Genomic DNA, 53878 nt, shown 5'->3' on the forward strand with positions numbered 1-53878 from the left:
CGTTGACGTAGAGCGCGGAGTCCTGGCCGTCCGGCACCTGCTTCCGGAGCGTCGTGAGGCCGAGGAAGACGCCGCCCTGTGAACCGAAGGCCTGCGATCCCTCCTGGTCGGTGAGGGCTCCCACCGTCAGGTCCGCCCGGCGGCCGCCCTGGAACTCGACCGGGAGCACGGTGCCGATCCGCACCCGGTGGTCCTGGGCGAAGCCGGCGTCCATGGCGAGGTGCCCGTCCGCCAGCGCCGTCGCCGAGCCGCCCCGGGCGTAGGTGAGGTGGGCGACGTCGTCGAGCCGGGGGTCGTACCCGGCGGCCGTGGTCCGGACGCGCCTGCCGTCGGGCAGCCGCAGGGCGATCGGGGCGATCCGCTGGCGCACGACGAGCCCGGCGCCCGGGGTACCGGACACGGCGTCCGTGACATCCTTGTTGAACGGCCTGAACTCGGTGCCCTGCACGATGAAGTCGGCACCGAGCGTCCTGTCGATCTGCCGGTCGAACGACGCCGACATCGACGCGCTCGCCACCGACATGCCGGCGACCAGCGCCAGACCCACCATCAGCGCGGCGGCGGTCGCGCCGGTGCGGCGCGGATTGCGCAGCGCGTTGCGCTGGCTCATCCGGCCGACCGGCCCGAACAGCGCGGGGAAGGCCCCGCCGAGGACCCGGATCACCGGCCGCACCAGCAGCGGGCCCGCGATCACGGTGGCGATCAGCGTCAGCACCACGCCGAGGCCCAGCAACGAGGAGGCCGGGGCGGTCCGGTCGGCCGCCGCGCAGCCGGCCAGCGCGGTCGCACCGGCCGCCCCGACCACGGACCCGACGATCGCCCGGGTCCGCAACGGTTTGCCCACACCGGCGACCTCGGCGTCCGCCAGCGCCGCCATCGGGGAGACGGCGGCCGCCCGGCGCGCGGGCGGATACGCGGCGACGAAGGTGACGCCGACGCCGACCGCGTACGCGGCGACCGGGGTGCCCCAGCCGATGACCATCTCGGTGGCCTTCAGGTTCATCCCGAACGCGGCCATCAGCCGGATGAGACCGAACGCGAGGCCGATCCCCGCGGCGAGGCCGAGCGTGGAGCCGGCCACTCCGAGCAGCACCGCCTCCGTGAGCACCGACCGCCGCACCTGCCGCCGGTCCGCGCCCAGCGCCCGTAGCAGGCCCAGTTCGCGGGTGCGCTGGGCGATCAGCATGGAGAAGGTGTTGACGATCAGGAAGACGCCGACGAGCACGGCGATGCCGGCGAAGCCCAGCATCATGTACTTGATCACGTCGAGGAAGCCGCCGAGGTCGGCCGCTGCGGACTTGGCCTGCTCGTCCGCGGTCCTCAGGTCGTACGTCCCGGTGCCGATCGCCGCGCCGACCCGGTGCTTTAGCTCCGTGTCGGTCACGCCCTTCGCCGCGTCCACCGAGACGCCGGTGGCCCGGCCGGCGGAACCGAGCAGTGCGCGGCCGGCCACCGCGGGGTCGAGGAACACCCGGGCGGCACCCGGGTTGGTGGTGGTGAACGTGGCGATGCCGACGACCCGGACCCGGAACGAACCCGGCTGCGCCTGCACCGTCAGCGTGTCGCCGATCCGCACGTGCTTCTTGCCGGCGGTGTCCGCGTCGAGCATCGCCTGGCCCGCGCCGTGCGGGGCGTGACCGGAGGTCAGCTTCACCGGGCTGCGGCGGGTGGCGTACCAGGAGCCGGCGACGGTCGGGGCGCCGGTCGTCGGCCCGACGGACCGGTCGCGGCTGTCGACGACCACCACGTTCCGCACCGAGACGTCCGCGTACGCGGCGGCGACCCCGTCCACCTTCGCGATCCGGTCCGTCAGGTTCGCGGGGACGGTCTGGACCACGCCGCCGGGCACGGCGGACTTCAGGTCCTCCTTCGGCTCCACGGTCACATCGGCGGCGGTGGAGGCGAAGAGCCGGTCGAAGGTACGGCCCACGGTGTCGGAGAAGATCAGACTGCCCGCGACGAACGCCACGGACAGCACGACGGCCAGCGCGGACAGCGCCAGACGGCCCTTGTGGGCGAGGAAACTGCGCAGGGTCGCTCTGAGCACCGGGTCAGCCCTCGTGGGCGGCGACGTCGCCGCCGAGCCGCCCGCGCACCACGTCGAACGCCTTCATCCGCTCCAGCACTGCGTCCGCCGTCGGCCGCGCCATCTCGTCCACGATCCGCCCGTCGGCGAGGAAGAGCACCAGGTCGGAGTGGGCGGCCGCGCCCGGGTCGTGGGTGACCATGACGACCGTCTGCCCGAGATCGTCCACGGCGCTGCGCAGGAAGCCCAGCACCTCGAGTCCGGCGCGCGAGTCCAGGTTGCCCGTCGGCTCGTCGGCGAAGATCAGCTCGGGCCGGGACGCCAGCGCCCGCGCGCACGCCACCCGCTGCTGCTGACCGCCCGAGAGCTGCGCGGGCCGGTGGGACAGGCGTCCGCGCAGCCCGAGGGTGTCGATGACCTGGTCCAGCCAGGCCGCTTGGGGTCCGCGGCCGGCGATGTCCATCGGCAGCGTGATGTTCTCGGCCGCGGTCAGCGTCGGGATCAGGTTGAACGACTGGAACATGAAGCCGATCCGGTCCCGCCGCAGCCGGGTCAGCTCCCGGTCCTTCATGCCGGTGATCTCGGTGTCGCCGAGCCAGACCTGACCGGCGGACACGTTGTCCAGTCCCGCCAGGCAGTGCATCAGCGTGGACTTCCCCGAGCCCGAGGGACCCATCACGGCGGTGAAGCGGCCGCGGGCGATGTCCACGTCCACCGAGTCGAGGGCGAGCACCGCGGTCTCACCCGAGCCGTACGCCTTGGTCAGCCCGCGCGCGCGGGCAGCGATCCCGCCGTCCGGCGTCAGGCCCGGTGCGTGCTCAGCAGCAGGTGTGGACAAGACCGCCTCCCGGTCGTCGACTCCCTCGTTCCGACCGAGCCTAGTGTGACCGGGCCCACAGCCGGTATCCCTCCTGGGGCCGACGACACGCACACCGTGTAAGGGGCACCGTCCCCGGGACGGCCCATCGGATCGCCGTCACGGGTGCCGGCCGCCCCAGGCCGGGGCGGCCGCCGTGTACGGTGCCGGCGGTCAGCGCTCGGCCGGTTCCGCGGGCCGCCAGGCCGTGCCCAGGGCGCAGTACGACGTGGGCAGCCTCGGTCCCCGCTCCGGCAGCAGCACCCGCCGCTGCGGCCCGAGTTCGAAGCCGGCGTCACGCAGTCCTGCGACCGGGTCACGGGCCAGGTGGCAGCCGCCGCTCAGTGCCGGCCAGAGCGTGCGGTCCAGGGTGCGCTGGGTCAGCACCATCATCCGGCCGCCGCCCCGGCCGTGCTCGAAGAACCGCACCTCGCCACCCGGTTTGAGCACCCGCCGCACCTCGCCCAGCGTCCGTGCCACGTCCCGCACGCTGCACAGCACGAGCGACAGCACGGCCGCGTCGAAGGCCTCGCTCTTCACGGGCAGCGCCTCCGCGACCCCGGGCACCACGTCGACGGGCACCTGGACGCGCAGGGCCGACTCCAGGGCCAGCTTCCGCAGCAGCGGCTCGGGTTCGATCGCTACGACCTCCGCGACCGCCCCCGGATAGTGCCCGAAGTTCAGCCCGTTCCCGGCACCGATCTCGATCACCCGCCCGGACAGCCCGGCGAGCAGCCGCTCGCGTATCCCGGCCATCCCGAGCCGGGTCTCGGCGCCCACGCTGAGCCGGGCGTAGTAACGGGCGAAGAGCGGGTGGTGGACGGGACTCCGCGCCACCGTGCCGGAACCGGCCGACGACAACCGCATGGCAACCTCCCGGACAGGGCCTACGGATATTGTCCCCCGGGGAGCCCCGGCACACCCCCGCCGCGTCCATGGTCATGAGCGGCGGGCGGGAGGTGTGCGGGGCCGCCGCTCAGGGCGTCTGCCGGATCCGGAACGCCTCCGCGTCCCAGGTCCCGTCGAGCCGAGCGGCCAGCCAGCCCGGCGCGGCGGCCCGGAAGGCGGCGGGCGGGAGCGCGCCCGCCCCTGCGGGCAGCGCGCCGAGCAGCGGGGCGTCCGCGACCTCCGGCAGGTCCGCGACATTGCAGCGCGAGGCCAGGTCCGGGTCGTCGGGCCAGCTCCCGATCACGATCCCGGCGAGATCCAGCTCACGGGCCCGCAGTTCACGTGCCGTCAGCTCGGTGGTGTTGAGCGTGCCGAGGCCGGCCGAGGCGACGACCAGCACCGGCGCGTTCAGCAGCCGGGCCGTGTCGGCCAGGGTTCCACCCGCCGCGTCGAACCGGACGAGCAGCCCGCCCGCCCCCTCGACCAGCACCAGGTCGTGCTCGGTGGCCAGCTTGGCCGCGGCCTCGGCCACCTCGTGCGGATGCACCGGAGACATCCCGGCCCGCCGGGCCGCCGTGCCCGGCGCCAACGGCTCCGGAAAGCGCGCCAGTTCGCCGGCCGTGACCGGTCCGGCCAGCCGGGCCACCTCGTCCGCGTCGCCGCGCTCGTCCGGCCGTACGCCCGTCTGCGCGGCCTTCAGCACCGCCACCGAACGCCCGGCCGCGAGTGCCGCGGCGGCGACGGCAGCGGTCGTGACGGTCTTGCCGACCTCCGTGCCCGTCCCCGTGATCACCAGTACCGGCATCTCATCCCTCCCGCGCCGCGGCGCACACCGCGCGCGCGATCCGCGCCACGTCCTCGTCCGAGGTGACGTACGGCGGCATCGTGTAGACCAGGTCGCGGAACGGGCGCAGCCACACGCCCTCCCGCACGGCGGCCCGGGTGGCCGCGGTCATGTCGACCTCGTGGTCGAGCTGCACCACGCCGATGGCGCCCAGGACGCGGACGTCCTTCACCCCCGGCAGCGTGGCGGCGGGTGCCAGGCCCGCCCGGAGACCCGCCTCGATCCGCCGGACCTCCGACCGCCAGTCCTGCCCGAGCAGCAGGCCGATCGAGGCGCAGGCCACGGCCGCCGCCAGCGGGTTGCCCATGAACGTCGGGCCGTGGGCGAGCACCGGCACCTCACCCTGCGAGATGCCGTCCGCCACCCGCGCGGTGCACAGCGTGGCCGCCATGGTGAGGTAGCCGCCGGTCAGCGCCTTCCCCACGCACATCACGTCCGGGGTGACGCCCGCGTGGTCCGCGGCGAACAGCGCGCCGGTGCGCCCGAATCCGGTGGCGATCTCGTCGAACACCAGCAGCACGCCGTGCTCGTCGCAGGCCTCGCGCAGCACCCGCAGATACGCGGGGGAGTGGAACCGCATCCCGCCGGCTCCCTGCACCACCGGCTCCACGATCACCGCGGCCAGTTCTTCGGCGTGCCGCCCGACCAGCTCGCGCAACCGCAGCGCGTACGGCTCCTCGTACTCGGCCGGCGGCGTGTCCGCGAACACCTGACGGGGCAGCACACCGGTCCACAGGTCGTGCATCCCGCCGTCGGGGTCGCACACCGACATCGGGTTCCAGGTGTCGCCGTGATAGCCGCCGCGCCAGGTCAGCAGCCGCTGCTTGGCCGGGCGGCCGAGCGAGCGCCAGTACTGCAGGCACATCTTCACCGCGACCTCGACCGACACCGAGCCGGAGTCGGCGAGGAACACATGCTCGAGTCCCTCTGGCGACATGTCGACAAGGAGCTTCGCCAGCCGGACGGCGGGCTCGTGCGTGAGCCCGCCGAACATGACGTGGCTCATCCGCCCGAGCTGCTCACGGGCCGCCTCGTTGAGGACGGGGTGGTTGTAGCCGTGGATCGCCGACCACCACGAGGACATCCCGTCGACCAGCTCGCCCGAGCCGTCGGCCGGGCGCAGCCGGACCCCGCTCGCCGACTCCACGACGAGTGGTTCGCCGCGCCCGGGCATCGGGCCGTACGGATGCCACACATGCCGCCGGTCGAGTTCCAGCAGCTCGGGCACGCTGAGGCCGGGCAGGTCAGGCATTGGGCGCGAGATCCGTTCCGGCGCCCCGGCGGCGCACCGCGACCAGGTCGGTGCGCGCCTCGTTCTCCACGGGCTCCGGCGCGGACGGGGTACCGCAGACCCCGCCGCCCTCGTGCGATCCGCAGCCGCCGCCCTCGTGCGATCCGCAGCCCGCCTCCGCCTGTGACCCGCACCCGGCGCCGGCGTGGGAGCCGCAGCCGCCCGCGGCCGCCGCCCGGTGCTCCGGCAGGGTCACCTGCTCGGCGCCCTCCACCTCGAACCCGGCGTCCGCGATCATCTCCAGGTCGGCCTTGCCCGCCTGACCCTCACTGGTCAGGTAGTCGCCCAGGAAGATGGAGTTGGCCAGGTTCAGGGCCAGGGGCTGCATGGTGCGCAGGTGGACCTCGCGGCCGCCCGCGATGCGCACCTCGGCGTCCGGGCAGACGAAGCGGACCATCGCGAGAATGCGCAGACAGCGCTGCGGGGTGAGGTTCCACTCCTTGGCGAGCGGGGTTCCCTCGAACGGGATCAGGAAGTTCACCGGAACGGAGTCCGGGTCGAGCTCGCGCAGCGAGAAGACGACGTCCACCAGGTCCTCGTCGCTCTCGCCCATGCCGGCGATCAGCCCGGAGCAGGCGGACAGTCCGGCGGCGTGCGCCTTGTTCACCGTGTCCACCCGGTCGGCGTACGTGTGGGTGGTGGTGATGTCCCCGTACGTGGCCTCGGAGGTGTTCAGGTTGTGGTTGTAGGCGTCCGCGCCCGCCTCGCGCAGCCGTTCGGCCTGGCCGTCGGAGAGCAGGCCGAGACAGGCGCACACCTCGACGTTCTCGTGCTGGTCCTTGATGGTCCGGATGGTCTCGGAGACCCGGTCCACGTCCCGGTCCGTGGGGCCGCGCCCGGACGCCACCAGGCACACCCGCTTGGCGCCGCCGGCCAGGCCGGCGGCGGCGGCCTCGGAGGCCTCGCCGGGCTTGAGCCAGGTGTACTTGAGGATGCCGGCGGTGGAGCCCAGCCGCTGGGAGCAGTAGGAACAGTCCTCCGGGCACAGGCCGGACTTGAGGTTGACCAGATAGTTGAGTTTCACGCGCCGGCCGAACCAGTGCCGGCGCACCTTGCCGGCCGCGGCCACCACATCGAGCAGGTCGTCGTCGGAGGTGGCGAGCACGGCGAGAGCCTCGTCGCGGGTCGGCGACTCGCGCCGAAGCCCCTTGTCCACCAGCGTGTTCAGCAGGTCCATGAGGCACGATCCTGTCCTACGGGACCGCCTCGGGCCAAGGAGAGTTTGCACAACGGAGACGGTTCACCGTGTGGGTATTGCCACACCCTGGGCGGGCGGCCGTGCGGCTAGTGTCTGTCCGCTACCTACAAAAGCCCCGGAGGACCCATGGCGTTCGGCTGGATCGACGAGCAGGCCGAGGCGCGCCGTCGCGCCGGACTGGTACGGACTCTGCGCCCCCGCCCCGCCGACTCGCCGCTGCTGGACCTGGCGAGCAACGACTACCTGGGTCTCGCCCACCATCCCGAGGTCGCCGAGGGGGCCGCCGGGGCCGCCCGGACCTGGGGCGGCGGGTCCACCGGTTCCCGGCTGGTCACCGGAACCACCGAGCTGCACACCGAGCTGGAGCGGGAACTCGCGGACTTCTGCGGCTTCGAGGCGGCCCTGGTCTTCTCCTCCGGCTACGCCGCCAACCTGGCCGCGGTCACCGCGCTGGGCCCGCACGGGTCCCTGATCGTGTCCGACGCGGGCAACCACGCCTCGCTCATCGACGGCTGCCGGCTCGCCCGGGGCGCCACCCAGGTGGTCGGGCACGCCGACCCGGAGGCCGTCGGCAAGGCTCTCGGCACGCACCCCGGACCGGCGATCGTCGTCTCCGACACGGTGTTCTCCGTCGACGGCGACGCGGCACCGCTGGCCGCCCTGGCCGAGGCGTGCCGCGAGCAGGGCGCGGGCCTCGTCGTGGACGACGCGCACGGCCTCGGGGTGCTGGGCGACGGCGGCCGGGGCGCCCCGGCCGCCGCCGGGCTGGCGGGCGCCGGCGACGTGGTCGTCACGGCCACACTGTCGAAGTCGCTGGGCAGCCAGGGCGGTGTGGTGCTCGGACCGGCCCGGGTCATCGCCCATCTGGTCAACGCGGCCCGCACGTTCATCTTCGACACGGGTCTCGCCCCCGCGGCCGTGGGCGCCGCGCTCGCGGCGCTGCGGCTGCTGCGGCGCGAGCCGTCGCGGGCGGAGCGGGCCCGCGCGGTCGCCGCCGAACTGCACGCACGTCTGACCGCCGCGGGTCTGGAGGCGGTGCGACCGGACGCCGCGGTGGTCTCCGTGCGGGCCCCGTCCCCGGAGCAGGCCGTGCGCTGGGCGGCCGACTGCCGTACGGCAGGCCTGGCCGTGGGCTGTTTCCGTCCTCCTTCCGTGCCCGACGGCATCTCGAGGCTGCGGCTGACCGCCCGCGCGGACCTCTCCGGGGCCGAGATCGAACGCGCTGTACGTGTGATTCGCGAGGCGCGACCATGAGTCGGCGTGACACGGCCGCACATCTTGCGAAAGTGATCGGATCTGATCAGTAGGGGTCGGTCCGCTGATCGGTGGTCAGGTCGGGTTCGACCAGCTCACCGGAGTGTGCCCACGAAACCCGCCCAGCTCTCGGGGGAGAAGAGCAGCGCGGGTCCTGCGGGGGCCTTGGAGTCGCGCACGGCGAGCAGTCCGGCCCACGGGCCGGAGCGCGGCCGGGCCGTCTCCACGCAGTTGTTCGCTCCCGTGCTGTAGCTGCTGCGCAGCCACCGCGCCTCGGGCAGATCGGTACTGGCTGGGACGTTCCGAGGCAGTGCTGTCATGGTGCCTCCTTACGCGCCGTCACCTATCCCGGCGATGTAGTCCAACGATTCCTCGGGTGAAAGGGCGTGGAACTGAAGGGTGTCGAAGGCCTCGGCGTAGGCCATGAGGTCTTCTTTCCGTTCCAGGTAGAGGCTACTCGTCAACTGGTCGAGAACAACCACGTCCAGATCAGAAGTGCTCGGAAATGAGAAAATAACGAAAGGCCCGGTGAGGCCGACATGCGCCCCCGACGCGAACGGCAGTACCTGGAGCCGTACTTGGGGCAGCCGCGCCGCCTCCACCAGCCGTTCCAGCTGCCGCGCCATCACCTCGGGGCCGCCGACCTCGCGCCGGAGCACCGCCTCGTCCAGTACCGCGGTCAGCTCCAGCGGCGGCTCGGAGCGGAGCACGTCCTGCCTCGCCAGCCGCACCTCCACCAGGGCGTCCAGCCGTTCCTCGTCCACTCCCTCCACCGCCGCCCGGGTCACCGCGCGAGCGTATTCGGGCGTCTGCAGAAGGCCGGGAACCACCGTGGTCTCCAGGGTGCGCATCCCGCTCGCCTGCGACTCCAGGCTGATGAAGTCGCGGTAGGTTGGCGGCAGGACCCCCCGGTAGGCGTGCCACCAGCGGTTGCGGCCGCCCGCGTCCTCCGAGCCCGTCAACATCAGCAGCATGTCGCGCAGTTGCCGGTCCCGGACCTCGTAGGCGTCGAGGAGTAACCGCACGTCGGCCGGTCTCACCCCGCTGGCGCCGGTCTCGATGCGGCTCACCTTCGACTGGTGCCAGCCCACCAGAAGAGCCGCCTCGCCACTGGTGAGCCCGGCCCCGGTGCGCAGCGCGCGCAGTTCGGCGCCCAGCTTGCGGCGCCGCACCGCGGGACCGTTCTGCATGGAAACTCCTTACTCCTTCCGGGCCGCCCGGATACGGTCTCGCGTCGCAGAGTTCACCGCTTCGGGCGACAGATATATGCATATCTTGGTGGATCGCTCCCCTGACCGGCCCGGTGGTGGCAGTCTGGCGAAGAAGCACCAGTCCGGGACCGTACTCGAACCATCCGCTCCTCGTCGGACTGCGGTCCCGTGGGAAAGGGACGACGTCGCCATGGCAGACCACCTGGAAGCATCCGTCACTCTGCCGAGCGATCCCGCCTCGGTCTCCGCGGCCCGTTCCTACGTGGTGGGCACCCTCGCGGAGTGGGGCCTGCCGTCGGACACCGACGTGGCCGACACCGTGCGGCTCATCGTCTCCGAACTCGCCACCAACGCCGTGCAGCACACCTTCGGTCAGTCACCCACTTTCACGGTCGACATCGCGCTGGACCGTGACGAACACCTGCGCATCGGCGTCACGGACAGTCATCCGCGCTTTCCCAAGAGACTGCCCGCCGCCGTGCAGCAGGACAACGGGCGCGGCATGGTCATCATCCGCTGGCTCACCGCCGAGTGCGGCGGCAGACTCCGCGTACGTCCCACCCGCGAAGGCGGCAAGACGGTGTCGATCGAACTGCCGTGGACCCTCCAGGGGGAGCAGCTCACGACGGCCGGGCAGCAGGAGCCCTAGAACCGGCACCTGGAAACCCTGGAAGGGGAGCCCCGGAAGCCGGGGAACCAGGGCACGGTGCGCGGCCCCGTGGCCGGCCCCCGCGGCCCGGCAAGCCGCCGGACGCGGCTGCGCCGCCCCGGGCCGCCCGCGTGCTTCAGGCGGGCACCGGGACGGCGCCGACGGTCAGGGGGAGCGGCCCGGCTGCTGGAGCCGCTCCGGGGCTGGGCGGGTCAGCTGACCCGGCCGTACCAGACGCTCCGGGTCCAGATCTTCTCGAGCCGCACCACGGCGCCGGTCTTCGGGGCGTGCCAGATCTTGCCCTTCCCGGCGTAGATGCCGACGTGGTAAACGCTGGATCCATAGTGGAAGAAGACCAGGTCACCGGCCCTGCGGTGGCCGGCGGAGATATGACGGGTCCGGTTGTACTGCTGGGCCGCCGTGCGCGGCAGCTTCTTGCCCGCCTTCTTGAACGAGTAGAGCGTCAGACCCGAGCAGTCGAACCGGCGCGGACCGGTTGCCCCGTACTGGTAAGGGGAGCCCTTCTTGGAGGCGGCGATGTGCAGGGCCTTGGTCGCCATGGTGGCGGCCGAGGCCTCGCCGGCCAGGCCGGGCACAGCGATGGAGCCGCCCACCGCGGCAAGCGTAAGAGCCGAGGCCGTACCGGCCCTGGCCATCATCGACGGGACACGATTCAGCGCAGTCATGCGCAACCCTTCGTCAGCCGCCTGTGAAGGATGACCTGTCGGATTCGGGCTGGCGAAGTTGCCCGGCCGCGTTGCCGCGGCTTCACCCCAAGGGCTGCTCGGCACGACCGTCCGTCTGCGACGAACGTCCGTCCCGGCGACCCGTCTTGCCTGGGTCCTCCACTCCTGCCGATCCACTCCTGTCGACCGGTCATCCGGGCGGCGGCAGGACTCGGCGTCCGCACGGATCGCCCCGCCGCGGTGGCGGGGGCTTGTCGTCAGACAGGGATCTTCACTCACAGGTGTCCGAAAATCCCAACGGAACCGGGGATTTGTGGCGTTACTCACCACTCATCCGTTCGGGTGGACAGTGCTCCGTTCGAGTTGCCGTCAACTATCGTGCGTAGCCCCGGACCTGGGGCGGAGCACCTCGGCGCACATCCGGTACCCGCCGATCGCGCAAGTCGGGGAGTCAGAAAAAAAGCCCGGAGATACTCCGGCCGGGGGTACGTCGTTCGGGCCGTTTCAACTCCGCGCCGGGCGGACCGTCGACGACGAGGTCCACCCGGCGCGGGAATCGGCGTCCGGGTCAGCCCACACAGTCGGGCGGGAGCACGACGCGCGCGGTACGGCGCTCACCGTCGAGCACCCGCAGGGCCCGTGCCAGCGTCTCCCCGTGCAGCTCCGTCTCGCCCCGCCGGTGCATCAGCGCGAGCGCGTCGCGCAGCTCGGCCGCCTTGCGTACCAGGGCCTGCGCCGCGCGCAGCCCGCTGTAGGTGTCTCCCGGCCGCGCCGGGTTGATCCGGCCGAGCAGGTCGGCCGCCTCCAGGTAACGGTCGATCAGCTCGCCCTCGGCCCTGGTCAGCGCGGGCAGCGGCGGCAGCTCCGGTGGCAGCATCGGCGGGTCACTCCGCCCGCTCGGCGCCGGGACCGGCCTTGCGGCTCGGGACGACACCGTCCACCAGGCCGTACGCCAGCGCGCCCGGCGCGTCCAGCACCAGGTCCCGCTCCAGGTCCTGGCCGATCTGCTCCGGAGTGCGCCCGGTGTGCCGGACCAGCATCCCCTCCATCAGCGCCCGCGCCCGGGTCAGCTCCCCGGCCTGGATGAGGAGGTCGCTCGGCTGCCCCTGGGCCGGCTCGGGCAGCGCGGGCTGCTCGAGCACCACGCGCGCTCCCGGCAGGATGAAGCGTTTGCCCGGGGTGCCGGCCGCGAGCAGGACGGCGGCGGTGGAGGCGGCCTGGCCCAGGCAGTAGGTCTCCACGTCGCAGTGGACGTAGCGCATCGTGTCGTAGACGGCCGTCATGGCGCCGAACGAGCCGCCGGGGCAGTTGAGGTACAGCGTGATGTCGCGGTCCGGCGCGGCGTGTTCGAGGTGCATGAACTGGGTGATCACGTCGGTCGCCGCGGTGTCGTCGAGGGGTGTCCCGAGGAAGATCACCCGGCTCTCGAACAGCTTCGAGTACGGATCGAGCGTGCGGTGCCCGCCCGTACTCGTGCGTTCGGTGAACTCGGGCAGGACGTGGCGGGCGGACGGTCGTGCCATGGGCGTACCCCTCCTCGCGACGGGACCTCCGACGGCCCCGCGTCTGTACAAAATGTACAGGAAGTACGTGACGTTATGATGGGGCCATGGCCTACGAGATTCCGGTGACGCAAGCCAGGGCTGAGTTCGCCGATCTGATCAACCGGGTGGTGTACGGCGGTGAGCGCGTCGTCGTGACGCGGCACGGCAAGCCGCTCGTCGCACTGGTCTCGGCCGCCGATCTGGAGCACCTGGACGCTCTCGAGGAGCCGGCCGAGGAGGAGATCGTCAGCTCCGTGTCCAAGGTGGGCGAGCCCGCGCCCGCGGCCCGGGAGCGGCACCGGTTCGGTATCGCCGCCGAGCACCGGGGGCCCGGCGTCTCCTAGCCCCTCGCGCGCGGACGGCTCGTCAACGCGCGCGTACGGAGCAGTCCATCGAGTGGTCATGGGCCGATCAAAGGCTGGTTAACGTCGTTGAAACTCCGGCGAACTAGCCTGCCGATCCACGCCACCAGGGGTTTTTCTGCCCGCGTTGATCACCATCGGGGCAATTTGTCCGCGTGTTACATCTGTCCCCGTCGCGGTGGCTGCGGCAACCGGACCCCGCACGGTCCGGAGCGAGGACTGTGAGGTGGGACGTGCAACTGACCCCGCACGAGCAAGAGCGGCTGCTGATCCATGTGGCGGCCGACGTCGCCGAGAGGCGCCGGGCCCGCGGACTGCGGCTCAACCACCCCGAGGCGGTCGCCCTCATCACCTCGCACATCCTCGAGGGCGCACGGGACGGCCGTACCGTCGCCGAGCTGATGTCCTCCGGCCGGGGGCTCCTCACCCGTGACGACGTCATGGACGGCATCCCGGAGATGATCCACGACGTACAGGTCGAGGCCACTTTCCCGGACGGCACCAAGCTCGTCACCGTGCACGAGCCGATCGTCTGAGGGGGCCCGCGATGATTCCCGGAGAAGTCCTGTTCGCGGACGGCCCCGTCGTCTGCAACGAGGGCCGCGAGGTCACCCGCCTCACCGTTCTCAACGCCGCCGACCGGCCGGTCCAGATCGGCTCCCACTACCATTTCGCCGAGGCCAACCCCGGCCTGGAGTTCGACCGCGCCGCCGCGCACGGCAAGCGGCTGAACGTCGCCGCCGGCACCGCCGTGCGCTTCGAACCCGGTATCCCCGTCGACGTGGAACTCGTGCCCCTGGCCGGCGCCCGGATCGTGCCCGGACTGCGCGGCGCGACCGGAGGTGCCCTGGATGCCTGAGATCTCCCGCGCCGCGTACGCCGACCTGTTCGGCCCCACCACCGGCGACCGCATCCGGCTTGCCGACACCGATCTGCTGATCGAGATCGAGGAGGACCGCTCCGGCGGGCCCGGACTCGCCGGGGACGAGGCGGTCTTCGGCGGTGGCAAGGTCATCCGAGAGTCCATGGGCCAGTCCCGGGCCACCCGCGCCGAGGGGACCCCCGACACCGTCATCACCGGAGTGGTCGTCCTCGACCACTGGGGCATCGTCAAGGCCGACGTCGGCATCCGCGACGGCCGGATCACCGGCATCGGCAAGGCCGGCAACCCGGACACCATGGACGGCGTCCACCCCGACCTGGTGATCGGCCCGGAGACCGAGGTCATCGCCGGCAACGGGCGGATCCTCACCGCGGGTGCGATCGACGCCCATGTGCACTTCATCTGCCCGCAGATCGCCGACGAGGCGCTGGCCGCGGGCATCACCACCCTGGTCGGCGGCGGCACCGGCCCCGCCGAGGGCTCCAAGGCGACCACCGTGACGCCCGGCCCCTGGCACCTGGCCCGGATGCTCGCCGCGCTGGAGCAGTACCCGCTCAACATCGGCCTGCTGGGCAAGGGCAACACGGTCTCGCACGAGGCGATGCTCTCCCAGATCCGCGGCGGCGCCCTCGGGCTCAAACTGCACGAGGACTGGGGTTCCACCCCGGCCGTCATCGACGCCTCGCTGACCGTGGCCGACCGGACCGGCGTCCAGGTCGCCATCCACACCGACACCCTGAACGAGGCCGGATTCGTCGGCGACACGCTCGCCGCGATCGCCGGGCGGGGCATACACGCCTACCACACCGAGGGCGCGGGCGGCGGACACGCGCCGGACATCATGACGGTCGTCTCCGAGCCGCACGTGCTGCCGAGTTCGACGAACCCGACCCGGCCCTTCACCGTCAACACCGCCGAGGAACACCTCGACATGCTGATGGTCTGCCACCACCTGAACCCGGCGGTCCCGGAGGACCTGGCCTTCGCCGAGTCCCGCATCCGGCCCTCCACCATCGGCGCCGAGGACGTCCTGCACGACCTGGGGGCGATCTCCATCATCTCCTCGGACTCGCAGGCCATGGGCCGGGTCGGCGAGGTCGTGCTGCGCACCTGGCAGACCGCCCACGTCATGAAGCGGCGGCGCGGCGCGCTGCCCGGCGACGGCCGGGCGGACAACCACCGGGTGCGGCGCTACGTCGCCAAGTACACGATCAACCCGGCGCTCGCCCAGGGCCTCGCCCGGGAGATCGGCTCGGTGGAGACCGGCAAGCTCGCCGACCTGGTGCTGTGGGAACCGGCGTTCTTCGGCGTCAAGCCCCTCCTCGTCATCAAGGGCGGCCAGATCGCGTACGCGCAGATGGGCGACGCCAACGCCTCCATCCCCACCCCGCAACCCGTCCTGCCCCGCCCGATGTACGGGGCGACCGGACGGGCGCCGGCCGGGAACTCGTTCAACTTCGTGGCACCGCTCGCCGTCGAGGACGGGCTGCCGGAGCGGCTCGGGCTCGGCAAGCGGTTCGTCGCCATCGACTCGACGCGGCAGGTCACCAAGGCCGACATGCGGGAGAACGACGCGCGACCGCGGGTGCGGGTCGACCCGGACAGCTTCGCCGTGCACATCGACGGTGAGCTGGTCGAGGCGACTCCGGCCGCCGAACTGCCCATGGCCCAGCGCTACTTCCTCTTCTGATGTCCAGGGCTGCACTGCTCGTCCTGGCAGACGGCCGGTTTCCCGCCGGAGGGCACGCGCACTCCGGCGGGGCGGAGGCCGCCGTCAAGGCGGGCCGGATCACCTCCGCCGCGAGCCTGGAGGACTTCTGCCGCGGCCGGCTGCACACCGCCGGGCTGGTCGCGGGCGCGCTCGCGGCGGCGGCCGTCCTGTGCGTCGACCCGTGGGAGCTGGACGCGGCCGCGGACGCCCGCACGCCCTCGCCCGCGCTGCGCGCGGCCGCGCGCCGGCTCGGGCGGCAGTTGCTGCGGGCCGCCCGGGCCTGCTGGCCCTGCGAGGAACTCGACGCGCTGGCAAGGGAGTTCCCCAAGGGCGCCCACCAGCCGGTCGTGCTCGGCCTCGCCGCCCGCGCGGCCGGTCTCGAACCCGGGGACGCGGCGTACTGCGCGGCATACGAGAGCGTCAGCGGGCCGGCCACGGCGACGGTGCGGCTGCTGAGCCTCGATCCGTTCGACGCGACCGGTGTGCTGGCGCGGCTGGCCCCGGAACTGGACCGGGTCGTGGACCGGGCGGTGGCGGCCGCGCGGAGGGTCCCCGACGAGGGCACGGACGAGTTGCCGGCCGGGTCGGGACCGCTGCTGGAGGCCGGTGCCGAGTGGCATGCGGCCTGGCCCGTGCGGCTGTTCGCGTCCTGAGGAACCGTCATCCCCGCTACCACTCGCCGCCCGCCGGGGGCACTGCCCCTCGGTCAGGGCGTCTCGGACAGGAGCCGTACATGCACCTCGACCACACCCACCAGGGCCCCTCCGCCGTGAGCGCCGACGCCCACAAGCCCGACGGGACCCGGCGAGCCCTGCGCATCGGGCTCGGCGGTCCGGTCGGGTCCGGGAAGACCGCTACCGTCGCCGCGCTCTGCCGTGCCCTGCGCGAGGAACTGTCACTGGCCGTCGTCACCAACGACATCTACACCCGTGAGGACGCCGAGTTCCTGCTCCGGGAAGCCGTGCTGCCGCCCGAGCGGATCGCGGCCGTGGAGACCGGCGCCTGCCCGCACACCGCGATCCGCGACGACATCTCCGCGAACCTCGAGGCGGTGGAGGACCTGGAGGAGGCGGCAGGGCCGCTGGACCTGATCCTCCTGGAGTCCGGCGGGGACAACCTCACCGCGACCTTCTCCAGGGGACTCGTCGACGCGCAGATCTTCGTGATCGACGTGGCCGGCGGCGACGACATCCCGCGCAAGGGCGGGCCCGGCGTCACCACCGCCGACCTGCTCGTCGTCAACAAGACCGACCTGGCGCCGTACGTCGGCTCCGACCTCGCCCGGATGGCCGCCGACGCCAAGGCGCAGCGGGCCGAACTCCCGGTGATCCTGCAGTCGTTGCGGGACGAAGCGGGAGTCTCGGAGGTGGCGGCGTGGGTGCGGGGGCGGCTGGCCGCGTGGACGGCGTGACGGCGGCCGGGGTCCGGGCGGAGGCGCGGATCGTCGCCCGGAGCGACGGACGGGGCGGCACCGCCCTGCCCGTGCTGGACGGCGAGGGTCCGCTCGCGCTGCGCCGCGTCCGGGCGAGAGGCGACGAGGCGCGGGTGATGGTCGTCGGCGCGATGAGCGGCCCGCTCGGCGGCGACGACTTCCGGTTGCGGGCGCGGGTGGCCGAGGGCGCCCGGCTGCACGTCGGCTCGGCCGCCGCCACCATCGCGCTGCCGGGCCAGCACAAGGGCGAGGCACGCTACGACGTACGGCTCGACGTCGCCGCGGGCGCCGAGCTCAGCTGGTGCCCGGAGCAGCTCATCTCGGCCGGCGGCAGCGACCTGCACGTCACCACCCGGGCCGAACTCGTCGTCGGGGCACGGCTCGTGCTGCGCGAGGAGCAGGTGCTCGGGCGGGCCGGTGAGGAACCCGGACGGCTGACCAGCCGGCTCACCGTGCGGCTCGCCGGCCGGACCCTGCTGGACCAGGAGCTGAGCTGCGGGCCCGGAGCGCCGGGCGGCTGGGACGGCCCGGCCGTACTCGGCGGCCACCGGGCAGTGGGACAACTGGTCGTGGTGCGACCCGAGTTCGCGGAGCAGCCGCCCGGCGCGCGGGTACTGGGGGAGCACGCCGCGCTGATGCCGCTCGCCGGACCGGCGGTGCTCGTCGGTGCCGTCGCCCCCGACGCGCTGAAGTTGCGGCGGCTCCTCGACGAGGCACTCGCCCTGTTCGCCTAGTTGTTCCGCTCAGGAGACGCACTGATCCGTTTATCGGATTGGTAAAGAAGATCCGCCTCCTCTGTTCTCAGGTGGCTCACAGCCGCGAGGATCCCCGTCTGACCACTCGCAGCGATGTGCAATGGGAGCCCACTTGAGGGACAACAGACCGAAGAGCCGCCTGCTGGCGCTCAGTTCGGCCGGAGCGCTCGTTACGGCGACCCTGATAGCCGGCGCGGTGTCGGCGCCCGCGGCCAGCGCCGACAGCCGCCACGGACGGGACCGCGAGGCCGTCGGCGCCGAGATCGCCGCCGCCCGCGCCGCCAAGGCCGGCATCGACTGGCGGGACTGCCCCGCCGACTGGGGGCTGGAGAAGCCCATCCAGTGCGGCTGGGTCTCCGTGCCGCTCGACTACAGCAAGCCCAACGGCAAGCAGATCGAGCTCGCCGTCGACCGCATCGGCAACACGGGAACCGAGAAGGAGCGCCAGGGCGCGCTCGTCTACAACCCCGGCGGTCCCGGTGGCTCCGGCCTGCGCTTCCCGCGCCGGGTCACCACCAAGAACGCCGTCTGGGCGAACGCGGCGAAGGCCTACGACTTCGTGGGCTTCGACCCGCGCGGCGTCGGCCACTCGGCGCCCATCTCCTGCGTGGACCCGCAGGAGTTCGTCAAGGCGCCCAAGGCCGACCCGGTGCCGGACACCGAGGCCGACAAGACCGCCCAGCGCAAGCTCGCCCGTGCGTACGCGCAGGGCTGCGCCGAGCACAGCGGCACCATGCTGCCGCACATGACCACGCCGAACACCGCCCGCGACCTGGACGTCATCCGCGCCGCGCTCGGTGAGCGCAAGCTCAACTACCTCGGCGTCTCCTACGGCACCTACCTCGGCGCCGTCTACGGCACCCTCTTCCCGGGCCACCTGCGCCGCATGGTCGTGGACAGCGTGGTGAACCCGTCGAAGCGGAGCATCTGGTACCAGGCCAACCTGGACCAGGACGTCGCCTTCGAGGGCCGCTGGGAGGACTGGGAGGACTGGGTCGCCGCCAACGACGCCGCCTTCCACCTGGGCACCACCCGCGCCGCCGTCCAGGCCAAGTGGCTCGAACTGCGCGCGACCGCCAAGAAGAGCCCCCTCGGCGGGGTCGTCGGCCCGGCCGAGCTGATCTCGTTCTTCCAGAGCGCCCCGTACTACGACTCCTCGTGGGTGCCGGTCGCCTCGGTGTTCAGCAAGTACGTCGCCGGTGACACCCAGGCCCTCGTCGACGCCGCCGCCCCGGACATGGCGGACACGGCCGGCAACGCCGCCTCGGAGAACAGCAACGCCGTCTACACCGCCGTCGAGTGCGCCGACGCCAAGTGGCCCACCAGCTGGAGCAAGTGGGACCGGGACAACACCCGGCTCCACCGGGACCACCCGTTCATGACCTGGGCCAACGCCTGGATGAACCTGCCCTGCGCCACCTGGCCGGCCAAGCAGCGCACGCCCGTCGAGGTGGGCACCCACCGCGGCCTTCCGCAGGTGCTGATCGTCCAGTCGACGCATGACGCCGCCACCCCCTACGAGGGCGCCGTCGAACTGCACAAGCGGTTCAAGGGCTCCCGCCTCATCACCGAGCGGGACGCGGGCTCCCACGGTGTGACCGGCCTGGTCAACCCGTGCATCAACGAGCGCGTCGACGCCTATCTCCTCGGCGGCAAGCTGGACGCCGCCGACGTCACCTGCGCGCCGCACGCGACGCCCAAGCCGTAGCCGGCGGTTCGGACAACAGGGGCGGCCGGGTCTCCCGGCCGCCCCTTCGTCATGCCTCCGCCAGCCAGGCGTCCTCGGCCGCGTAGTCGAAGGGACCGGGGTACGCCCGCGCCATGACCGGGAAGCGCTCCCGCCAGTCGCCGTCACGCAGCGCACCCGTCAGCCACTCGACCGTCTCCGGCAGGCTGTCCGGGTAGGACACCACCGGCCGGTAGCCCAACTCCCGTTCGGCGGCGGACATGTCGAAGACCACCGGCAACGGCACCGACCACGGGCTCCCGCCCACGGTCCCGCCGGGCGGCGGGCCGTCCAGCAGCGTCGTCTCCGTCTCCACGCCCATGACCGTGTCGATCGCCGCCCCGATCTCCGCCGCCGTGGGCGCCTCGCCGTCACAGGCGTTGAGCACCCGGGACCCCGGCCGGGCCGCCGCCAGCCGCACCAGCTCGGCGATGTTCCGGGCGCTCGCCGGATGGAAGCGGCTCTCCCCGCGGTACGCGAGCACCCGACGGCGCCTGCCGTCCAGGTTCCGCTTCACGAAGTACAGCTCGCGGGGGAGCGGGCTGAACGGACCGTGCACCGCGCCCGCCCGCAGCACGGTCGTCGGCAACTCCGCCTCAGAAAAGCGCAGTTCGTGTTCCATTGCCGCCTTGCGGGTGGCGTAGGTCGCCGTGCCCGGCGCCACCACCGGCTGGGACTCGGGCACCGGCACCGGATACACCGGGAAGCCGTCCGGCTCGCCGGTGGTGTCGAAGCCCCGCCCAGCGCCGTCCTCGTACACCGCCACACTGGAGACGACGACCACGGCGCCGATCCGGTCGGCGAGGGAGGTCAACTGCCGTGCGTGCGAGGCGTCGTACGCCACCATGTCGACCACGAGGTCGCACCCGCCGCCCACCACGGCGGCGAGCGCGGCGTCGTCGGACCGGTCCAGCCGTACCACCCGCACGCCGGAGTCCCACGCCTCGTCCCGGCCGCCGCCCCGGGAGGCGGCCGTCACCTCCCAGCCGTCCCGTGCCAGCGCCGTCACCACCGGACGGCCGATCTGCCCGCTCGCCCCGATCACCACTGCCCTCTTCATGCGGCGAGCCTAAGCGCGGGTCAGGCCCGGGTCCGTACTGTTCTGCCGAGGGCAGAGGTCAGCCGAACGGCGTCCGGGGGAACTTGCGTTCCTTCTTCGCGTCCGTCTGCTCCGCCTTGACCACCGCCGCGTACCGGTCGACGTACTCCTGCTCGGAGAGCGAGAGGATCGCGTACATGATCTCGTCGGTGACGGCCCGCAGCACGGCCTTCTCCTTCTCCATGCCGGCGTAGCGCGAGAAGTCGAGCGGCTCGCCGAAGCGGATCTTGACGGGGCGGATACGGGGCACGACCTTGCCCGGCGGCTGCGCCTCGAAGGTGCCGATCATCGCGCAGGGCACGACCGGCACTCCGGCCCTCAGTGCCATGACCGCGACCCCGACCTTGCCCTTGTACAGCCGGCCGTCGTGCGACCGGGTCCCCTCCGGGTAGATGCCGAGCAGCTCGCCCTTGCCGAGCACCCCGAGCCCCTCGCGGATCGCGGCCTGCCCCGCCTCCTTGCCCGTGCGGTCCACCGGGATCTGCCCGGCGCTGCGGAAGAAGAACGCGGTGAGCCGGCCCTTGACGCCCGGCCCGGTGAAGTACTCGGCCTTGGCGAGGAAGGTGATGCGCCGCTTCAGGATCGCCGGCATCAGGAAGTGGTCCGAGAAGGACAGATGGTTCCCCGCGACGATCGCCGGACCCGACGCCGGCACATGCTCCAGCCCCTCGATCCGGGGCCGGAAGACCAGCCTGAGCACGGGGCCCAGGAGGACGTACTTGAGTAGGTAGTAGAACAACGGGTCGCTCCTCACTCCTGGCGGACTGGCTCAACCACCGCGTTCTTGCACGTCATTCGGGCTGTCGTGGGATGTCAGTGTAGGTGCAGGCGCGGCCGTCCGGCACCGGTGCGGACCGTGTCGGATCCGGCCCTGACCGGCTGCCCCGAACGGGTGCTGCCCGAACGCCGGAGGGCCGCGGGCGTCCCCCTCGCGGCACGATCGCTCCGGCACGAAGCGCCAGGAGCCGACCGCCCCCGGCGGGCGCGGGGCTGCCTATAGTCAGTCGGATGACCAATTCAGTGGACCGTCGGGCACAGGCGTCGCGCAAGCGGCAGCGGCTCACCGCTGCGGCGGCCCGGGTGCTGCACGAACAGGGAGTCGAACGCACCACCCTCGCCGACATCGCGGGCGCGGCCGACGTCCCCGTCGGCAACGTCTACTACTACTTCAAGACCAAGGACGAGCTGATCCGGGCCGCGCTGGCCGAGCACGGCGCGCGGCTGGACGAGCTCACCGGCCGTCTTGAGCGGACGGCCGACCCGCGCGACCGCCTGAAGGCCCTGGTCCAGGCCTGGGTCGGGCAGCGGGACGTCATCGCCCGCCACGGCTGCCCCACCGGCTCGCTGGCCACCGAACTCGGCAAGCGCGCCGACGGAGCCCTGGGCGCGGAGGCCGGGGCGGTGTTGCGCCGGCTGCTTGACTGGGCCGCCGGCCAGTTCCGCGAGCTGGTCCTGTCCGGCCCGGAGGACCTCGCCCTCACCCTCGTCTCCGGCTGCCAGGGCATGTCGCTCATGGCCAACGCCCTGCGCGACCCGGACGTCATGACCCGTGAGGGCGCCCGGCTGCGGCGCTGGCTGGACTCGCTCGGCGCTCAGGGCGCGCCCGTCGCGGGCAGCTCCAGACGCAGTTCGTAGCCGCCGTCCGCCGTCGGTCCCGAGGTGATGGTGCCGCCGAGGAGCGAGGCGCGCTGGCCCAGGCTGACGAGGCCGTAGTGCGAGCTGGGCAGAGGGAGCCCGGGGCGGGTCGGCGCGGAGTTCGTCACCGTGACGCGCACGGTGCCGTCCTGGTGGCCGAGGCAGACGGCCGCGGCGGCGCCCGGGGCGTGCTTACGGATGTTGGTCAGGGCCTCCTGGACGGTGCGGTAGACGGCTCGCTGCACGGTCGGCGGCAGGTCCTCCGGCAGATCCATCCGCAGCTTGGTCTCGATGCCGCTGCCCGCGACGAGCTGCTGGAGGTCGGCCAGGGACGGCTGGGGGGTCAGCTCGGTCGGGCGGCCGCCGGAGGCCCGCAGGACGTTGACCATGTGCCGCAGCTCGTCCAGGGTCTGGACGCTCAGCCGCCGGATCGTGGCCGCCGCGTCCTTGGCCTCCGGGTCCCGGCTGCCCACCTGCAGTGCGCCCGCCCGCACCGCGATCAGGCTCACCTGGTGGGAGACCACGTCGTGCATCTCGCGGGCGAGCTGCGCGCGTTCCTTGGACAGCGCGGCCTGGGCGGTCAGCAGCTGTTCGTGGTCGCGGGCCTCGGAGATCTCGGTGAGCCGCAGCGACAGATCACGCCGGGTCTGGACGAGCTGGCCGAGGAACACGGGAGCGGCGGCCATCGCCGCGGTGTAGGTCAGGGTGATCAGGGTCGACGTGCCCAGCAGGTCTATCGCGGGCGACGGCCATCGGGTGACGTCGCTGAACGTGAACGCCAGGGCGCACAGGGCCAGCATCAGGCGGTGGCGGGTGAGCGAGGCCAGGGTGTACAGCGCGGCCAGCGCGGCGAAGACGGCGTCGGAGACCAGCACGGAGGGCAGGGTGAGCAGGAACGTCAGCAGCGGCAGGCGGCGGCGCAGCAGCAGTGCGAAGGCGGCGATCAGGGCCAGGGTCATGCGCAGCGGCTCGTCGCTGTCGAAGTGCACCCAGACGTCGAACAGCGAACAGGCGACGACGGCGGCGTCCAGCAGCAGCGGGGGTGGCCGACGGAGTGTCATCCCTCCCCCTTCTCGAGGAGCCCGGCCCGTTGGGCGAGCAGGGCGGCCTGGACACGGCCGCCCACCTCCAGTTTGGTCAGGATGGCGCTCACATGGTCCTTGACCGTCCCGGTGCTCAGGTGCATCCGGGTGGCGATGTCACCGTTGGACAGCCCCTCCGCGACCAGGAGCAGCACATGGCGCTCACGCTCGGTCAGCCGTTCGATGGTGCGGGCGGCGGCCTCCTGGGAACCGGCGCCGAGGAAGCCGTCCACGACCGTCCGGGTCACCTTGTACGACAGGACGGTGCCGCCGTCGGCCAGGGCCCGCACCAGGAAGGGCAGCTCCTCGGGGTCGGTGTCCTTGAGCAGGAACCCCGCCGCGCCCGAGCGCAGGGCCGTCTCCACGTACTCGTCCATGTCGAACGTGGTGAGCATGGCCACGACCGGGGGCCGCGGCAGCCGGCGGATCTCCGCAAGGACGGTCAGGCCGTCCACGTCCGGCATGCGGATGTCGAGCAGTACGACGTCCGGCTCCATCTCCCGCACCACGACAAGCGCCTGGCCGCCCGGCACCGCCGCCACGACCTCGATGTCGTCCGCCGCGTCGAGGATGTGCTGGAAGCCCGTACGGATGAGGGCCTCGTCGTCGACCACCAGTACCCGGATCACGTGTGCTCCACTCGCTGCCGGTTTCCAGTCTGATCCGTACCGCGCCGAGCGGCGCGCCGTGGCCGCCCGGCGGCGGGTTCAGCCGGGCGGCGGGCCCGTCCCAGCCGGTCGGCGGGGCGGTTCCGGACATCCGCCGGATGGTCGCGGCCGGTGGCGGCCACGGACCCTGGTACGCATGAGCCAGGACGTGCCCTCGGCCGCGTCACCCACCGTGTCGCGCGCCCGGGTGTCACCCGCCGGGACAGACCGCCGCCCACCGGACCCACCGTCCCCGGGGCGGCTGGCCGGCGTCGACCTGGCCCGCGGTCTGGCGGTCCTGGGCATGTTCGCGGTCCACGTCGGCCCCGATCCGTCGGCCGGCGGCCCGCTGGGCTGGTCGATGGAGGTGGCCCGGGGCCGCTCCGCCGCCCTGTTCGCCGTGCTGGCCGGGTTCTCGCTCGTCCTGCTGACCGGCCGTCCGCAGCCGCGGACCGGCCGGGCCGGGCGGCAGGCGGTGGGCAGGGTACTGATCCGCGCGGCCGTGCTGGTCGTCCTCGGGTACGCCCTGACCGCACTCGGCACCGACGTCGAGGTGATCCTCTCCTGCTACGGGCTGCTGTTCCTCCTCGCCCTCCCGCTGCACCGGCTGCGGGCCGCCACCCTGGCCGTCGTCGCGGCCGCGACCGCGCTCGTGCTGCCCCAGGTCCTCTACGTGCTGCGGGCCGCCCTGGAGAACGGGGGCTGGGGCGACGCGGTCGTCGCACACGACCCGCTGGCCCGGGTCACCGGCACCGACGGGCTGGCCGATCTGCTCGTCACCAGCGCCTATCCCGTACTGACCTGGCTTCCGTTCATCGTCGCCGGCATGGCGGTGGCCAGGCTCGACCTCGACCGGCCCGGGGCACGGACCCGGCTGGCACTGTCCGGCACCCTGCTGGGCGTGGCCGGCTACGGAGGATCCTGGCTGGCCCTGCACCTGGTCCCGGGCGCGCAGGCCGCCGTCAGCGCGGCCACCGGGGGCGGCCCGGCCGGGTCCGCCTGGTGGTCCGACGCCGTGGGTGACGACCCCACGGCGGGCGTCCCCGCGTGGCTGCTGGTCGCCGCGCCGCACAGCCAGACGACGTGGTCGATCCTGGGCAACACCGGTGTCGCCCTGGTCGTCCTGGCCGCCTGTCTCGCCGTCACCGGCCGATCGCCGCGCCTGCGGTGGGCGGCCGCTCCGGTCACCGCGGTCGGCTCCGTCCCGCTGACCGTCTACGTCGGTCACATCCTCGCCATCAAGGCCCTGCACACCGATGACCTCGCGGACTCCGCCGCCCCGGCGGTCCTGCTCGGCTTCGCCGTGGTGGCCATGCTGTCGGCCCTGGCCTGGACCCGCGCCTTCCGGCGCGGACCGCTGGAGCACGCCCTGCACGCCGCCACCACACCGGCCCAACTGATCAGATGAACCGCGTACGGACTTCTCTCATCGAGAGCCGTGGCGGTGCACGAAGGAGGTCAGTCGCATGACGATCCGCCTCACGTTCCTGAGCACGAGCGGCGGGGAGCCCACCCCCGGCACCCGTTTCGGTGACGCTCCACCGACCGAACGCGAACTGGGTGAGGCGCGCGCCGCGCGAGCGGACCTCCCTTCCCACACCCGGGCCGTGCGCGCACCGTCCCTGCGTTGCCTGCGGACCGCCGAGGCACTGGGCCTGGCGGCGGGGAGCGAGCCCGCGCTGCGCGACCTCGACCTCGGCGCATGGCACGGCCGTACGGTCGACGAGGTCGCCGCGGCGGACCCGCACGCCTTCACCGCCTGGCTGACCGACCCGGACGCGGCACCGCACGGAGGTGAGTCGGTACGCCGGTTGTGCCGGCGCACCGCGAACTGGCTCGGCGCCGTCGCCGACGAGCCGGGCCACGTGCTGGCCGTCACCGAACCGGCCGTCGTCAGAGCCGCGCTCGTGCACGCCCTGGCCGCGCCGGCCAGAGCGTTCTGGCGCCTCGACGTGCCGCCCCTGTCTCCGGTGTCCCTCACCTGGCAACGCGGTCACTGGGACGTCAGTGTCGGCTCCGCCGCCTTCGAGGCGACGCGGCGGTTCACCGTGATCCACCGGAACCCGCACCGGCACGCCGGCCGGGAGGCCGCTCAGGCTTTCGTTCCGTCCGCCGGGACCTGGGCCGACCCCCTGCGGTACCCCAGGGTGGACGGAGCCGACTACGCCTCCACGCGCCCGTAGCGGCGCCCTCACCCCGGCCGCCGCCGCGGCCCTCGCGCGAGTCCCGTCGCCGCCCGCGCCGCCCGGCCCCGTACGATGTCCGCGATGCCCAGCACCCAGCAGCGCGCCCCGCGACCGCCCCGTCGCGCGCTGCTCGTGCTGGCGGTACTGGCCGGCCTGCTGGGCATGCACGCCCTGGCACCCGGCGGCGGCGCGGGGCACCCGGAACGGGTCCATGCCGGGCACCGCACGGTCGCCGTCATGGCCCCGGACGCCTGTCCGGACGGCCACTGCGGTGGCGGCCACCTGCACCACGCCGACCCGTCCTGTGCGTCCGCCGCCGTCAAGGACGGCCCCCGGTCACCCGTCCTGGTCCCCGGCCCGGTGACCGCCCCGGAGCCGGCCGACGCGTGCCGTTCCCGCGCCGTGGCCGCGCCGGACGGGGCCCGCGCACCGCCCACCCTGGCCGAACTGCAACTCCTGCGGATCTAGAGGCACCGACGACCGCCGGCACGGCGGCCGTCCACCCACTCGTGCCCGAAACACATTCCGACAGCAGGAGTCCCAGCATGACCATCCGTACCCTGACGCGCCGCGCCGCCCTCCTCGCGGTCACCGCGACCGCCTCGCTGGCCCTCGCCGCCTGCGGCGGCAGCGACGACGGCGCGGCCCACGCGGCACACGGCGGCCCGGCGTCGAGGGCCGCGTCCGCCACCGCCGGCACCCACAACGCCCAGGACGTCGCCTTCGCCCAGGGCATGATTCCGCACCACCGGCAGGCCCTGGAGATGGCGGAGCTCGCCGGCGGCCGGGCCCTCTCGGCCCGGGTGAAGGACCTCGCCGCCCGGATCGAGAAGGCACAGGACCCGGAGATCCGCACCATGACCGGCTGGCTGACCGCCTGGGGCGAGCAGGTGCCCACGGCCGGCATGGACCACTCGGGACACGCCGGCATGACCGGCATGATGGGCGACGACGACATGGCGGCCCTGAAGAAGGCCACCGGCGCGGACTTCGACAGGAGGTTCCTGTCCCTGATGGCCGAGCACCACCGGGGCGCCGTCGAGATGGCCGGCACCGAGAAGGCCAAGGGCGCCTACGGCCCGGCCAGGACCATGGCCGGTGACATCGTCCGCGCGCAGAACGCCGAGATCCAGGAGATGGAGCGGATCTCCGGCAGGAGCTGACGCGAAGCGGGGGGCCGGCACCGGTCCGGCCCCCCGCCCCCGGTTCCGTCAGCCCAGCACCTTCTCCAGGGAGCCCAGCGCCGAGCGCAGCTCCTCGGCCGTGATGGTCAGCGGCGGCGCCAGCCGGATCGTGGAGCCATGGGTGTCCTTGACCAGGACGCCCTCCCGCATGAGCCGCTCGCTGATCTCACGGCCGGTGCCGATGGCCGGGTCGACGTCGACGCCCGCCCACAGCCCGCGCGCCCGGAACCCGGTGACGCCCCTGCCGACCAGCTCGGTCAGGCCGCCGCGCAGGACCAGGCCCAGCTCGGCCGCCCGACGCTGGTACTCGCCCGTCTCCAGCAACCCGAGCACCGCCGAGCCGACCGCCGCGGCCAGCGGATTGCCGCCGAACGTGGAGCCGTGCTCACCCGGGCGCAGCACGCCCAGCACCTCGCGCCGGGCCACCACCGCCGACACCGGCACGATGCCGCCGCCCAGCGCCTTGCCCAGCAGCAGCACGTCCGGGACGACGCCCTCGTGCTCGACGGCGAGGGTGCGGCCGGTGCGGCCGAGGCCCGACTGGATCTCGTCCGCGATGAACAGGCAGCCCTTGCGGCGGGTCAGCTCCCGGACACCGGTCAGATAGCCCTCGTCCGGGATGACGACCCCGGCCTCGCCCTGGATCGGCTCGATCAGCACCGCGGCCGTCGTCTCGTCGACCGCCGCCTCCAGCGCGGCCAGGTCGTTGTACGGCACGATCTTGAAGCCGGGCGTGAAGGGGCCGAAGCCAGCCCGGGCCGACTCGTCCGTCGAGAAGCTGACGATCGTCGTCGTACGGCCGTGGAAGTTCTCGGCCGCCACCACGATCGTCGCCCGGTCGGCGGGGACGCCCTTCACGTCGTACGCCCACTTGCGGGCCACCTTGATGCCGCTCTCCACCGCCTCGGCGCCGGTGTTCATGGGCAGCACCATGTCGAGCCCGGTCAGCGCGGCGAGCCGCTCCGCGAACTCGGCCAGCCGGTCGTTGTGGAAGGCGCGGGAGGTCAGGGTCAGCCGGTCGAGCTGCTGGTGCGCGGCCTCGATCAGCTCCGGGTGCCGGTGGCCGAAGTTGAGGGCCGAGTAGCCGGCCAGCATGTCGAGGTAGCGGCGGCCCTCGACGTCCTCCACCCAGGTGCCCTCGGCCCGGGCGACGACCACGGGCAGGGGGTGGTAGTTGTGCGCGAGGACCGGCTCCTCCGCACGGATCAGGTCCTCGGACATACGGGTGCGCGCGGGTGCGGTCATCAGCGGATCTCCTGGGTGCAGCACTTGATGCCACCGCCGGCCTTGTGGAACTCCGACAGGTCGACGGGGACGGGAACGTAGCCGTGGCCGGCCAGGCGCTCGGCCAGCGCCTCGGCCTTCGGGGCGATGAAGACGTGCCGGCCGTCGGACACGGAGTTCAGGCCGAACGCCATCGCGTCGTCGCGCGTGGCGAGCACGGCGTCCGGGTACAGGCGCCGCAGCACCTCCCGGCTGCCCGGGGAGAACGCCTCCGGGTAGTAGACGATGTTGTCGTCGTCCAGGACGAACAGGGCCGTGTCCAGGTGGTAGAAGTACGGGTCCACCAGCGTCAGGCCGATCACCGGGTGACCGAGGAACTCCTGGGCCTCGCGGTGGGCCTCGCGGGTGGTGCGGAAGCCGGTGCCGGCCAGCACGTACCGGCCCGTCCACACCAGGTCGCCCTCACCCTCGGTGACCGACTCGGGGCGGTGGACGTCGAACCCGGCCGCCTTGAACCAGGTGTCGTAGTGGACCGACTCGGGGCGCCGCTCCGGCGCGTGGAACAGGGACCCGAAGACCCGGCCGCCGACCACGAACGCGGCGTTGGCGGCGAAGACCATGTCGGGCAGGCCCGGGACCGGATCGACCGCGTCCACGGTGTGGCCGTGGCCGCGGTAGGCGCCGATCAGGGCCTGCCACTGCTCCCGGGCCAGGTCCACGTCGACCGGCTTGTCGGGATGCATCCACGGATTGATCGCGTACTGCACGGCGAAGTGTCTGGGTTCGCAGACGAGGAAGCGCCGATGGCGCGGCACACGGCTCTCGGGCACAGAGGGTTCCCTCCGCTTTCCTGTGTGTCACTGAAGGATGACACCACGGTAGAAAGCGGCGGAGGCGGACGACAAGAAACAAAGGCTGCGTGCTGGTGCAGCATCACTGCGTTGGCGTCGGCGCGAACGCAGTGATGCTGCGCGGAACGGGGTTTGCCGAGCGCTCATTCCGGCGCCACCTGGGTCGCGCCCGCCTCCGGGCTCTCGGGGAGCAGATGGGAGAGCACCATCACGCTGATCGTCTTCCGGATGAAGGGCTCGGCGCGGATCCGCTCCAGCACCTCCTCGAAGTGCTCCACGTCCCGCGCCCGTACGTGCAGCAGCGCGTCCGCCCCGCCGGTCACCGTCATGGCCGCCGCGATCTCCGGATGGTTGCGGACGACCTCCGCCAGGCGCCGCGGCGGGGCCGCGCCCTCGCAGTACACCTCGACGTACGCCTCCGTGCGCCAGCCCAGCGCGGAGGGCCGCACGGTCGCCGTGAACCCGGTGATCACCCCGGTCTCCCGCAGCCGGTCCACGCGCCGCTTGACCGCCGTGGACGACAGCCCGATCGCCGCGCCGATCTCGGCGAAGCTGGTCCTGGCGTTCGCCATCAGCGCGGTGATGATCTTCCGGTCGAGGTCGTCGAACGACGCGGCCCTGCTGTTCATGCGGGCACTGTAATCAGCCGTGCCCGCGACCGGGCCTACGACTGGGTGACGACCATCGCGAGTGTCAGCAGCCCGAGGACCACCCAGCCGAACCACAGCCAGCCGTTGCTGCCGAGCGCGACGGTGTAGGCCGTCACGACGACGAGCCCGCCGACGGTCATCGCCCCCATCACCTTGGTGGAACCGTTCGTGGAACCGGGCATCGCGACACCCTCCTCATGGTCCGTCCACCACCATGGTGCCCCGGTTTCCGCCCGGAGGGCATACCGCGTCCTCAGCCCTCGCGCGCGCTGAGGGAGGCCAGATAGGCGTTGTACGCCTCCAGCTCCTTGTCGCCGTCCCGGTCCGCGGCCCGGTCCTGGCGCCTGGCCTGCCGCTGCTCGGAGCCGTACCACTGGAACAGCAGCGCGATCAGCACCAGCACGGACGGGATCTCGCTGAACGCCCAGGCGATGCCGCCGGCCGCGTTCTGGTCCGAGAGCGCGTCGATGCCGAGCGAGGCGGGCGGGTTCCGGAACGTCGCCACCATCGGCGTGGACCCCATCATCAGCGCGATGCCGAAGAACGCGTGGAACGGCATGCCCGCGAACAGCTCCAGCATCCGCATGAGGTACCCCGGCCGGTGCGGCCCGGGGTCCACGCCGATGATCGGCCAGAAGAACACGACGCCCACGGCGAGGAAGTGCACCATCATTGCGGCGTGCCCGGTCCTGGAGCCCATGAGGAAGTCGAACAGCGGGGTGAAGTACAGGGCGTACAGGCTCGCGACGAACAGCGGGATGGTGAACACCGGGTGCGTGGTCACGCGCATGTAGCGGCTGTGCAGCAGGGCCAGCAGCAGCTCACGCGGGCCCTTGCGGCCCCGGCCCGCGGTCGGCAGCGCGCGCAGTGCCAGGGTCACCGGGGCGCCGAGCAGGATCAGGATCGGCGACAGCATGCTGATCACCATGTGCTGCACCATGTGCACGCTGAACATGACCATGCCGTAGTCGTTCAGCCGGGTGCACATCATCAGGGCGATGGTGAGGACGCCGACGGCGTACGACACGGTCCGGGCGGCCGGCCAGGAGTCCCCGCGCCGCCGCAGCCGCACGACACCCCATCCGTACAGGGCCAGCCCGGCCAGACAGGCCACGAGGAAGAACGGGTCGGCCGACCAGTGCAACCCCCGCGCCAGCGTGAACGGCGGCAGGTCCATCGTCATGCCGTGGCCGCTGTGATCCATCCGCCGGCTCCTGATTCGTGGGGGTTGTACGCGTCTGTCCGCCCACAAGAGTAGAACCGCCCCCGGTCAGCGCCGTGACCGGGGGCAGGTGGTTCCGAAGCGGACCACTACAGGACGCACTCCGCCTCGTCGTACCGCTCGGCGGGCACCGTCTTCAGGGTCTCCACGGCCTCCGCCAGCGACACCATCACGATGTCGGTGCCGCGCAGCGCGGTCATCCGCCCGAACTCGCCCCGGTGCACGGCCTCCACCGCGTGCCATCCGAAACGCGTGGCCAGCACCCGGTCGTACGCCGTCGGCGTGCCGCCCCGCTGCACGTGCCCGAGGATGACCGGCCGCGCCTCCTTGCCGAGCCGGTGCTCCAGCTCGACCGAGAGCTGCCGCGCGATGCCCGCGAAGCGTTCGTGGCCGTAGATGTCCTTGCCGCCCTCGTCGAAGTCCATGGCGCCGGGCCGCGGCTTGGCCCCTTCAGCGGCGACCACGATGGCGAACCGCTTGCCCGCCTCGAACCGCGCGCCCACCTTCCGCGTCAGCTCGTCGATGTCGAATGGCCGTTCCGGGACGACGATGGCGTGGGCGCCGGCCGCCATGCCCGAGTGCAGGGCGATCCATCCGGTGTGGCGGCCCATGACCTCCACGATCAGCACCCGCTGGTGGGACTCGGCGGTGGTCTTCAGCCGGTCCAGCGCCTCGGTGGCGACCCCGACCGCCGTGTCGAAGCCGAAGGTGACGTCCGTGACAGCGATGTCGTTGTCGATGGTCTTCGGCACGCCCACAATGGGCAGCCCGTTGTCCGACAGCAGCCGGGCCGCCTTCAGCGTGCCCTCACCGCCGATCGGGATGATCGCGTCCAGGCCGAGCTCCGCGACATGGCCCCGGGCCCGCTCGACACCGTCGCGCAGATGCTCGGGGCGGACCCTGGAGGAGCCGAGGATGGTGCCGCCGCGCGCCAGGATGCCGCCCACGGCATCGAGGTCGAGCTTCATGTAGTCGCATTCCAGGAGGCCCTTCCAGCCGTCCCGGAAACCGATGACCTCGTCACCGTGGTCGGCCACGGCACGGTGCACGACGGACCGGATGACGGCGTTCAGGCCGGGGCAGTCGCCTCCGGACGTGAGGACACCAATGCGCATAGCCCGAAATACCTTCTCAACGTGGGCCGGGAAACCGGACCACGTCGTCCGGCGGATTCCCGGTCACCCTACCGGCGTGAGGGGGTGGCTCCGTAGCGGGCGTCCGCCTGCTGGACGCGCCCGCACATGTGAGCGGACGGGCCGTCAGGCGGGCCCGTCACGAGCCTGCCGGAAAGCGCTGAGAGGCCCCTGACGCGAGCCTTACGCGAGTCTCACGCGGGCTGCTGCGCGGACGCGATGCGCTCGCTGCGTAGCGCCTCGTACCAGCGGTCGTCGACCGGCGGCAGCGCGTTGACGTCGAGCGCCAGCTTCAGCAGCAGGTCGGCGATCTGCGGGTTGCGGGCGAGGACCGGGCCGTGCATGTACGTGCCGAAGACGGTCCCGTTGTACGCGCCCTCGGTGCCGTCCCCCGTGCCGTTGCCCTTGCCGAGCCGGGTGCGGGCGAAGGGGCGGGCGCTGGGACCGACGTGGGTGACGCCCTGGTGGTTCTCGAAGCCCGTCAGCGGGGGCAGGCCGAGCTGCGGGTCGATGTCCGCGAGGACGTCGCCGACGCACCGCTCGCCCTCGCCGCGTACCGACGTCACGTCGAGCAGGCCGAGCCCCGGCTCCCGCTGGCCGAGGTCGTTGATGAACTCGTGGCCGAGGATCTGGTAGCCGGCGCAGACCGAGAACACGATCGCGCCGTTCTCCACGGCCCGGTGCAGATGGCCGTCGCGCCGCAGCCGCTCGGCCGCGAGCCGCTGCGGCCGGTCCTCGCCGCCGCCGATCAGGTAGATGTCACCGGAGGTCGGGATCGGCTGGTCGCTGCGCACGTCCAGCCGGGCCACGTCCAGGCCGCGCTGGCGCGCCCGGCGTTCCACGACGAGCGCGTTGCCCTGGTCGCCGTAGGTGCTCAGCAGGTCGGGGTAGATCCACACCAGCCGCAGTTGGTTGTCGCTCATGAGGTGATCGCCCTTCGAAGATCAGTTGCCGACGCGGCGGCGCAGGTCCTGGAACGCGGTGTAGTTCGCGATGACCTCGATGCGTCCCGGCGGGGCCGCCTGGACGGCCTGGTCGAGGTTGTCGCACACCTGGAACTGCTGGTTCGCGACCTCCAGGCGGACGGCGAGGTCCAGCTTGCGGTCGCCGATCACGAAGATCGGGTGGCCCGTCAGCCGCGTGTAGTCGACGTCCCACAGCCAGGAGGTGTCGGTGCCGTCGGCTCCGCGCGCGTTCACGGAGAGGATCACCGGGGTGGGCGGCGGGTCGATCAGGGAGAACGTCTCCAGCCAGCCGGCCGGGTTCTTGGCCAGCAGCAGCCGGAGGTCGCGGTTCATGAACTGCACGACGTCGTACCGGCCGGCCACGGCCTGCACCTGGTACATCCGCTCCAGGGCGACCTGCGGGGGTACCCCGAAGACGGCGGCGACGGCCGCGGAGCTGGCCGCGTTCGCCTTGTTGGCCCGGCCCGGCAGCTGCAGGTGGATCGGCCAGGCGGAGCCGTGCGGGTCGAGGACGTGGTCCCCGGACAGCGCCCAGCTCGGCGTGGGCCGGCGGAAGCCGCACTCGCCGCAGAACCAGTCGTCGCCCGGGCGCTGCATCACGCCACCGCAGGACGGGCAGGACCAGGCGTCGTCCTTCCACATCTGACCGGCCGCGACCCAGATCACATTGGGGGAGGAGGACGCGGCCCACACCACCAGCGGGTCGTCGCAGTTGGCGACGATGACGGCCTTGGAGCCGGCCAGGCCCTCGCGCCAGTTCTCGGCGAGCATCCGGGTCTCGGCGGCGCGGTCGAGCTGGTCCCGGGAGAGGTTCAGCAGGGCGATGCACTTCGGGCCGGTGTCCCGGGCCACCCCGGCCAGGTACTTCTCGTCGACCTCGATGACGCCGAACTTCGCGTCCGAGCCGCCGGCCAGCGCCGAGGTGATGCCGGCGGGCATGTTGGCGCCGAGCGCGTTCGACACCACCGGACCGGCGGCGCGCAGCGCCTCGGCGATCAGCCGGGTGGTCGTGGTCTTGCCGTTGGTGGCGGACACCAGGATGACGTCCAGGTTCTGGGCCAGCCGTCCGAGGAGGTCGGGGTCGAGTTTCAGCGCGACCCGGCCACCGATCACCGACCCGCTGCCGCGTCCCGCGGCGCGCGATGCCGCGGCGACCGCCTTGCCCGCGGTCACGGCCAGCTTGGCCCGCGGCGAGAGCGGGTCCGAGTTGCCTGCCATCAGTTCTCGATCCTCCTTGCGTACGCGCCGCGCCTGGGGGCCATCCGGCAGCGTGGTGTGGACCTCAGCCTATCGAGATCCATTCGCACACCCGAATCGCGGCCCACGCCTCGCGGCGGGCATGGGCCGAACGAACCGTACCCTTGCCGCCATGCGACACCGCCCGATCCCGGGCGCCCACGGGCGCGTCCGGCCCCTTTCCCTGCTCGGGGACCCCGTTCTGCACGGGCCCTGCGCGGACGTCACCGAATTCGGCCCCGAACTCGCCGCACTCGTGGAGGACTTGTTCGCGACCATGTACGCGGCCCAGGGGGTGGGCCTGGCCGCGAACCAGATCGGGGTGCCTTTGCGGGTGTTCGTCTACGACTGTCCCGACGACGAGGACGTCCGTCACCTCGGCCACGTGGTCAATCCGCGCCTGGTGGAGACGGACGGCGTGGTGATCCGGGGGCCGGAGGGCTGTCTGTCCCTGCCGGGCCTGGAAGCGGGGACGGAACGGTACGACCACGCGGTGGTCGAGGGCTTCACGGCGGCCGGGGAACCGGTCACCGTCCACGGCACGGGATTCTTCGCCAGGTGCCTCCAGCACGAGTGCGACCACCTGGCGGGCACGGTGTACTCCGACCGCCTGACGGGTCTGCGCCGGCGCCGGCTGCGGCGGCGGATCGACCGGGCCGCCTGGCACCGGGCGGACGGCCGCACCGGGGCGTAGGTCCCGCCGTCAGAAGCCGGGGCCGCCGATCCGGTCCCCGGCGGCGGCGAGCCGGCCCCACAGCAGGTCGGCGAGCGAGCGGACCAACTCGGCCCGCGAACACGGCCGTTCGCCGAGCCACCAGTCGCCGGCCGCGTGCATCATCCCGACGATCCCGTGTCCCCAGACCCGGGCGAGCTGCTGACTGCCCGGCCCGAGGTCCAGCCGGTCCTCGATGACCTGGGCCAGTTCCTCACCCATCCGGCGAAGCAGCGGGGCGCTGTGCTTGCCGACGTCGAACCCCTGGTCGCCGCCGGTGCTGCCCTCCGCCGGGTGCATGAGGAACCGGTACACCTGGGGCCGGGCCTCGATCGCCGCGAGGTAGGTGTCCAGGGTGGACTCCACCCGCTCGCGCCGCTCGGCCGGCGCGTCCAGCGCGGCGCGCAGCGAGTCGAGCAGTGCGTCCGTGTGCCGCTTGGCCAGGGCCGCGTAGAGGCCGCCCTTGTCGCCGAAGTGGCGGTACAGGATCGGCTTCGTGATGCCGGCCTCCGCGGCGATCGCGTTCATCGACGCCTGCGGGCCGTCGCGCAGCACCACCCGGTCGGCGGCCTCCAGCAGCTCGCGCCGTCGGCGGTCGGCGGACCGCTGCTGATCGGTCCGCTGCGTGGTGTCCATGTGCTCTCCCCACCCGTGCTGATTCGGTGACGCCTGCGCAAACTAACACTCTCCGCGTCTCTGACATCGAACGGGATGCCGAGGCGTCATCAGGAGTTGACTTTTACTACTGGTCGGTAACACACTCACGTTACCGCTAGTAACATCGCTGGTAGGACCGCACGTACCGCCGCTGGAGGGGACATGGCCGAGTTCACCATGGAGCTCAACGACGAACAGAAGGAGGTCCGGGAGTGGCTGCACGGCTTCGCGGCCGACGTCATCCGCCCCGCGGCCGCCGAATGGGACGAGCGTGAGGAGACTCCTTGGCCGGTCATCCAGGAGGCCGCGAAGGTGGGCATCTACTCCCTCGACTTCTACGCGCAGCAGTACTTCGACCCCACCGGCCTCGGCATCCCGATGGCCATGGAGGAGCTGTTCTGGGGCGACGCGGGCATCGCCCTCTCCATTGTGGGCACGGGTCTGGCCGCCGTGGGCGTTCTCGCCAACGGGACCGAGGAGCAGATCGGCACCTGGATCCCGCAGATGTACGGCGACCAGAACGACGTGAAGGTCGCCGCCTTCTGCTCCTCCGAGCCGGACGCGGGCTCCGACGTGGCCTCCATGCGCACGCGCGCGGTCTACGACGAGGCCAAGGACGAGTGGGTGATCAACGGCACCAAGACCTGGGCGACCAACGGCGGCATCGCCAACGTCCACGTCGTCGTCGCCGTCGTCGACCCGGAGCTGGGTTCCAAGGGACACGCGTCCTTCATCGTCCCGGCCGGCACGCCGGGGCTCGCCCAGGGCCAGAAGTTCAAGAAGCACGGCATCCGTGCCTCGCACACCGCCGAGGTCATCCTCGACAACGTCCGGGTCCCCGGCTCCTGCCTGCTCGGCGGCAAGGAGAAGCTGGACGACCGGCTCGCCCGGGCCCGGGAGCGGGCCAGGGCGGGCGGCGAGCGGGTGAAGAACGCGGCCATGGCCACGTTCGAGGCCTCGCGGCCCGCCGTGGGCGCGATGGCGGTCGGCACCGCCCGGGCCGCGTACGAGGTCGCCCTCGACTACGCGAAGACCCGCGAGCAGTTCGGCCGGCCCATCATCGACAACCAGGGCGTGGCCTTCCAGCTCGCGGACATGCGGACGCAGATCGACGCCGCGCGGCTGCTGGTGTGGCGGGCGTCCTGGATGGCGGTCAACGGCAAGCCGTTCACGGCGGCCGAGGGCTCCATGTCCAAGCTCTTCGCCAGCGAGACGGCGAAGAAGGTGACCGCGCAGGCCATCCAGATCCTGGGCGGCAACGGCTACACCCGCGAGTACCCGGTGGAGCGCATGCACCGCGACAGCGCGATCTACACCATCTTCGAGGGCACGAGCGAGATCCAGCGCCTGGTCATCGCCCGTACCCTCGCCGGGATGCCGATCCGGTAGCGCGCAAGGGCGCGGGTGCCGAAACGGCCCCGCGCCCCTCGGCGGTCGTCCGCCGTCATCTGTGCCGCAGCGGTGTGAGCTGCTCGATGTCGTAGCGCCGGCGGAGCCGCTCGATCGCCTCGTGGTCCGGCGGTCCGCCGTTGTCCAGGATCTCCAGCAGCTCCTCGAAGTAGCGCTCGTGGTCCGGCGGCGGGGACGCCTGGAAGAACATCCGCGCCGGCGTGTCCGTCGGATTGGCGAACGCGTGCGGACAGCCCGGCGGTACGACGATGACCGTGCCCGGTGTCGCCCGGACCACCCGGTTGCCCGAACTCGACTCCCAGCGCTGCCAGTTGTCGGGGGTGCGGATGCGCGGCTCGAAGGCGAGCACGTCCAGTTCACCCTCGAGGACGTAGAACAACTCCTCGCTGCGCGTGTGCACATGGGCGCCGACGTCGAACCCCGGCGGGACCTCCACCTCGAAGGTGGAGGCCGTCCGCGAGTGCGTGCCGGTGACCTTGAACGTCACCCGCTGGGCCGGTGTCTCGACGACCCGGCCGTCGCCCGGCGGCACCAGCAGGCCTTCGGCCGGCGCCGCCTCCTGGACCGGCGGATCCGCCTGGGCCGGCGTGGCTCCCCGCGCCGCGGGCCCTTCGGGTACCGCCAGCCCCTCCGTCGTGGTCATCGGCGGCTCACCACGTCACCGGCAGGGCCGCGGGTCCGCGGATCAACGCGCCCTTCCTGAAGGGCACCTGGGCCGGCGCCACGGCCAGCCTGAGACCCGGAACCCGGTCCAGCAGGACGTCCACCAGCAGCTCCGACTCCAGCCTCGCCAGCATGCCGCCGGGGCAGTAGTGCGGGCCGAAGCCGAACGCCACGTGCGGATTGGGGCTGCGGGAGACGTCGATCGTCTCCGGGTCGGGGAAGACCTCCGGGTCGCGGTTGGCGGCCAGGTAGGAGACGTAGACCGCGTCCCCGGCCCGGACCCGGACACCGTGGATCTCCACGTCCTCCAGGGCGATCCGGGACAGCCCGACGGCGTTGCGGTGCGGGATGTAGCGCAGCAGCTCGTCGATGGCCTTCGGCCGGATCCCCGGGTCGGAGCGCAGCCGCGCGGCCAGTTCGGGACGGGTCAGCAGCAGGTAGAACATCTGCCCGCTGTTGTTGGTGACCGCCTCGCCGCCGATCTGGAGCAGGACCGCGAGGCCGACGGCCTCCTCCAGGGTGACCTCCTGGCGGCCCACGGCGGCGCCGAGCAGCGAGGCCACGTCCTCGCCCGTGCCGTTCTCGCGCAGGGCGATGAGATCGGAGAAGTAGGCGCTCATCTCGCGCTTGGCCTTCTCGCTGAGCTCCTTGCCGTGCGCGGAGGACAGGATGAGCTGGGTCCACGTGTGCATGCTGTGCCGGTCGGCGGCCGGCACGCCCATCAGCTCGCAGATCACCGCGATGGGGAAGGGGCCGAGCACCGCACTGGTGAGGTCGGCGGGCGGCCCGTCCTGGAGCAGCTCGTCCACCAGCTCGTCCAGCATGGCGCGCGCCCTGTCGCGGATCCGCTCCACGCCCCTCGCGGTGAACGCGGCGGCGACCGAGCGGCGCAGCCGGGTGTGGTCGGGCGGGTCGAGGAAGCCGACCGCGCCCCGGTCCGGGATGAAGTGCGGGGCGAGCCTGGTGACCTGCTTGTCCATGACGGCCTCGCGGCCGAAACGCGGGTCGTTGGTCACCATGCGCACGTCGTCGTACCGGGTGACCAGCCAGGCCCAGCCCTCGCCGTTGGGGAGCTGGATGCGGGTGACCGGGCCCTCGTTCATCAGGTCGGCCAGCACCGGGTCGAACTCCGTCCCGGTCAGGTCGGCCGCCGGCCAGTGCCGGACCGGGGGCAGGGTCTCGGTGAGGGTCTCTTCGGTCATCGTGTCATCTCGCCGTCCTGGACCCAGCGGCCCACGGTCATCTCGGCGGTGATGCCCGGTCCGAACCCGGCCAGCAGCCCGCGTGCCCGGTGCTCGGCACCGCCCTCGTCGAAGAGGCGGCGCAGCGCGTCCAGGACGACGGCGCTGGCGATGTTGCCGTACTCGGTGAGCGTCGACCGGCTGAACCGGAACGCGTGCGGTTCGACCCGCAGGAACTTGCTGAGGTCGTCGAGTATTCGGGGCCCGCCCGCGTGGATGATGTAGAAGTCCAGGTCGGAGGCGTCCCAGCCGTGGTTGCCCGCGAGCTCCTGGAGCGCCGGGGCGAGCGGCTCCATGGTGGTCGGCACCCGCTTGTCCAGCAGGAAGTGGAAGCCGGTCGCCCGGACGTCGTACGCGATCCAGTCCTCGGTCTTCGGGATCAGGTACGAGCCGTTGCGCTCCAGTTGGACGCCCGTGCCGCCGCGCCCGCGCACCACGGCGGCGGCGATGCCGTCGCCGAACAGGCCGTTGGACAGCAGCGAGCCGACGCCCAGGTCGGTGGGCTGGTAGCACAGCGAGCAGAACTCGCAGGCCACGATGAGGGCGTTGCCCTCGGGGTAGGCCGAACAGAAGTCGTGCGCCCGGTTGATGGCCGCACCGCCGGCCGCACAGCCGAGCTGCGCGATGGGGAGCTGCCGGGTGGTGCTCGAGAAGTCCATCTCGTTGATCAGCCACGCGGTGAGCGAGGGCATCATGAAGCCCGTGCACGACACGTAGATGATGACATCGATGTCGGTGGTCAGGAGCTCGGCGTCGTCGAGCGCCCGCTGGATCACCGCGGGGACGCGAGCCTTGGCCTCCGCCTCGTAGAGCTTGTTGCGGTCCTCGAAGCCCGGATGCTTCAGGGTTTCCTCGATGGGCTGCACGATGTGCCGGGTGCGGACGCCCGTGTTCTCGATCAGCCGGAGGGCCAGCGGGAGCTGGGGGTGGTCCGCGTGGTGCAGGCGCGCCAGCTCCAGCGTCTCCTCCATCGTGATCACATGCTCTGGTACGGACACCGAGGGTCTGCACAAAGTCGCCATGAGCCGTCCCTGCTTTCGCCGTCCGGCAGGCCTTCGCCCGCCGGTCAGAAGGTGGTCCACCCAGGTTCACCCGACGGGGCGACGATCTCGCGCCGGACTACTCCGAACCGGTGACAAGGGGTGAGGGACGACCACGCTGCGAAACCCCCCGGAAAGGCTACGGCGCCCCGCTGCTGTGGGCGATGCACGCCACGTCGATGCGGTCCGCGAGCTTCGCCAGTTCGATGGTCAACGCGGCCACCGTGTCCTCGTCGAGCTGCTCCCCGGCCTCGACGAGATGCAGCCACCGCCCGCCCACGGTCCGCAACAACTTGCTCACGTCGGCCGCTGCCACCTGCAAGGTACCGCGGTCGTCGACGATCAGGGGCAGGGTCACTTCGCGGTTCACAATCGGGATGGTAGCCGCGCGGTCCTCACGCACCCTGCCAAACCGTGGTGATGTTGCAGAACTCCCGGATTCCGTGCCCGGACAGCTCACGCCCGTAGCCGGAGCGCTTCACCCCGCCGAAGGGGAACGCCGGATGGGAGGCCGTCATCCCGTTCACGTACACGGCTCCCGCCTCCAGGTCCCGGGCGAACCGCTCCACCTCGCGCTCGTCCCGGGTCCAGACGTTCGAACTCAGGCCGAACGGCGAGTCGTTGGCGATGAGCACCGCCTCGTCCAGGTCACCGGCCCGGTACAGCGTGGCGACCGGCCCGAAGGCCTCCTCGCGGTGGATGCGCATCTCCCGGGTGATGCCCGCCAGTACGGTCGGCGGGTAGTACCAGCCGGGGCCGTCGGGGCGCTCGCCGCCGCAGAGCACCTCGGCCCCGGCGCGCTTCGCGTCGTCGACCAGCTCCTCGAGATCCCCGCGGCCCTGCTCGCTGGCGAGCGGCCCGACCTCCGTGTCCTCCTCCAGAGGGTCGCCCGTCCGCAGCGCCTTCATGCCCGCGACGAACCTCTCCGCGAAGGCGTCGTACACGTCGGCGTGCACGATGAACCGCTTGGCCGCGATGCAGGACTGCCCGTTGTTCTGGACGCGGGCGGTCACGGCGACGGCGGCCGCGCGGTCGAGGTCGGCGGAGGGCATGACGACGTACGGGTCGCTGCCGCCGAGCTCCAGCACCGTCTTCTTGATCATCTCGCCGGCGGTGGAGGCCACGGCCCGCCCGGCCGGTTCGCTGCCGGTCAGCGTCGCGGCCTTCACCCGCTCGTCGCGCAGGATCTCGTCCACCGCGGCCGAGCCGATCAGCAGTGTCTGGAAGCAGCCCTCCGTGAAGCCCGCCCGGTGGAACAGGTCCTCCAGGTACAGCGCCGTCTGCGGCACGTTCGAGGCGTGCTTGAGCAGGCCCACGTTGCCGGCCATCAGCGCGGGCGCGGCGAACCGGATCACCTGCCACAGCGGGAAGTTCCAGGGCATCACGGCGAGCACCGGACCGAGCGGCCGGTAGCGGACCCGGACCCGGGAGGCGCCGGAGTCCCGCACGTCCTGCTCGGGCGGCTCCTCGTCGGCCAGCAGCCCCTCCGCGCGTTCGGCGTACCAGCGCATCGCCTTGGCGCACTTGGCGGCCTCCGCGCGGGCCTGCTCGACCGGCTTGCCCATCTCGGTGGTCATCACCCGGCCGATCTCCCGCTGGTCCTCCTCCAGCAGGTCGGCGGCCCTGTTCATCATCCGTGCGCGTTCGGCGAACGTGGTCGTCCGGTACGTGCGGAACGTGGCCTCGGCGAGCTGGAGCCTGCGCTCCAGCTCCTCCTCGCCCATGGCCTCGTACGTCTTGAGCGTCTCGCCGTTCGCCGGGTTCACCGTCGCGATGGGCATGGCTGACCTCCCTGGGAGCGGGCTTGCTTCGACCTTCGCGCGCGACACCGCCCGTCGCAACGCGTACGCCGCTGTTCAGACCGAGTGCTCCGCCAGCCGGTCGAGAAACGCCGTCTGCGCCGGGATGATCAGCGCGCGGGCCCGGTCGAGACCGAACCACGCGACCCGGTCCAGCTCCGGGAACTCCTGGGTGCGGCCGGACCTCGGCGGCCACTCCATGGTGAAGGTGCCCGGCTCGATGGTCTCCGGGTCCAAGTCCGCCTCCACCGCCCACGCCGTGACGACCTTGCCGCCCCGCTGCACTACCGCGCCCAGCGGCACGGCCTCCCCGTCGGGCGGCGCCAGCCCCAGCTCCTCCCGGAACTCCCGCCGGGCCGCCTCCCAGGCGGGCTCGCCGGCGTCGTACTCGCCCTTGACCACGGTCCACGCGCCGGCGTCCTTCTTCGCGAAGAACGGGCCGCCCATGTGGCCGAGCAGCACCTGGAGTCCGTCGTCGGCGCGCCGGAACAGCAGCAGGCCCGCGCTGCGCCTCGTTGCCCCGGCCGTCACGGCCTCACCTCCGGGTGGGCGGCCAGCAGCGCCTCGACGGTGTCGGCATCCTCGGGCCGCTTGTCCTCGCGGTAGCGGATCACACGGGCGAAGCGCAGGGTGACGCCGGCCGGGTAGCGGGAGGAGCGCTGCAGACCGTCGTACGCGATCTCCACGACGAGTTCGGGGCGCACCCTGACGCCCCAGCCGCCGTCCTCGACGGCCAGTTCCCGCAGTCTCTCCGTCTGCCAGGCGAGCATCGCGTCGGTCATGCCCTTGAAGGTCTTGCCGAGCATCGCGAAGCCGCCGTCCGGCGTCCGGGCGCCGAGGTGGAGGTTGGAGAGCCTGCCGGTGCGGCGGCCGTGTCCCCACTCGGCGGCGAGCACCACCAGGTCGAGGGTGTGCACCGGTTTGACCTTCAGCCAGGAGGCGCCGCGCCGGCCCGCGCTGTAGGCGGCGTCCAGCGCCTTGACCACCACGCCCTCGTGGCCGCGGGCGAGCGTGTCCTCGAGGAACCGTTCCGCCGCGCCGGCCTCTGCCGGCCCGGACACCACCGTCCTGCGCACCCGCATGGGCTCGGGCACCAGCCGGGCCAGTTCCGCGTGCCGCTCGGCGAACGGCAGGTCCAGCAGGTCGCGCCCGTCGACCGACAGGACGTCGAAGAACACGGGGGAGACGGGGACCTCGCCGGCCGCCCGTGTCACGTCCGTCCGGGAGCCGACCCGGCCGGCCGTCTCCTGGAAGGAGCGGGGCCGGCCGTCCGCGTCGAAGGAGATCACCTCTCCGTCCAGGATGAACCTGTCGCCCGCGAGACCGAGCGCGGCGGCGCTCACCTCGGGCAGCCGGTCGGTGATGTCGTCCAGGGTGCGGGTGTGGATCCGGACGGTGGCGCCGTCCCGGTGGACCTGGACGCGGATGCCGTCGAGCTTCTCCTCCACCGCGCACGAACCGAGCTTCTCCACCGCCTCGGCGACCGAGGAGGCGCTGTGCGCGAGCATCGGGTGCACCGGACGGCCGACGGTCAGCCGGAACCGCTCCAGCGACCCGGGTCCCTCGGCCAGCAGCGCCTGCGCCACCGTCTGCAGCGATCCGGCGAGCATCACCGCCCGCCGGACGTCCGCCGGGTCCGCGCCGGTCGCCCGGGCGAGCCCCTCCACCGCCACCGCGTCCAGGGCGCCCTGCCGGACCTCGCCGGTCAGCAGGCCGCGCAGGAAGCGCTGTTCGGCCTCGGTGGCCGCGCCCATCAGCTCCCCGACGAGCCGGACCCGTTCCGCCTGGGAGCCGGGCCCGGACACCTTGCCCAGCTCGCTGAGCCGGGCGTCGACCTCCCGCACCGTGAGGGTCGGTCCGTCGGCCGGCGGTACCGGTCGGCTCAGCACCTTCCAGCCGACGCCGAGCCGGCCCTGGGGGAGCCGTCCGGCCAGGTAGGGGATGACGATCGGCACGTCGTCCGCCTCCGCCTCCCGGAACAGCTCCGCGAGCAGCGCGGTCTTGCGGGATCTGGCCGCCGTCGCGGCGACCTCCCCGGACACCTCGGCCAGCCGGGTCAGCAGCATGCAGTCATGGTGCACCGCACGGGCGGGGTCTACACCTGCGCACCGGCGTCGAGGTCGGCGAAGACCAGCTCCCCGTTGATCGCCGCACCGGCCCGGTAGCCGCGGCTGGCCGCGTTCACCACCTGCTCGGCGAAGCCGCCGGCGTTGCCCGCCGCCCACAGCCCGGGCACGCTCGTCAGGCCCCGTTCGTCGATCACCGGGTAGCTGCCGAACGGCGTCTCCCGGAGCTCCGCGCCCAGCCGCACGAACAGCTCGTTCCGCGGGACGGCGCGCGGGGCGACGTAGAGCACCTCGCGCTCGTGGACCGTGCCTCCCCCGCAGGAGCCGTCCCCGGTGAGCCGGACGCCGGTGAGCCGGTCGCCCTCGACCAGCACCTCGGCCACCTCGCCGGGTACGACCTCGACCCCGGCGGTGGCCAGCCTGCGCCGGTCGGCGTCCGTCAGTTCCGCCTCCCGCACCTGGTGCAGGAAGAGCCGCACGTCCTTGGACCACTGGGTGACCATCAGCGCCTGGTGCACGCTCAGCGGACTGCTCGCGACCACGCCGGTCGCCAGGTCGCGGACCTCCCAGCCGTGGCAGTAGGGGCAGTGGACCACGTCCCGGCCGAACCGTTCGGCGAGGCCCGGGATCGGCGGGAGCTCGTCCCCGAGCCCGGTCGCGACGACCAGGTGCCGGGCCCGGACGCCGCCGCCGCCCGCCAGCGTGACACTGAAGTCCCCGTCCCGTGCCGCGTCCACCACCCGGTCCCGGACCAGCTCGACGCCGTACCGGGCGATCTCCTCGCGTCCGGTCGCGAGGAAATCCGCGGGGGATATCCCGTCCCGGGACAGATAGCCCTGCATGTGCGCGGACGGCGCGTTGCGCGGCTCGCCCGAGTCGACGACCAGCGTGCGCCGCCTGGCCCGGCCCAGCACCAGCGCGGCGGACAGTCCGGCCGCTCCGCCGCCGACCACGACGGCTTCGTAGCTCTCGGTCATGTGACCACCTCCGTCGCCGACGGTCGCGCGGAGGATGCCGTGTTGACAAACCTCTTTGCCGATTCTGCAATGAGGTCATGAGCGGCGAACGAACCGGGAGTGCGGAGAGCGGCCAGGGCGCCGAGGACACCGACGGCGTCCTGGCGGGTGTCGGGCCGAGGCTGCGGCGGATCCGCAAGGAGCGGGAGGTGACCCTGGCGGCGCTGTCCGAGGCCACCGGCATCTCCGTCAGCACCCTGTCCCGGCTGGAGTCCGGCCTGCGCCGGCCCAGTCTGGAGCTGCTGCTGCCCATCGCGCGGGCCCACCAGGTGGCGCTGGACGAACTGGTCGGCGCACCGCCGGTCGGCGACCCCGTGGTGCGGGCGAAGCCGGTCGAGCGGGGCGGCCGCGTCTTCTGGCCGCTGACCCGCCAGCCCGGCGGCCTGCAGGCCTTCAAGATCCTCGAACCGCAGCGCGGACAGGAGCCGGACCAGCGCACCCATGAGGGCTACGAGTGGCTGTACGTGCTCTCGGGGCGGCTGCGGCTGGTGCTCGGCGAGCACGACGTGGTGCTCTCGGCGGGCGAGGCGGCGGAGTTCGACACCCGGGTGCCGCACTGGTTCGGATCGACGGGGGAGGGGCCGGTGGAGTTCCTCAGCCTGTTCGGGCCGCAGGGGGAGCGGATGCACGTACGGGCGCGGCCCACGCGCAAGTGACGCGGACTACTGTTCCCTGATCGGCAAGCGACCGCTTAGTATGCCGTCGGAACCCGGTCAGACGAAGCAGTCCCGTGGAGGCCCCGCATGCAGGCATGGCAAGTGCACGAGAACGGCGAGCCGCGCGAGGTGATGCGCCTGGCGGAGGTGGAGCGGCCCACGCCGGGTGACGGCCAGGTGCTGCTGCGCGTGCGAGCCGCCAACATCAACTTCCCTGACGCCCTGCTCTGCCGGGGCCAGTACCAGGTGCGGCCCCCGCTGCCGTTCACGCCCGGCGTGGAGATCTGCGCCGAGACCGAGGACGGCCGCCGGGTGATCGCCAACCCCGCGCTGCCGTACGGCGGTTTCGCCGAGTACGCCGTCGCCGACGCCCGCACGCTGCTGCCCGCGCCCGACTCCCTGGACGACGCCGAGGCCGCCGCGCTGCACATCGGCTACCAGACGGGCTGGTTCGGCCTGCACCGCCGGGCCCGCCTGGAGGCGGGGGAGACCCTGCTGGTGCACGCCGCCGCCGGTGGCGTCGGCAGCGCGGCCGTGCAGCTCGGCAAGGCCGCCGGGGCCACCGTGATCGGCGTGGTCGGCGGCGCGGAGAAGGCCGCCGTCGCCCGGGAACTGGGCTGTGACGTGGTCGTCGACCGGCGCGCCGAGGACGTCGTCGCGGCCGTGAAGGAGGCCACCGGAGGCCGGGGCGCCGACGTGATCTACGACCCCGTCGGCGGCGAGGCCTACGCCCAGTCCGCCAAGCTCGTCGCCTTCGAGGGACGGATCGTGGTCGTCGGGTTCGCGAGCGGCACCATCCCGAGCCCCGCCCTCAACCACGCCCTGGTGAAGAACTACGCGATCCTCGGCCTGCACTGGGGCCTGTACAACACCAAGAATCCCGGCCTGGTCCTGGACTGCCACGAGCGGCTCACCGAGCTGGCCGCGCGCGGCGAGATCCGGCCGCTGGTGAGCGAGCGGGTGCCGCTGGACGGCGCCGCCGACGCCGTGCAGCGGGTCGCCGACGGGGTGACCACCGGCCGGGTGGCCGTGGTCCTGGACAAGGGAGCCGCCGTATGATTGACGCAGCGGAACTGCGCCGCCGTACACAGGAGTTGCTGGCCGCACACCCGCCGGCCGGGACCGGCCGCCTGGAGTTCCTGCGGGCCCGGTTCGACGCGGGCCTGGCCTGGGTGCACTTCCCGGCGGGCCTCGGCGGACTGGACGCCCCGCGCTCCCTGCAGGCCGTCGTGGACGCCGAACTCGAGTCCGCCGGCGCCCCGGACAACGACCCCCGGCGCATCGGCATCGGCCTTGGCATGGCCGCGCCGACGATCCTCAAGTACGGCACGGAGGAGCAGAAGCGGCGCTTCCTGCGGCCCCTGTGGACCGGGGAGGAGGTCTGGTGCCAGCTCTTCAGCGAGCCGGGCGCCGGCTCCGACCTGGCCGCGCTCGGTACCCGGGCGGTCCGGCAGGACGGGGGAGACTGGGTGGTCAACGGGCAGAAGGTGTGGACGTCCAGCGCCCACGTCGCCCGCTGGGCCATCCTCATCGCCCGCACCGACCCGGACCTGCCCAAGCACCGGGGCATCACCTACTTCCTCTGCGACATGACCGACCCGGGTGTCGAGGTGCGGCCGCTGCGCCAGATCACCGGTGAGGCCGAGTTCAACGAGGTCTTCCTGACGGACGTCCGCATCCCCGACAACCGGCGCCTCGGCGAGGTCGGCGACGGCTGGCGGGTCGCGCAGACCACGCTGAACAACGAGCGCGTCGCCATCGGCGGCATGCGGCTGCCCCGCGAGGGCGGCATGATCGGCCCGGTGTCGAAGACCTGGCGCGAGCGGCCGGAGCTGCGCACCCACGACCTGCACCAGCGGCTGCTGAAGCTCTGGGTCGAGGCCGAGGTCACCCGTCTCACCGGCGAACGCCTGCGCCAGCAGCTCGTCGCCGGCCAGCCCGGTCCCGAGGGCGCCGGCATGAAGCTCGCCTTCGCCCGCCTCAACCAGGAGATCAGCGGCCTGGAGGTCGAACTCCGCGGGGAGGAGGGGCTGTTGTACGACGACTGGACCATGCGCCGCCCCGAATTGGTGGACTTCACCGGCCGCGACGCCGGATACCGCTATCTGCGCTCCAAGGGCAACAGCATCGAGGGCGGGACCAGCGAGGTCCTGCTGAACATCGTCGCCGAGCGCGTCCTGGGCCTGCCGGCCGAGCCGCGCACCGACAAGGACGTCGCATGGAAGGACCTGGCCCGATGAGCACCCAGCCGGATCTCCTCTACTCCGAGGAGGAAGAGGCGCTGCGCGCCGCCGTCCGCGATCTGCTCACGGACCACTGCGACGCGGCCGGCGTGATCGCCCGTACCGAGTCGGACGCCCCGCACGACCTCGCGCTGTGGAAGTTGCTCGCCGACGGCATGGGCCTGGCCGGGCTGCTGGTGCCGGAGGCGCTGGGCGGCCAGGGCGCCACCCATCGCGAGGCCGCCGTCGTCCTGGAGGAGCTGGGGCGTGCCGTCGCCCCGGTGCCCTATCTCAGCAGCGCTGTCGTCGCCACCGAGGCCCTGCTGGCCTGCGGGGACGAGGAGTTGCTGGGCCGTCTGGCGTCCGGCCGGACCGTGGGCGTCCTCGCCGTGGGACTGCACACGGCCCCGGGCGCCGGTCTGCGGACCGCACGGCTGGAGAACGGCTCGCTGTACGGCGAGCTGACCGGCGTGGCGGACGCCGCCGCGGCCGACGTCCTGCTCCTCCCGGCCGACGACGGTGGGCTGTACGCCGTGGCCGCCGAGGCGGCGACCGTCACCCCGCAGGTCTCGCTCGACCTGACCCGCCCGGTCGCCACAGTCACGCTCGGCGGAGCGCCCGGACGCCGCGTCGGCGACGCGGAGCCGGCCGTACGGCGGGCGCTGCGGGCCGGCGCCGGACTGCTCGCCTCCGAACAACTGGGAGTGGCCGACTGGGCGTTGACCGAGACCGTGCGTTACCTGAAGGAACGCAAGCAGTTCAACCGGCCGGTCGGCGGCTTCCAGGCGCTCAAGCACCGGCTCGCCCAGCTCTGGCTGGAGGTCGTCAGCCTCCGGGCCGCGGCCCGTGCCGCCGCCGACGCCCTCGCGACCGGCGCGGACACCGACGTCACGGTGACCGTCGCCCAGGCCTACGCCGGTCCGGTGGCCGTACGCGCCACCGAGGAGGCGGTGCAGCTCCACGGCGGGATCGGGATGACCTGGGAACACCCCGCGCACCTGCACCTCAAGCGGGCCAAGGCCGACTCGATCGCCTACGGCACCGCGGGCGCCCACCGGGAGGCGCTGGCCGCACTGGTCGACCTCCAGGCGCCCTGACGCCCGGCGCGTGAAGCCCGCCCCACCCGGGGCGGGCTTCTTCGTGTGCGCGCCCCGCGCGGCCAAGTGAACAGGGGGCGGCGGTCCGGCCAATTCCCGGCAGGGACAGTCCCGTCGGACGCCGGGGGCACGCATACTCTCCCCGGTCCCGTCCGGCCCCCAAGGGAGGCAGCGCATGGCCCTCACCACCCGTCGCAGAGCCCTCACCACCCTGGGCGCCGCCCTCGCGGGCACGGTCGCCCTGCCCGCCGTCCAGGCCCGGGCGAGCGGCCGGCACGGCCCGCGCCCGCTGCGGCGCGCGCACGCCCACAACGACTACGCCCACCCGCGGCCGCTCCTCGACGCCCTCGACCACCGCTTCGGCAGCATCGAGGCCGACATCTTCCTCGTCGGCGACCAGCTCCTCGTCGGCCACGACGCCTCCGAACTGGACCCCTCCCGCACCCTCGAATCCCTCTATCTCGACCCGCTCGCCGCCCGCGTCAGGGCCAACCACGGCTCCGTGTACCGGGGTCGGCGGCGGCCGCTGCAGCTCCTCGTCGACATCAAGACCGAGGGCTCCTCGACGTACCTCGAACTCGACCGCCATCTGCGCCGGTACCCGCACCTGTTCACCACCTGCGCGCACGGGCGCGTGCACCCCGGGCCGGTCACCGCCGTGATCTCCGGCGACCGCGCGGCCCGAACCCCCATGGCGGCCCAGACCGAGCGCCGCGCCTTCTACGACGGCCGGCTCACCGACCTCGGCACCGCGGCCCCCGCCTCCCTCATCCCGCTGATCAGCGACAACTGGACGCTGAACTTCACATGGCTGGGCGAGGGCCCCTTCCCGGACGCCGAGCGGGACAAGCTGCGCGGCATCACCGGTGCCGCGCACGCACGCGGGCAGCGGATCAGGTTCTGGGCCACCCCGGACACGGCGGGACCGGCGCGCGACGCCCTGTGGTCCGAACTCCTCGCGGCCGGCGTCGACCACCTCAACACCGACGACCTCGCCGGCCTGGAGACATTCCTCGACGCACACCCGTCCGCCTGACACCACACGATCGGAGGACACGTCAGCCACCCGGACAAACCCTCCGCTACGCCACACTTACGGCCGAACGCCGCTCAAGGGGCGTGGCGGAGGAGGTTGACGATGGCCATTTCCATCTCTGTGGTGCTGCTGCTCCTGATCCTGGCGGTGGTGTTCATCCGCAACGGCGCGCTGAAGATGTCGCACGCCCTGGTCTGCATGCTGCTCGGGTTCTACCTGGCCAGCACCAGCATGGCGCCCACCATCCACAGCGGGCTCACCGCGACGGCCGACCTGGTGAGCAGCCTGCGGCCGTGAGGCCCCGGGTCAGCCGGAGAAGACTCCGATGCCGTTCGGCACCGGGCGTTCGGCGCCGCCGCTCGGGTGGTTGCGGACCGTCACCCCGCTCGCGCCCTCGTCGCGGGTGACCATCTCGCTCGACCCGCCGCCGTCGAGGTTGAACGCGTCGGAGGCGCCCAGGTCGCGCATGGTGGCCGCCTCCTCGGCGATCGTCAGGCCGGTGCGGGAGTCGTCGGCGCCGTCCAGCGCCAGCAGCAGCATCCGCCGTCCGCCGCCCTTGAAACCCGCGACGGTGCGTACGGCGGAGGCGGTGTCGTCGAGCCCGGACAGCGGTGTGCCGTCGCGGAGCACCGGGTAGCCGCCGATCGCGAACGCGTAGGGGATCTTGGTGGTGGCCGCCACCAGGCCGTGGGTGACGGTCACCGCGTCGCCCACGGCCAGCTCCCGCAGCTCCCGGGCTCCCTGCTCGCGGCCCACCAGCACGGTGGTGTCCGAGGGGATCGAACCGCTGCCCGGAGTGCCGGCGGCGCCGACCACCCGGCCGCCGCGCACCTTCACCTCGTAGGTGTCCGTACTGCAGGCCGCCGCCCGGTCGGTGTCCGTGCCGCAGACGGCGCGCACCCGGGAGGCGCCGCCCCACCGGGCGGTGAACGCGCCCACGGAGTTCTGCGGCAGCGCGTACTGGTTGAGGCCGCCCAGCGGGAGCCTCCCCTCAGGTGTGGTCACGGAGCCGGTGAGGGAGAGGCGGTCCAGGCGGGCCCGCCGGTCGGTGCCCACCCCGAGCACCTCCCGCGTCGTGGTCCCGGGCGGCAGGGCCGGCCCGAACCGCTGGCCGTTCGGCACCGCCGCCTTGAGCACCCGGCCGCCCGCCACCGCCGGCCCCACGGTCGCGCCGGTGGCCTCGACGCCCGGATGCTGGGTCTCGGTGATGTCGAAGAAGTCGCCGTTGACACCCGCGACCGCGCCGGCCGTGTCGGCCAGCCGGGACACGGTCGCCCGGGCGGCCACCTCGCCGGGATACAGCAGGTCCATCCGGACGTGAGGGTTGGCCAGGTCCACGGTGAGCAGATGGGCGTGGGTCCGCCCGCCCGCCGCCGCGATGTCGAACTCCCGGTACGTGACCCCCGGAGCGATCCGCTTGCCGGGTCTTTCGGCCGGTACGGCACTGGCCGGCGCCGCCCCCGTCAGGGCCACGCCGGCCAGTACGCCGAACACCGTGAGTGCCGTGAGAAACGATCTGCCTGCCGCCGGTTGCCGCCTGTTCCGCGTCATCGAGCCCCCTGATGCCTCGTCAACTGTCGTCAGCGCTCAGGGGAAGTGCACCAGACGACGGTGACGTACGGGACGGCTAGGCGTCGACTACGCGAGAACGGGTGAGAAAACGCACTCCCTCGGGTGCCTCGAGCGAGAAACCGCTCCCTCGTCCGGGTACGACGTCCACGATCAGCCGGGTGTGGCTCCAGGCCTCGTACTGGCTCCGCGACATCCAGAAGGTCACGGGCTCCTCGACGCCGTCCACCGCCAGTTCGGCCAGCAGTATGTCCGAACCGCCGGTGCGGAACTCGCCGTCCGGGTAACACATGGGTGCGCTGCCGTCGCAGCAGCCGCCGGACTGATGGAACATCAGCGGACCGTGCTCGGCCCGTAGTCGGCGCACCAGCTCCGCGGCCCGGGGGGTGAGTTCGACGCGGGGCAGTTCCTCTTGCATGGTCACCGTCCTGGAGTACCGGGAGCTGGGATCTCGTCGAGTCTCACGTGTCCTCGGCGGCGCGTCCAGCATGCGGGGGCCACGTCCGGTGACGTCGGGGGGAGTTGAGGACGTTCGCCGCCCCGGTGAGTACGCCGGCAGGAGCCTTGGACGAGTGTTCGACTTCCGTTTCCGGCGCTGTATAGGATCCGCCCTGAATTGATCATGTAACCCGAGAGGGTGCACGTGGCGAGGGGGGCGGTGTGCACGATTCCGCATGCTATTGGCATGTTCATGGCAATCATGACCTCGGGTCGAGGGCGCCGCGTCCGGACGTGGGCGCCGGTGCGCGCGGCGACCGCAGCCACGGGCACGGCGAACTCCGACCACTCGAAGGAAACCGTTGAAGCCGATAAGACAGCGGCTGTCGGTGCCGGTCGTCACCCTGGTGGCCACCGCGCTCACGCTGCCGCTCACCCTGCCCGCGCAAGCGGCCGAACCCGCACCGCCCAAGGGCGCCACCCAATGGCGGGCTCCTCACACCAAGGACGTCGACAAGCCCGCCTCGGTACCCGCCGGGGACCGGGACAAGGTGCTCGCCGAGCACTACCGGAAGTCCTCCGACCGCGCGTTCACCACCTCCGGTGACGCCACCGGCTTCCACCTGTTCGTGGCGGGCGAGAAGGACGGCTACGCGTGGAAGACCGCCGCCACGCTGAGTGAGCCGGGCTTCGACACGGACAGCTGGGTCGGCAACGCCTGCCTGACCGCCTCGGGCAGGCGCGCGGCCGTCGCCTACGCGCCCCGCACGTTCACCAACAAGCCCGAACTGATGGCCCGGGGGGCGTTCACGGCCCTCGTGGACCTCACCACGGGCAAGGTCACCAAGCTGCCCTTCACCGCGTCGCTCGCCTACTTCTCCCCGGGCTGCGGCACCGGTGAGCGCGCCGTGTTCACCCAGCTCTCCGACGACGGCGACAAGAGCCAGCGCTCCCGCCTGATCCAGGTGGACGCGGCCACCGGCAGGCAGGACACGCCGCTCACCTATCCGGGCGAGGTCACCTCGGCCGTCCCCACCCGGAACGGCATCGTCGCCGCGCACGGCAACCGGCTGGTGTTCGCGGGCTCCAAGGGCAGGCTCACCGAGATCGCCGCCACGCGGACGGTCCCGTTCCAGCTCACCGTGGACAGCGCGGGCGGTGTGACCTACATCGACCGCACGAAGACCAGCGGCACGCGGAAGACCTCCACCAGCTACGCGCTCCACCTGGACGCGGGCCGGCTCGGCCGGAAGCACGCCAGGGCCACCACGATCGCCCAGGGCAGGCTGACCGACTGGGACCTGGCCTCCTCGGCCGACGGAACCGTGTTCGTCACCGGCAAGGCGAAGACCACCGGTGCCCTGCCCGGAACGGTGAAGAACCCCGGCCACATAGCCAAGGGCGCCCTGATCTCCAGTCACGGCCACGCCGCCGTCACCACCGCATGGGCGGACGGGGAGGCCGCACCCCTGCGTGGCGACGAGGCGGCCACCGCCCGCACCGCCCGTATGACGATGCGCCTGCTGCACAGCGGCACGACGGTCACCCTGGACTCGCGCCCCGGTACGAACCGGATCGGCGGGCGGAAGGCCGCCCGGCAGGGAGCGGCCTTCTCGCCCGCGCTGCCGCGGGCCGGGAAGGCCTCCGAGGGCCCCTCCACGCAGACCGTGCGCATCCAGCCGCTGTCGGCGTCGCCCACCGGGCCCAGCGAGGACGAGACGGAGCGCACCTGCGGTGTGGCGCGCAACGACGTGCACAAGATGGCGTTCCAGCCCACCCCCCGCCAGGTGGAGTGGGCCGTGGACCAGGCCGTCGTCGGCAAGCTC

The 53878-nt window shown here is 72.6% G+C and carries 58 protein-coding genes and 1 riboswitch (2 of these 59 cut by a window edge); of the genes, 24 read left to right on the forward strand and 34 right to left on the reverse strand.

From position 1 onward, the window contains the following. The 6 genes from ACZ6B1_RS13265 to bioB all read right to left on the reverse strand — a co-directional run. A protein-coding gene (locus tag ACZ6B1_RS13265) for an ABC transporter permease (protein ID WP_468777723.1) crosses the window boundary here: on the reverse strand, positions 1-2047 show its 5' portion. Its footprint begins 521 nt before the window's first position; the window shows 2047 of its 2568 coding nt (coding positions 1-2047); it begins with the start codon at positions 2045-2047; its stop codon lies beyond the left edge, outside the window. 4 nt (positions 2048-2051) lie between these two features. Beyond that, a complete protein-coding gene (locus ACZ6B1_RS13270; protein WP_468777725.1) occupies positions 2052-2864 on the reverse strand; it encodes an ABC transporter ATP-binding protein in 813 nt (270 codons plus the stop codon). A gap of 192 nt (positions 2865-3056) precedes the next feature. After that, positions 3057-3749 (reverse strand): class I SAM-dependent methyltransferase, encoded by a 693-nt coding sequence (locus tag ACZ6B1_RS13275; protein ID WP_468777727.1) that lies wholly within the window; start codon positions 3747-3749, stop codon positions 3057-3059. Positions 3750-3858: 109 nt separating this feature from the next. After that, positions 3859-4575, reverse strand: coding sequence for a dethiobiotin synthase (gene bioD / locus ACZ6B1_RS13280; RefSeq protein WP_468777729.1), 717 nt, complete (start codon positions 4573-4575; stop codon positions 3859-3861). 1 nt (position 4576) lies between these two features. After that, positions 4577-5866, reverse strand: coding sequence for an adenosylmethionine--8-amino-7-oxononanoate transaminase (locus ACZ6B1_RS13285; RefSeq protein WP_468777731.1), 1290 nt, complete (start codon positions 5864-5866; stop codon positions 4577-4579). Next, positions 5859-7082 carry a biotin synthase BioB gene (bioB, locus tag ACZ6B1_RS13290; protein ID WP_468777733.1) on the reverse strand — a complete coding sequence of 408 codons (1224 nt, stop codon included), beginning with the start codon at positions 7080-7082 and terminating at the stop codon, positions 5859-5861. The genes ACZ6B1_RS13285 and bioB overlap by 8 nt, the downstream gene beginning before the upstream one ends. Before the next feature lie 147 nt (positions 7083-7229). Between bioB and ACZ6B1_RS13295 the strand changes: the two genes are divergently transcribed. After that, positions 7230-8357: an 8-amino-7-oxononanoate synthase gene (locus ACZ6B1_RS13295; protein ID WP_468777736.1), complete on the forward strand. Its 1128-nt coding sequence runs from the start codon at positions 7230-7232 to the stop codon at positions 8355-8357. 95 nt (positions 8358-8452) lie between these two features. Here the strand turns inward: ACZ6B1_RS13295 and ACZ6B1_RS13300 are convergent, their stop codons facing one another. After that, complete coding sequence (locus tag ACZ6B1_RS13300) at positions 8453-8677, reverse strand: DUF397 domain-containing protein (protein WP_468777738.1); 225 nt, start codon at positions 8675-8677, stop codon at positions 8453-8455. 9 nt (positions 8678-8686) lie between these two features. Then, entirely contained in the window at positions 8687-9547 is an 861-nt protein-coding gene (locus tag ACZ6B1_RS13305) for a helix-turn-helix domain-containing protein (RefSeq protein WP_468777740.1), read from the reverse strand. A 211-nt stretch (positions 9548-9758) separates the two neighbouring features. On the opposite strand from ACZ6B1_RS13305, the gene ACZ6B1_RS13310 reads away from it, so the two are divergent. After that, positions 9759-10217, forward strand: a complete 459-nt coding sequence (locus ACZ6B1_RS13310; protein WP_468777742.1) for an ATP-binding protein — start codon at positions 9759-9761, stop codon at positions 10215-10217. A gap of 212 nt (positions 10218-10429) precedes the next feature. On the opposite strand, the gene ACZ6B1_RS13315 is transcribed toward ACZ6B1_RS13310, so the two are convergent. From ACZ6B1_RS13315 to ACZ6B1_RS13325, 3 genes are all read right to left on the reverse strand, one after another. Next, positions 10430-10903, reverse strand: coding sequence for a C40 family peptidase (locus ACZ6B1_RS13315; protein ID WP_468777744.1), 474 nt, complete (start codon positions 10901-10903; stop codon positions 10430-10432). A gap of 3 nt (positions 10904-10906) precedes the next feature. Beyond that, positions 10907-11036: riboswitch (cyclic di-AMP (ydaO/yuaA leader) on the reverse strand. Between the two features lie 435 nt (positions 11037-11471). Beyond that, positions 11472-11780 (reverse strand): hypothetical protein, encoded by a 309-nt coding sequence (locus ACZ6B1_RS13320; RefSeq protein WP_468777746.1) that lies wholly within the window; start codon positions 11778-11780, stop codon positions 11472-11474. Positions 11781-11787: 7 nt separating this feature from the next. Further along, positions 11788-12426 carry an ATP-dependent Clp protease proteolytic subunit gene (locus tag ACZ6B1_RS13325; protein WP_468777748.1) on the reverse strand — a complete coding sequence of 213 codons (639 nt, stop codon included), beginning with the start codon at positions 12424-12426 and terminating at the stop codon, positions 11788-11790. An 86-nt stretch (positions 12427-12512) separates the two neighbouring features. On the opposite strand from ACZ6B1_RS13325, the gene ACZ6B1_RS13330 reads away from it, so the two are divergent. From ACZ6B1_RS13330 to ACZ6B1_RS13365, 8 genes are all read left to right on the forward strand, one after another. Next, entirely contained in the window at positions 12513-12791 is a 279-nt protein-coding gene (locus ACZ6B1_RS13330; protein WP_468777750.1) for a type II toxin-antitoxin system Phd/YefM family antitoxin, read from the forward strand. A gap of 251 nt (positions 12792-13042) precedes the next feature. Further along, positions 13043-13345 carry an urease subunit gamma gene (locus tag ACZ6B1_RS13335; protein WP_468777752.1) on the forward strand — a complete coding sequence of 101 codons (303 nt, stop codon included), beginning with the start codon at positions 13043-13045 and terminating at the stop codon, positions 13343-13345. A gap of 11 nt (positions 13346-13356) precedes the next feature. Beyond that, positions 13357-13668 carry an urease subunit beta gene (locus tag ACZ6B1_RS13340; RefSeq protein ID WP_468777754.1) on the forward strand — a complete coding sequence of 104 codons (312 nt, stop codon included), beginning with the start codon at positions 13357-13359 and terminating at the stop codon, positions 13666-13668. Beyond that, complete coding sequence (locus ACZ6B1_RS13345; RefSeq protein ID WP_468777756.1) at positions 13661-15382, forward strand: urease subunit alpha; 1722 nt, start codon at positions 13661-13663, stop codon at positions 15380-15382. The genes ACZ6B1_RS13340 and ACZ6B1_RS13345 overlap by 8 nt, the downstream gene beginning before the upstream one ends. After that, positions 15382-16056: an urease accessory protein UreF gene (locus ACZ6B1_RS13350; protein WP_468777758.1), complete on the forward strand. Its 675-nt coding sequence runs from the start codon at positions 15382-15384 to the stop codon at positions 16054-16056. Before ACZ6B1_RS13345 ends, ACZ6B1_RS13350 begins: the two co-directional genes overlap by 1 nt. 80 nt (positions 16057-16136) lie before the next feature. Beyond that, on the forward strand, positions 16137-16814 hold the full coding sequence (gene ureG, locus ACZ6B1_RS13355; RefSeq protein WP_468777760.1) for an urease accessory protein UreG: 678 nt from the start codon (positions 16137-16139) through the stop codon (positions 16812-16814). Next, a complete protein-coding gene (locus ACZ6B1_RS13360; protein ID WP_468778550.1) occupies positions 16811-17569 on the forward strand; it encodes an urease accessory protein UreD in 759 nt (252 codons plus the stop codon). The genes ureG and ACZ6B1_RS13360 overlap by 4 nt, the downstream gene beginning before the upstream one ends. 121 nt (positions 17570-17690) lie before the next feature. Then, positions 17691-19298 (forward strand): alpha/beta hydrolase, encoded by a 1608-nt coding sequence (locus ACZ6B1_RS13365; RefSeq protein ID WP_468777762.1) that lies wholly within the window; start codon positions 17691-17693, stop codon positions 19296-19298. Between the two features lie 49 nt (positions 19299-19347). On the opposite strand, the gene ACZ6B1_RS13370 is transcribed toward ACZ6B1_RS13365, so the two are convergent. Together ACZ6B1_RS13370 and ACZ6B1_RS13375 are read right to left on the reverse strand one after the other, a co-directional pair. Continuing rightward, entirely contained in the window at positions 19348-20364 is a 1017-nt protein-coding gene (locus tag ACZ6B1_RS13370) for an NAD-dependent epimerase/dehydratase family protein (RefSeq protein WP_468778551.1), read from the reverse strand. A 70-nt stretch (positions 20365-20434) separates the two neighbouring features. Beyond that, the gene (locus ACZ6B1_RS13375; protein WP_468777764.1) at positions 20435-21154 is read right to left on the reverse strand and encodes a lysophospholipid acyltransferase family protein; all 720 of its coding nucleotides are present in this window, start codon (positions 21152-21154) and stop codon (positions 20435-20437) included. A gap of 269 nt (positions 21155-21423) precedes the next feature. Here ACZ6B1_RS13375 and ACZ6B1_RS13380 point away from each other — a divergent pair, with 269 nt between their 5' ends. Continuing rightward, positions 21424-22050 carry a TetR/AcrR family transcriptional regulator gene (locus tag ACZ6B1_RS13380; RefSeq protein WP_468777765.1) on the forward strand — a complete coding sequence of 209 codons (627 nt, stop codon included), beginning with the start codon at positions 21424-21426 and terminating at the stop codon, positions 22048-22050. Here ACZ6B1_RS13380 and ACZ6B1_RS13385 read toward each other — a convergent pair. Next, complete coding sequence (locus ACZ6B1_RS13385; RefSeq protein WP_468777766.1) at positions 22008-23111, reverse strand: sensor histidine kinase; 1104 nt, start codon at positions 23109-23111, stop codon at positions 22008-22010. The genes ACZ6B1_RS13380 and ACZ6B1_RS13385 overlap by 43 nt on opposite strands. Beyond that, complete coding sequence (locus ACZ6B1_RS13390; protein WP_468777767.1) at positions 23108-23761, reverse strand: response regulator; 654 nt, start codon at positions 23759-23761, stop codon at positions 23108-23110. Before ACZ6B1_RS13390 ends, ACZ6B1_RS13385 begins: the two co-directional genes overlap by 4 nt. 175 nt (positions 23762-23936) lie before the next feature. Between ACZ6B1_RS13390 and ACZ6B1_RS13395 the strand changes: the two genes are divergently transcribed. The 4 genes from ACZ6B1_RS13395 (at position 23937) to ACZ6B1_RS13410 (ending at position 27128) form a co-directional block, all read left to right on the forward strand. After that, positions 23937-25187, forward strand: a complete 1251-nt coding sequence (locus ACZ6B1_RS13395) for a heparan-alpha-glucosaminide N-acetyltransferase domain-containing protein (RefSeq protein WP_468777768.1) — start codon at positions 23937-23939, stop codon at positions 25185-25187. A 58-nt stretch (positions 25188-25245) separates the two neighbouring features. After that, a complete protein-coding gene (locus ACZ6B1_RS13400) occupies positions 25246-25962 on the forward strand; it encodes a histidine phosphatase family protein (protein ID WP_468777769.1) in 717 nt (238 codons plus the stop codon). An 84-nt stretch (positions 25963-26046) separates the two neighbouring features. Further along, a complete protein-coding gene (locus ACZ6B1_RS13405) occupies positions 26047-26433 on the forward strand; it encodes a DUF6153 family protein (RefSeq protein ID WP_468777770.1) in 387 nt (128 codons plus the stop codon). Positions 26434-26510: 77 nt separating this feature from the next. Continuing rightward, on the forward strand, positions 26511-27128 hold the full coding sequence (locus ACZ6B1_RS13410; protein ID WP_468777771.1) for a DUF305 domain-containing protein: 618 nt from the start codon (positions 26511-26513) through the stop codon (positions 27126-27128). Between the two features lie 48 nt (positions 27129-27176). Here the strand turns inward: ACZ6B1_RS13410 and rocD are convergent, their stop codons facing one another. The 8 genes from rocD to ACZ6B1_RS13450 all read right to left on the reverse strand — a co-directional run bounded on the left by rocD (position 27177) and on the right by ACZ6B1_RS13450 (position 34412). After that, entirely contained in the window at positions 27177-28394 is a 1218-nt protein-coding gene (rocD, locus tag ACZ6B1_RS13415; protein WP_468777772.1) for an ornithine--oxo-acid transaminase, read from the reverse strand. Beyond that, positions 28394-29203: a dimethylargininase gene (ddaH, locus tag ACZ6B1_RS13420; RefSeq protein ID WP_468777773.1), complete on the reverse strand. Its 810-nt coding sequence runs from the start codon at positions 29201-29203 to the stop codon at positions 28394-28396. The genes rocD and ddaH overlap by 1 nt, the downstream gene beginning before the upstream one ends. Before the next feature lie 164 nt (positions 29204-29367). Continuing rightward, positions 29368-29853, reverse strand: a complete 486-nt coding sequence (locus tag ACZ6B1_RS13425) for an Lrp/AsnC family transcriptional regulator (protein WP_468777774.1) — start codon at positions 29851-29853, stop codon at positions 29368-29370. Positions 29854-29888: 35 nt separating this feature from the next. Then, the gene (locus ACZ6B1_RS13430) at positions 29889-30056 is read right to left on the reverse strand and encodes a hypothetical protein (RefSeq protein ID WP_468777775.1); all 168 of its coding nucleotides are present in this window, start codon (positions 30054-30056) and stop codon (positions 29889-29891) included. Between the two features lie 71 nt (positions 30057-30127). Beyond that, positions 30128-31078 (reverse strand): cytochrome c oxidase assembly protein, encoded by a 951-nt coding sequence (locus ACZ6B1_RS13435; protein WP_468777776.1) that lies wholly within the window; start codon positions 31076-31078, stop codon positions 30128-30130. 107 nt (positions 31079-31185) lie between these two features. Continuing rightward, a complete protein-coding gene (locus tag ACZ6B1_RS13440) occupies positions 31186-32211 on the reverse strand; it encodes a 6-phosphofructokinase (protein ID WP_468777778.1) in 1026 nt (341 codons plus the stop codon). 212 nt (positions 32212-32423) lie between these two features. Further along, the gene (locus ACZ6B1_RS13445; protein WP_468777779.1) at positions 32424-33152 is read right to left on the reverse strand and encodes a type 1 glutamine amidotransferase; all 729 of its coding nucleotides are present in this window, start codon (positions 33150-33152) and stop codon (positions 32424-32426) included. A gap of 21 nt (positions 33153-33173) precedes the next feature. Next, positions 33174-34412: a MurT ligase domain-containing protein gene (locus ACZ6B1_RS13450; protein ID WP_468777781.1), complete on the reverse strand. Its 1239-nt coding sequence runs from the start codon at positions 34410-34412 to the stop codon at positions 33174-33176. A gap of 151 nt (positions 34413-34563) precedes the next feature. Between ACZ6B1_RS13450 and def the strand changes: the two genes are divergently transcribed. Continuing rightward, positions 34564-35124: a peptide deformylase gene (gene def / locus ACZ6B1_RS13455; RefSeq protein WP_468777782.1), complete on the forward strand. Its 561-nt coding sequence runs from the start codon at positions 34564-34566 to the stop codon at positions 35122-35124. Positions 35125-35133: 9 nt separating this feature from the next. Here def and ACZ6B1_RS13460 read toward each other — a convergent pair whose 3' ends face one another. Beyond that, positions 35134-35778: a TetR/AcrR family transcriptional regulator gene (locus tag ACZ6B1_RS13460; protein ID WP_468777784.1), complete on the reverse strand. Its 645-nt coding sequence runs from the start codon at positions 35776-35778 to the stop codon at positions 35134-35136. A gap of 183 nt (positions 35779-35961) precedes the next feature. On the opposite strand from ACZ6B1_RS13460, the gene ACZ6B1_RS13465 reads away from it, so the two are divergent. After that, positions 35962-37188, forward strand: coding sequence for an acyl-CoA dehydrogenase family protein (locus ACZ6B1_RS13465; protein ID WP_468777786.1), 1227 nt, complete (start codon positions 35962-35964; stop codon positions 37186-37188). 55 nt (positions 37189-37243) lie between these two features. Here ACZ6B1_RS13465 and ACZ6B1_RS13470 read toward each other — a convergent pair whose 3' ends face one another. The 8 genes from ACZ6B1_RS13470 to ACZ6B1_RS13505 all read right to left on the reverse strand — a co-directional run bounded on the left by ACZ6B1_RS13470 (position 37244) and on the right by ACZ6B1_RS13505 (position 44995). Further along, positions 37244-37741 (reverse strand): cupin domain-containing protein, encoded by a 498-nt coding sequence (locus ACZ6B1_RS13470; RefSeq protein ID WP_468778552.1) that lies wholly within the window; start codon positions 37739-37741, stop codon positions 37244-37246. Between the two features lie 118 nt (positions 37742-37859). After that, positions 37860-39074: a cytochrome P450 gene (locus ACZ6B1_RS13475; RefSeq protein ID WP_468777788.1), complete on the reverse strand. Its 1215-nt coding sequence runs from the start codon at positions 39072-39074 to the stop codon at positions 37860-37862. Further along, positions 39071-40135, reverse strand: coding sequence for a type III polyketide synthase (locus tag ACZ6B1_RS13480; protein ID WP_468777790.1), 1065 nt, complete (start codon positions 40133-40135; stop codon positions 39071-39073). Before ACZ6B1_RS13480 ends, ACZ6B1_RS13475 begins: the two co-directional genes overlap by 4 nt. Positions 40136-40292: 157 nt before the next feature. Continuing rightward, positions 40293-40523, reverse strand: a complete 231-nt coding sequence (locus ACZ6B1_RS13485; protein ID WP_043477773.1) for a DUF6213 family protein — start codon at positions 40521-40523, stop codon at positions 40293-40295. A 25-nt stretch (positions 40524-40548) separates the two neighbouring features. Next, complete coding sequence (locus ACZ6B1_RS13490; RefSeq protein ID WP_468777792.1) at positions 40549-41934, reverse strand: NADP-dependent succinic semialdehyde dehydrogenase; 1386 nt, start codon at positions 41932-41934, stop codon at positions 40549-40551. 75 nt (positions 41935-42009) lie between these two features. Further along, positions 42010-42483 carry an NUDIX hydrolase gene (locus ACZ6B1_RS13495; protein WP_468777794.1) on the reverse strand — a complete coding sequence of 158 codons (474 nt, stop codon included), beginning with the start codon at positions 42481-42483 and terminating at the stop codon, positions 42010-42012. After that, the gene (locus tag ACZ6B1_RS13500) at positions 42480-44018 is read right to left on the reverse strand and encodes an ATP-dependent DNA ligase (protein WP_468777796.1); all 1539 of its coding nucleotides are present in this window, start codon (positions 44016-44018) and stop codon (positions 42480-42482) included. Before ACZ6B1_RS13500 ends, ACZ6B1_RS13495 begins: the two co-directional genes overlap by 4 nt. Before the next feature lie 29 nt (positions 44019-44047). Next, positions 44048-44995, reverse strand: coding sequence for an NAD(P)/FAD-dependent oxidoreductase (locus ACZ6B1_RS13505; RefSeq protein ID WP_468777799.1), 948 nt, complete (start codon positions 44993-44995; stop codon positions 44048-44050). A 77-nt stretch (positions 44996-45072) separates the two neighbouring features. On the opposite strand from ACZ6B1_RS13505, the gene ACZ6B1_RS13510 reads away from it, so the two are divergent. The 6 genes from ACZ6B1_RS13510 to ACZ6B1_RS13535 all read left to right on the forward strand — a co-directional run bounded on the left by ACZ6B1_RS13510 (position 45073) and on the right by ACZ6B1_RS13535 (position 50342). Beyond that, positions 45073-45690, forward strand: coding sequence for a helix-turn-helix domain-containing protein (locus tag ACZ6B1_RS13510; protein ID WP_468777801.1), 618 nt, complete (start codon positions 45073-45075; stop codon positions 45688-45690). Positions 45691-45777: 87 nt separating this feature from the next. Further along, entirely contained in the window at positions 45778-46749 is a 972-nt protein-coding gene (locus tag ACZ6B1_RS13515) for an NADPH:quinone oxidoreductase family protein (protein WP_468777803.1), read from the forward strand. Continuing rightward, on the forward strand, positions 46746-47930 hold the full coding sequence (locus tag ACZ6B1_RS13520) for an acyl-CoA dehydrogenase family protein (protein WP_468777805.1): 1185 nt from the start codon (positions 46746-46748) through the stop codon (positions 47928-47930). Before ACZ6B1_RS13515 ends, ACZ6B1_RS13520 begins: the two co-directional genes overlap by 4 nt. Continuing rightward, positions 47927-49009 (forward strand): acyl-CoA dehydrogenase family protein, encoded by a 1083-nt coding sequence (locus ACZ6B1_RS13525; protein ID WP_468777808.1) that lies wholly within the window; start codon positions 47927-47929, stop codon positions 49007-49009. Before ACZ6B1_RS13520 ends, ACZ6B1_RS13525 begins: the two co-directional genes overlap by 4 nt. Before the next feature lie 175 nt (positions 49010-49184). Further along, the gene (locus tag ACZ6B1_RS13530) at positions 49185-50045 is read left to right on the forward strand and encodes a phosphatidylinositol-specific phospholipase C/glycerophosphodiester phosphodiesterase family protein (RefSeq protein ID WP_468777810.1); all 861 of its coding nucleotides are present in this window, start codon (positions 49185-49187) and stop codon (positions 50043-50045) included. A gap of 102 nt (positions 50046-50147) precedes the next feature. Further along, positions 50148-50342 carry a hypothetical protein gene (locus tag ACZ6B1_RS13535; protein ID WP_199209621.1) on the forward strand — a complete coding sequence of 65 codons (195 nt, stop codon included), beginning with the start codon at positions 50148-50150 and terminating at the stop codon, positions 50340-50342. A gap of 9 nt (positions 50343-50351) precedes the next feature. Here the strand turns inward: ACZ6B1_RS13535 and ACZ6B1_RS13540 are convergent, their stop codons facing one another. Then, positions 50352-51596 carry a phosphodiester glycosidase family protein gene (locus tag ACZ6B1_RS13540; protein ID WP_468777812.1) on the reverse strand — a complete coding sequence of 415 codons (1245 nt, stop codon included), beginning with the start codon at positions 51594-51596 and terminating at the stop codon, positions 50352-50354. 76 nt (positions 51597-51672) lie between these two features. Further along, positions 51673-52032, reverse strand: a complete 360-nt coding sequence (locus ACZ6B1_RS13545; RefSeq protein ID WP_468778553.1) for a DUF779 domain-containing protein — start codon at positions 52030-52032, stop codon at positions 51673-51675. A 382-nt stretch (positions 52033-52414) separates the two neighbouring features. Between ACZ6B1_RS13545 and ACZ6B1_RS13550 the strand changes: the two genes are divergently transcribed. Continuing rightward, positions 52415-53878: the 5' portion of an SMP-30/gluconolactonase/LRE family protein gene (locus ACZ6B1_RS13550; RefSeq protein WP_468777814.1), read on the forward strand. The gene runs 2916 nt beyond the window's last position; 1464 of the gene's 4380 nt are visible here — the first part of the coding sequence; it begins with the start codon at positions 52415-52417; its stop codon lies off the right edge, out of view.

Source organism: Streptomyces sp. NPDC041129, assembly GCF_055592265.1.

What these genes read in the sequence shown, in the direction of transcription:
- ACZ6B1_RS13460 (WP_468777784.1), bottom strand. Translation starts at nt 35,778, where the DNA reads ATGGACACCACGCAGCGGACCGATCAGCAGCGGTCCGCCGACCGCCGA.
- ureG (WP_468777760.1), top strand. Translation starts at nt 16,137, where the DNA reads ATGCACCTCGACCACACCCACCAGGGCCCCTCCGCCGTGAGCGCCGAC.
- def (WP_468777782.1), top strand. Translation starts at nt 34,564, where the DNA reads ATGCGACACCGCCCGATCCCGGGCGCCCACGGGCGCGTCCGGCCCCTT.
- ACZ6B1_RS13320 (WP_468777746.1), bottom strand. Translation starts at nt 11,780, where the DNA reads ATGCTGCCACCGGAGCTGCCGCCGCTGCCCGCGCTGACCAGGGCCGAG.
- ACZ6B1_RS13505 (WP_468777799.1), bottom strand. Translation starts at nt 44,995, where the DNA reads ATGACCGAGAGCTACGAAGCCGTCGTGGTCGGCGGCGGAGCGGCCGGA.
- ACZ6B1_RS13510 (WP_468777801.1), top strand. Translation starts at nt 45,073, where the DNA reads ATGAGCGGCGAACGAACCGGGAGTGCGGAGAGCGGCCAGGGCGCCGAG.
- ACZ6B1_RS13530 (WP_468777810.1), top strand. Translation starts at nt 49,185, where the DNA reads ATGGCCCTCACCACCCGTCGCAGAGCCCTCACCACCCTGGGCGCCGCC.
- ACZ6B1_RS13330 (WP_468777750.1), top strand. Translation starts at nt 12,513, where the DNA reads ATGGCCTACGAGATTCCGGTGACGCAAGCCAGGGCTGAGTTCGCCGAT.
- ACZ6B1_RS13430 (WP_468777775.1), bottom strand. Translation starts at nt 30,056, where the DNA reads ATGCCCGGTTCCACGAACGGTTCCACCAAGGTGATGGGGGCGATGACC.
- ACZ6B1_RS13315 (WP_468777744.1), bottom strand. Translation starts at nt 10,903, where the DNA reads ATGACTGCGCTGAATCGTGTCCCGTCGATGATGGCCAGGGCCGGTACG.
- ACZ6B1_RS13480 (WP_468777790.1), bottom strand. Translation starts at nt 40,135, where the DNA reads ATGGCGACTTTGTGCAGACCCTCGGTGTCCGTACCAGAGCATGTGATC.
- ACZ6B1_RS13405 (WP_468777770.1), top strand. Translation starts at nt 26,047, where the DNA reads ATGCCCAGCACCCAGCAGCGCGCCCCGCGACCGCCCCGTCGCGCGCTG.
- ACZ6B1_RS13515 (WP_468777803.1), top strand. Translation starts at nt 45,778, where the DNA reads ATGCAGGCATGGCAAGTGCACGAGAACGGCGAGCCGCGCGAGGTGATG.
- ACZ6B1_RS13425 (WP_468777774.1), bottom strand. Translation starts at nt 29,853, where the DNA reads ATGAACAGCAGGGCCGCGTCGTTCGACGACCTCGACCGGAAGATCATC.
- ACZ6B1_RS13440 (WP_468777778.1), bottom strand. Translation starts at nt 32,211, where the DNA reads ATGCGCATTGGTGTCCTCACGTCCGGAGGCGACTGCCCCGGCCTGAAC.
- ACZ6B1_RS13325 (WP_468777748.1), bottom strand. Translation starts at nt 12,426, where the DNA reads ATGGCACGACCGTCCGCCCGCCACGTCCTGCCCGAGTTCACCGAACGC.
- ACZ6B1_RS13350 (WP_468777758.1), top strand. Translation starts at nt 15,382, where the DNA reads ATGTCCAGGGCTGCACTGCTCGTCCTGGCAGACGGCCGGTTTCCCGCC.
- ACZ6B1_RS13275 (WP_468777727.1), bottom strand. Translation starts at nt 3,749, where the DNA reads ATGCGGTTGTCGTCGGCCGGTTCCGGCACGGTGGCGCGGAGTCCCGTC.
- ACZ6B1_RS13475 (WP_468777788.1), bottom strand. Translation starts at nt 39,074, where the DNA reads ATGACCGAAGAGACCCTCACCGAGACCCTGCCCCCGGTCCGGCACTGG.
- ACZ6B1_RS13285 (WP_468777731.1), bottom strand. Translation starts at nt 5,866, where the DNA reads ATGCCTGACCTGCCCGGCCTCAGCGTGCCCGAGCTGCTGGAACTCGAC.
- ACZ6B1_RS13435 (WP_468777776.1), bottom strand. Translation starts at nt 31,078, where the DNA reads ATGGATCACAGCGGCCACGGCATGACGATGGACCTGCCGCCGTTCACG.
- ACZ6B1_RS13410 (WP_468777771.1), top strand. Translation starts at nt 26,511, where the DNA reads ATGACCATCCGTACCCTGACGCGCCGCGCCGCCCTCCTCGCGGTCACC.
- ACZ6B1_RS13310 (WP_468777742.1), top strand. Translation starts at nt 9,759, where the DNA reads ATGGCAGACCACCTGGAAGCATCCGTCACTCTGCCGAGCGATCCCGCC.
- bioB (WP_468777733.1), bottom strand. Translation starts at nt 7,082, where the DNA reads ATGGACCTGCTGAACACGCTGGTGGACAAGGGGCTTCGGCGCGAGTCG.
- ACZ6B1_RS13340 (WP_468777754.1), top strand. Translation starts at nt 13,357, where the DNA reads ATGATTCCCGGAGAAGTCCTGTTCGCGGACGGCCCCGTCGTCTGCAAC.
- ACZ6B1_RS13295 (WP_468777736.1), top strand. Translation starts at nt 7,230, where the DNA reads ATGGCGTTCGGCTGGATCGACGAGCAGGCCGAGGCGCGCCGTCGCGCC.
- ACZ6B1_RS13300 (WP_468777738.1), bottom strand. Translation starts at nt 8,677, where the DNA reads ATGACAGCACTGCCTCGGAACGTCCCAGCCAGTACCGATCTGCCCGAG.
- ACZ6B1_RS13450 (WP_468777781.1), bottom strand. Translation starts at nt 34,412, where the DNA reads ATGGCAGGCAACTCGGACCCGCTCTCGCCGCGGGCCAAGCTGGCCGTG.
- ACZ6B1_RS13380 (WP_468777765.1), top strand. Translation starts at nt 21,424, where the DNA reads ATGACCAATTCAGTGGACCGTCGGGCACAGGCGTCGCGCAAGCGGCAG.
- ACZ6B1_RS13520 (WP_468777805.1), top strand. Translation starts at nt 46,746, where the DNA reads ATGATTGACGCAGCGGAACTGCGCCGCCGTACACAGGAGTTGCTGGCC.
- ACZ6B1_RS13535 (WP_199209621.1), top strand. Translation starts at nt 50,148, where the DNA reads ATGGCCATTTCCATCTCTGTGGTGCTGCTGCTCCTGATCCTGGCGGTG.
- ACZ6B1_RS13490 (WP_468777792.1), bottom strand. Translation starts at nt 41,934, where the DNA reads ATGCCCATCGCGACGGTGAACCCGGCGAACGGCGAGACGCTCAAGACG.
- ACZ6B1_RS13395 (WP_468777768.1), top strand. Translation starts at nt 23,937, where the DNA reads ATGAGCCAGGACGTGCCCTCGGCCGCGTCACCCACCGTGTCGCGCGCC.
- ACZ6B1_RS13305 (WP_468777740.1), bottom strand. Translation starts at nt 9,547, where the DNA reads ATGCAGAACGGTCCCGCGGTGCGGCGCCGCAAGCTGGGCGCCGAACTG.
- ACZ6B1_RS13345 (WP_468777756.1), top strand. Translation starts at nt 13,661, where the DNA reads ATGCCTGAGATCTCCCGCGCCGCGTACGCCGACCTGTTCGGCCCCACC.
- ACZ6B1_RS13545 (WP_468778553.1), bottom strand. Translation starts at nt 52,032, where the DNA reads ATGCAAGAGGAACTGCCCCGCGTCGAACTCACCCCCCGGGCCGCGGAG.
- ACZ6B1_RS13385 (WP_468777766.1), bottom strand. Translation starts at nt 23,111, where the DNA reads ATGACACTCCGTCGGCCACCCCCGCTGCTGCTGGACGCCGCCGTCGTC.
- ACZ6B1_RS13400 (WP_468777769.1), top strand. Translation starts at nt 25,246, where the DNA reads ATGACGATCCGCCTCACGTTCCTGAGCACGAGCGGCGGGGAGCCCACC.
- ACZ6B1_RS13500 (WP_468777796.1), bottom strand. Translation starts at nt 44,018, where the DNA reads ATGCTGCTGACCCGGCTGGCCGAGGTGTCCGGGGAGGTCGCCGCGACG.
- ACZ6B1_RS13465 (WP_468777786.1), top strand. Translation starts at nt 35,962, where the DNA reads ATGGCCGAGTTCACCATGGAGCTCAACGACGAACAGAAGGAGGTCCGG.
- ACZ6B1_RS13445 (WP_468777779.1), bottom strand. Translation starts at nt 33,152, where the DNA reads ATGAGCGACAACCAACTGCGGCTGGTGTGGATCTACCCCGACCTGCTG.
- ACZ6B1_RS13525 (WP_468777808.1), top strand. Translation starts at nt 47,927, where the DNA reads ATGAGCACCCAGCCGGATCTCCTCTACTCCGAGGAGGAAGAGGCGCTG.
- ACZ6B1_RS13365 (WP_468777762.1), top strand. Translation starts at nt 17,691, where the DNA reads ATGGGAGCCCACTTGAGGGACAACAGACCGAAGAGCCGCCTGCTGGCG.
- rocD (WP_468777772.1), bottom strand. Translation starts at nt 28,394, where the DNA reads ATGACCGCACCCGCGCGCACCCGTATGTCCGAGGACCTGATCCGTGCG.
- ACZ6B1_RS13540 (WP_468777812.1), bottom strand. Translation starts at nt 51,596, where the DNA reads ATGACGCGGAACAGGCGGCAACCGGCGGCAGGCAGATCGTTTCTCACG.
- bioD (WP_468777729.1), bottom strand. Translation starts at nt 4,575, where the DNA reads ATGCCGGTACTGGTGATCACGGGGACGGGCACGGAGGTCGGCAAGACC.